Origin of the sequence: Shewanella putrefaciens (assembly GCF_016406325.1) — a bacterium.
In the GTDB taxonomy this organism is placed as follows: Bacteria; Pseudomonadota; Gammaproteobacteria; order Enterobacterales; family Shewanellaceae; genus Shewanella; species Shewanella putrefaciens.
Genome location: NZ_CP066370.1, coordinates 1384115 through 1441785, shown reverse-complemented (window position 1 = coordinate 1441785; position 57671 = coordinate 1384115). Strand labels below are relative to the sequence as shown.

Annotated in this window: 43 protein-coding genes and 2 pseudogenes (2 of these 45 running past the window's edge); 20 read left to right on the top strand and 25 right to left on the bottom strand. The window is 45.8% G+C overall.

What is annotated here, in order from left to right:
- The 14 genes from lpxB to rpsB form a co-directional block, all read right to left on the bottom strand.
- Nucleotides 1-780, bottom strand: partial view of a lipid-A-disaccharide synthase gene (lpxB, locus tag JEZ96_RS06445; protein ID WP_011790015.1) — the 5' portion only. 375 nt of this gene lie to the left of the window's left edge; 780 of the gene's 1155 nt are visible here — the first part of the coding sequence; the start codon lies at nucleotides 778-780; its stop codon lies beyond the left edge, outside the window.
- A gap of 122 nt (nucleotides 781-902) precedes the next feature.
- Nucleotides 903-1673 (bottom strand): acyl-ACP--UDP-N-acetylglucosamine O-acyltransferase, encoded by a 771-nt coding sequence (lpxA, locus tag JEZ96_RS06440; protein ID WP_011790016.1) that lies wholly within the window; start codon nucleotides 1671-1673, stop codon nucleotides 903-905.
- Entirely contained in the window at nucleotides 1670-2134 is a 465-nt protein-coding gene (fabZ, locus tag JEZ96_RS06435; protein ID WP_011790017.1) for a 3-hydroxyacyl-ACP dehydratase FabZ, read from the bottom strand. Before fabZ ends, lpxA begins: the two co-directional genes overlap by 4 nt.
- Nucleotides 2135-2163: 29 nt before the next feature.
- Nucleotides 2164-3189, bottom strand: a complete 1026-nt coding sequence (lpxD, locus tag JEZ96_RS06430) for a UDP-3-O-(3-hydroxymyristoyl)glucosamine N-acyltransferase (protein WP_011790018.1) — start codon at nucleotides 3187-3189, stop codon at nucleotides 2164-2166.
- A 3-nt stretch (nucleotides 3190-3192) separates the two neighbouring features.
- The gene (locus tag JEZ96_RS06425) at nucleotides 3193-3690 is read right to left on the bottom strand and encodes an OmpH family outer membrane protein (RefSeq protein WP_011790019.1); all 498 of its coding nucleotides are present in this window, start codon (nucleotides 3688-3690) and stop codon (nucleotides 3193-3195) included.
- Nucleotides 3691-3754: 64 nt separating this feature from the next.
- Complete coding sequence (gene bamA / locus JEZ96_RS06420; RefSeq protein ID WP_011790020.1) at nucleotides 3755-6235, bottom strand: outer membrane protein assembly factor BamA; 2481 nt, start codon at nucleotides 6233-6235, stop codon at nucleotides 3755-3757.
- Nucleotides 6236-6266: 31 nt separating this feature from the next.
- On the bottom strand, nucleotides 6267-7637 hold the full coding sequence (gene rseP / locus JEZ96_RS06415) for a sigma E protease regulator RseP (protein WP_011790021.1): 1371 nt from the start codon (nucleotides 7635-7637) through the stop codon (nucleotides 6267-6269).
- A gap of 42 nt (nucleotides 7638-7679) precedes the next feature.
- Nucleotides 7680-8870: a 1-deoxy-D-xylulose-5-phosphate reductoisomerase gene (gene ispC, locus JEZ96_RS06410; protein ID WP_025007452.1), complete on the bottom strand. Its 1191-nt coding sequence runs from the start codon at nucleotides 8868-8870 to the stop codon at nucleotides 7680-7682.
- 4 nt (nucleotides 8871-8874) lie between these two features.
- The gene (locus tag JEZ96_RS06405) at nucleotides 8875-9732 is read right to left on the bottom strand and encodes a phosphatidate cytidylyltransferase (RefSeq protein ID WP_011790023.1); all 858 of its coding nucleotides are present in this window, start codon (nucleotides 9730-9732) and stop codon (nucleotides 8875-8877) included.
- 20 nt (nucleotides 9733-9752) lie between these two features.
- Nucleotides 9753-10580, bottom strand: coding sequence for an isoprenyl transferase (locus JEZ96_RS06400; protein ID WP_011790024.1), 828 nt, complete (start codon nucleotides 10578-10580; stop codon nucleotides 9753-9755).
- Nucleotides 10581-10662: 82 nt separating this feature from the next.
- Nucleotides 10663-11220, bottom strand: a complete 558-nt coding sequence (gene frr / locus JEZ96_RS06395) for a ribosome recycling factor (protein ID WP_011790025.1) — start codon at nucleotides 11218-11220, stop codon at nucleotides 10663-10665.
- A 21-nt stretch (nucleotides 11221-11241) separates the two neighbouring features.
- Entirely contained in the window at nucleotides 11242-11979 is a 738-nt protein-coding gene (pyrH, locus tag JEZ96_RS06390) for a UMP kinase (RefSeq protein ID WP_011918984.1), read from the bottom strand.
- 68 nt (nucleotides 11980-12047) lie between these two features.
- Nucleotides 12048-12899 carry a translation elongation factor Ts gene (tsf, locus tag JEZ96_RS06385; protein WP_025007450.1) on the bottom strand — a complete coding sequence of 284 codons (852 nt, stop codon included), beginning with the start codon at nucleotides 12897-12899 and terminating at the stop codon, nucleotides 12048-12050.
- A gap of 120 nt (nucleotides 12900-13019) precedes the next feature.
- A complete protein-coding gene (gene rpsB, locus JEZ96_RS06380; protein ID WP_011790028.1) occupies nucleotides 13020-13748 on the bottom strand; it encodes a 30S ribosomal protein S2 in 729 nt (242 codons plus the stop codon).
- 308 nt (nucleotides 13749-14056) lie between these two features.
- Here rpsB and map point away from each other — a divergent pair, with 308 nt between their 5' ends.
- The 3 genes from map to dapD are packed head-to-tail and all read left to right on the top strand — an operon-like array spanning nucleotide 14057 to nucleotide 18312.
- Entirely contained in the window at nucleotides 14057-14857 is an 801-nt protein-coding gene (gene map / locus JEZ96_RS06375) for a type I methionyl aminopeptidase (RefSeq protein WP_014610215.1), read from the top strand.
- 4 nt (nucleotides 14858-14861) lie between these two features.
- Nucleotides 14862-17462 (top strand): bifunctional uridylyltransferase/uridylyl-removing protein GlnD, encoded by a 2601-nt coding sequence (gene glnD, locus JEZ96_RS06370; RefSeq protein ID WP_258555074.1) that lies wholly within the window; start codon nucleotides 14862-14864, stop codon nucleotides 17460-17462.
- Between the two features lie 25 nt (nucleotides 17463-17487).
- Entirely contained in the window at nucleotides 17488-18312 is an 825-nt protein-coding gene (gene dapD, locus JEZ96_RS06365; RefSeq protein ID WP_011790031.1) for a 2,3,4,5-tetrahydropyridine-2,6-dicarboxylate N-succinyltransferase, read from the top strand.
- A 69-nt stretch (nucleotides 18313-18381) separates the two neighbouring features.
- Here the strand turns inward: dapD and JEZ96_RS06360 are convergent, their stop codons facing one another.
- From JEZ96_RS06360 to JEZ96_RS06345, 4 genes are all read right to left on the bottom strand, one after another.
- The gene (locus JEZ96_RS06360; RefSeq protein WP_011790032.1) at nucleotides 18382-20313 is read right to left on the bottom strand and encodes an HD domain-containing phosphohydrolase; all 1932 of its coding nucleotides are present in this window, start codon (nucleotides 20311-20313) and stop codon (nucleotides 18382-18384) included.
- Nucleotides 20314-20486: 173 nt separating this feature from the next.
- Complete coding sequence (purU, locus tag JEZ96_RS06355) at nucleotides 20487-21356, bottom strand: formyltetrahydrofolate deformylase (RefSeq protein ID WP_025007449.1); 870 nt, start codon at nucleotides 21354-21356, stop codon at nucleotides 20487-20489.
- A gap of 196 nt (nucleotides 21357-21552) precedes the next feature.
- The gene (locus JEZ96_RS06350; protein ID WP_025007448.1) at nucleotides 21553-23034 is read right to left on the bottom strand and encodes a PTS transporter subunit EIIC; all 1482 of its coding nucleotides are present in this window, start codon (nucleotides 23032-23034) and stop codon (nucleotides 21553-21555) included.
- Entirely contained in the window at nucleotides 22986-23450 is a 465-nt protein-coding gene (locus tag JEZ96_RS06345; RefSeq protein ID WP_011790035.1) for a flavodoxin, read from the bottom strand. Before JEZ96_RS06345 ends, JEZ96_RS06350 begins: the two co-directional genes overlap by 49 nt.
- A gap of 124 nt (nucleotides 23451-23574) precedes the next feature.
- Here JEZ96_RS06345 and JEZ96_RS06340 point away from each other — a divergent pair, with 124 nt between their 5' ends.
- Nucleotides 23575-23757, top strand: a complete 183-nt coding sequence (locus tag JEZ96_RS06340; protein WP_011790036.1) for a hypothetical protein — start codon at nucleotides 23575-23577, stop codon at nucleotides 23755-23757.
- Between the two features lie 83 nt (nucleotides 23758-23840).
- Here the strand turns inward: JEZ96_RS06340 and truC are convergent, their stop codons facing one another.
- Both truC and JEZ96_RS06330 read right to left on the bottom strand, forming a co-directional pair.
- The gene (gene truC / locus JEZ96_RS06335) at nucleotides 23841-24683 is read right to left on the bottom strand and encodes a tRNA pseudouridine(65) synthase TruC (protein ID WP_025007446.1); all 843 of its coding nucleotides are present in this window, start codon (nucleotides 24681-24683) and stop codon (nucleotides 23841-23843) included.
- The gene (locus JEZ96_RS06330; RefSeq protein ID WP_011790038.1) at nucleotides 24670-24990 is read right to left on the bottom strand and encodes a YqcC family protein; all 321 of its coding nucleotides are present in this window, start codon (nucleotides 24988-24990) and stop codon (nucleotides 24670-24672) included. Before JEZ96_RS06330 ends, truC begins: the two co-directional genes overlap by 14 nt.
- A 149-nt stretch (nucleotides 24991-25139) precedes the next feature.
- Between JEZ96_RS06330 and JEZ96_RS06325 the strand changes: the two genes are divergently transcribed.
- The gene (locus JEZ96_RS06325) at nucleotides 25140-26153 is read left to right on the top strand and encodes a DUF3549 family protein (protein ID WP_025007445.1); all 1014 of its coding nucleotides are present in this window, start codon (nucleotides 25140-25142) and stop codon (nucleotides 26151-26153) included.
- Nucleotides 26150-26536: a DUF3301 domain-containing protein gene (locus JEZ96_RS06320; RefSeq protein WP_011918976.1), complete on the top strand. Its 387-nt coding sequence runs from the start codon at nucleotides 26150-26152 to the stop codon at nucleotides 26534-26536. Before JEZ96_RS06325 ends, JEZ96_RS06320 begins: the two co-directional genes overlap by 4 nt.
- A 1288-nt stretch (nucleotides 26537-27824) precedes the next feature.
- On the opposite strand, the gene JEZ96_RS06315 is transcribed toward JEZ96_RS06320, so the two are convergent.
- A complete protein-coding gene (locus JEZ96_RS06315; RefSeq protein WP_061783328.1) occupies nucleotides 27825-28463 on the bottom strand; it encodes a GNAT family N-acetyltransferase in 639 nt (212 codons plus the stop codon).
- Between the two features lie 150 nt (nucleotides 28464-28613).
- On the opposite strand from JEZ96_RS06315, the gene JEZ96_RS06310 reads away from it, so the two are divergent.
- A complete protein-coding gene (locus JEZ96_RS06310) occupies nucleotides 28614-28847 on the top strand; it encodes a DUF2789 domain-containing protein (RefSeq protein WP_011790042.1) in 234 nt (77 codons plus the stop codon).
- A gap of 31 nt (nucleotides 28848-28878) precedes the next feature.
- On the opposite strand, the gene JEZ96_RS06305 is transcribed toward JEZ96_RS06310, so the two are convergent.
- A complete protein-coding gene (locus tag JEZ96_RS06305; RefSeq protein WP_025007443.1) occupies nucleotides 28879-29274 on the bottom strand; it encodes a DUF3192 domain-containing protein in 396 nt (131 codons plus the stop codon).
- Between the two features lie 145 nt (nucleotides 29275-29419).
- Between JEZ96_RS06305 and JEZ96_RS06300 the strand changes: the two genes are divergently transcribed.
- Nucleotides 29420-29803: a hypothetical protein gene (locus JEZ96_RS06300; RefSeq protein WP_025007442.1), complete on the top strand. Its 384-nt coding sequence runs from the start codon at nucleotides 29420-29422 to the stop codon at nucleotides 29801-29803.
- On the top strand, nucleotides 29803-30576 hold the full coding sequence (locus tag JEZ96_RS06295; protein ID WP_011790045.1) for a Zn-ribbon-containing protein: 774 nt from the start codon (nucleotides 29803-29805) through the stop codon (nucleotides 30574-30576). Before JEZ96_RS06300 ends, JEZ96_RS06295 begins: the two co-directional genes overlap by 1 nt.
- Before the next feature lie 117 nt (nucleotides 30577-30693).
- Here the strand turns inward: JEZ96_RS06295 and syd are convergent, their stop codons facing one another.
- Nucleotides 30694-31344, bottom strand: a complete 651-nt coding sequence (syd, locus tag JEZ96_RS06290; RefSeq protein WP_011790046.1) for a SecY-interacting protein — start codon at nucleotides 31342-31344, stop codon at nucleotides 30694-30696.
- 59 nt (nucleotides 31345-31403) lie between these two features.
- Here syd and queF point away from each other — a divergent pair, with 59 nt between their 5' ends.
- A complete protein-coding gene (gene queF, locus JEZ96_RS06285) occupies nucleotides 31404-32261 on the top strand; it encodes an NADPH-dependent 7-cyano-7-deazaguanine reductase QueF (protein ID WP_014610205.1) in 858 nt (285 codons plus the stop codon).
- A gap of 91 nt (nucleotides 32262-32352) precedes the next feature.
- Here queF and JEZ96_RS06280 read toward each other — a convergent pair whose 3' ends face one another.
- Complete coding sequence (locus JEZ96_RS06280; RefSeq protein ID WP_061783329.1) at nucleotides 32353-33276, bottom strand: 4'-phosphopantetheinyl transferase family protein; 924 nt, start codon at nucleotides 33274-33276, stop codon at nucleotides 32353-32355.
- Between the two features lie 392 nt (nucleotides 33277-33668).
- Here JEZ96_RS06280 and JEZ96_RS06275 point away from each other — a divergent pair, with 392 nt between their 5' ends.
- The 8 genes and pseudogenes from JEZ96_RS06275 (at nucleotide 33669) to JEZ96_RS06240 (ending at nucleotide 55281) form a co-directional block, all read left to right on the top strand.
- Entirely contained in the window at nucleotides 33669-34538 is an 870-nt protein-coding gene (locus JEZ96_RS06275; RefSeq protein ID WP_025007440.1) for a hypothetical protein, read from the top strand.
- Nucleotides 34535-42760 (top strand): type I polyketide synthase, encoded by an 8226-nt coding sequence (locus JEZ96_RS06270; RefSeq protein WP_198779866.1) that lies wholly within the window; start codon nucleotides 34535-34537, stop codon nucleotides 42758-42760. The genes JEZ96_RS06275 and JEZ96_RS06270 overlap by 4 nt, the downstream gene beginning before the upstream one ends.
- The gene (locus JEZ96_RS06265) at nucleotides 42757-45024 is read left to right on the top strand and encodes a PfaB family protein (protein WP_025007439.1); all 2268 of its coding nucleotides are present in this window, start codon (nucleotides 42757-42759) and stop codon (nucleotides 45022-45024) included. Before JEZ96_RS06270 ends, JEZ96_RS06265 begins: the two co-directional genes overlap by 4 nt.
- Nucleotides 45021-50977 (top strand): annotated as a pseudogene (locus JEZ96_RS06260) (hotdog fold thioesterase). Before JEZ96_RS06265 ends, JEZ96_RS06260 begins: the two are co-directional and overlap by 4 nt.
- Before the next feature lie 117 nt (nucleotides 50978-51094).
- Nucleotides 51095-52741: pseudogene (pfaD, locus tag JEZ96_RS06255) on the top strand (eicosapentaenoate synthase subunit PfaD).
- Between the two features lie 311 nt (nucleotides 52742-53052).
- Nucleotides 53053-53229 carry a DUF1328 domain-containing protein gene (locus tag JEZ96_RS06250; protein WP_011790054.1) on the top strand — a complete coding sequence of 59 codons (177 nt, stop codon included), beginning with the start codon at nucleotides 53053-53055 and terminating at the stop codon, nucleotides 53227-53229.
- Between the two features lie 23 nt (nucleotides 53230-53252).
- Nucleotides 53253-53447 (top strand): hypothetical protein, encoded by a 195-nt coding sequence (locus tag JEZ96_RS06245; RefSeq protein WP_011790055.1) that lies wholly within the window; start codon nucleotides 53253-53255, stop codon nucleotides 53445-53447.
- A 151-nt stretch (nucleotides 53448-53598) separates the two neighbouring features.
- Entirely contained in the window at nucleotides 53599-55281 is a 1683-nt protein-coding gene (locus JEZ96_RS06240) for a diacylglycerol kinase family protein (RefSeq protein WP_025007438.1), read from the top strand.
- Nucleotides 55282-55358: 77 nt separating this feature from the next.
- Here JEZ96_RS06240 and JEZ96_RS06235 read toward each other — a convergent pair whose 3' ends face one another.
- Nucleotides 55359-56732, bottom strand: coding sequence for a sigma-54 interaction domain-containing protein (locus JEZ96_RS06235; protein WP_014610198.1), 1374 nt, complete (start codon nucleotides 56730-56732; stop codon nucleotides 55359-55361).
- 235 nt (nucleotides 56733-56967) lie between these two features.
- On the opposite strand from JEZ96_RS06235, the gene JEZ96_RS06230 reads away from it, so the two are divergent.
- Complete coding sequence (locus JEZ96_RS06230; protein ID WP_025007437.1) at nucleotides 56968-57417, top strand: hypothetical protein; 450 nt, start codon at nucleotides 56968-56970, stop codon at nucleotides 57415-57417.
- A gap of 227 nt (nucleotides 57418-57644) precedes the next feature.
- Nucleotides 57645-57671 carry the 5' end (the start) of a BON domain-containing protein gene (locus tag JEZ96_RS06225; RefSeq protein ID WP_011790059.1) on the top strand. The gene runs 519 nt beyond the window's last position, so 27 of the gene's 546 nt are visible here — the first part of the coding sequence; its start codon is at nucleotides 57645-57647; its stop codon lies beyond the right edge, outside the window.

Here is a 57671-nt window from a genome sequence, read left to right as displayed (position 1 = left end):
TTTCCCTTCAACCATGTGGATTTCTAAATCCGGCGCATGATCTTTCAACGCTTGCTCAAATTGATCACGACGCTTCTGGTTGACCAACGGTGTGACAAAACGAATATCGGGGAAATTTTCTTTAATCAGTAAAGCCGCTTTAACAAAAGGCTCCGCTAATTGCTTGAGTTCACCACCACGAGAACCGGGGAGAATCGCTAAATATTCGGCATCGGCATCAAGTTCGAGTAACTGGCGCGCCGCCGCTTTATCGCTTCGCAGCGGAATATCGTCGGCCAAAGTGTGACCGACAAAGGTACAAGGTACTTGATGTTTATCGTAGAAAGCTTTCTCAAAGGGCAATAAAGACAGCACCATATGGGTGGCCTTAGCAATTTTAAAAATACGCTTTGGCCGCCACGCCCACACCGATGGACTGACATAATGGACCGTTTTAATACCACGCGCTTTGAGTTTAAGTTCGAGGCCTATATTAAAGTCCGGTGCATCAATGCCAATAAAACAATCAGGCTTTAGGGCAGTGATGTCTTTAATCAAAGAAGCGCGTACTTTTAATAGTCGAGGCAAGCGGGATAACACTTCGACAATCCCCATCACCGCTAATTCTTCCATCGCGAATAGAGATTCAAAACCCAGTGCCTCCATACGAGGACCACCGATACCGACAAAGCGCGCATCGGGATGTGATTTTTGCAGTGCAGCCATTAACCCTGCACCTAAAATATCGCCGGAGAGTTCTCCGGCGACCATTGCAAACACTAATTGAGATTTTTTGCTCATAAACCAATCATATCTAACAAGTTTATGGCACTGCAGTGAAAAATGTCTGCCATGACATTTTCAAGAGCAGAATTTAACAAGCAGTGCCTATGAATGGCATAGCGTGAGAGTTATAACAACTCTTAACGAATAATGCCGCGACCCGATGATTTTACAAATTCAACAAGTAACTTCACCTGTGCATCGTTTTGTGCATCTTCAGCTAAGGCCTCAACCGCCTCGTCGATAGTTAAGCTACTGCGGTATAAGGTCTTGTAAGCACGGCGCACCGCCAATTGGCTTTCTTTAGAAAAACCACGACGCTTCATACCTTCAGTATTTAACCCGCGGGGAATCGCGGGCTGCCCCGCCGCCATCACAAAGGGGGGCACATCCTGCAATAATAAGGAACATCCTGCAGTAAAGGCATGGGCGCCGATATGTACAAATTGATGCACACCCGTCATGCCGCCTAAAATAGCCCAGTCCCCCACATGCACGTGACCCGCAATAGAAGCATTATTAGCTAAAATCACGTTATCGCCCACCACACAGTCATGGGCGATATGCACGTAGTTCATAAACAGATTATTCGACCCAATGCGAGTTTCACTGTTATCTTGAACTGTTCCGCGATGAATTGTGACATGCTCACGGATCACATTGTTATCACCAATGATAAGGCGTGTCGGTTCACCTGCGTATTTTTTATCTTGACACTCTTCACCCACGGAGGCGAATTGAAAAATGCGGTTACCCTTACCGATAATACTTGGGCCTTTTACCACCACATGGGAACTTAACCAACAATCGTCACCGATTTCGACACCCGCACCAATATAACTCCATGGACCTATGGTGACGTTCTTACCAATCTTTGCATCGGGATGCACAAACGCTAATGTATCTATCACTGGTTAATCTCTCTGCGGGCACACATGATTTCAGCGGAACAAGCCACTTCACCATCCACTCTGGCCTCACCATAGAAGACGCCAATCCCGCGGCGCTCTTTAATCATTTTGACTTCAAAATGGATTTGGTCACCTGGCACAACCACACGTCTAAAACGCGCATTATCGATACCAGCAAAATAATAAAGCACTCCAGGAGGAGGCACATCATTGCTCATTGTTTTAAATGCAAGCAAGCCCGTAGCTTGGGCCATCGCTTCTAAAATAAGCACGCCAGGCATGACTGGCTGTATAGGGAAATGTCCCTGAAAAAAAGGCTCATTAATAGACACATTTTTAATCGCATGTAGACTTTCACCAGGGGTGTAGTCAAGCACACGATCAATTAATAGGAATGGATATCTATGGGGCAGATACTTGAGTATCTCTGTAATATCCATAGTGTTCATTTGATTAGACACGAACCTAGTTCCTCAAATTGCCTCGGCAATTAATCTGGGGTTTTTAAATTCTTTTCCAGCGTTTTAACGCGCAGGAACAACTCATCCAATTGACGGAAGCGAACTGTATTTTTACGCCAAACCTTATTTTCCATTGCAACAGTCGCAGAGGAATACAAACCCGGTTCACGCATATTTCCAGTAATATTGGTTGAGCCCGATACATGTACACCATCAGTAATCGATAGGTGACCCGCGATGGCACAATTACCACCAATAATACAATACTTACCAATAGTCACACTGCCAGCAATAGTGGTACTTCCCGCAATGGCAGTATTCTCACCTATGATATCGTTATGGGCAACCTGCACTTGATTATCGATAATTACGCCGTTATGGATCTCGGTATGGCCTAAAGCGCCGCGATCTACCGTTGTACTCGCACCAATCTCAACCCGATCGCCGATACGTACACCACCGGTTTGTGGGATCTTAACCCACTGACCACGCTCATTAGCATAACCAAAACCATCTGATCCCAATACCGCGCCAGAATGGATAATACAATGTTGACCTAAATGCACATCATGGTAGATAGTCACATTCGCCCACAGACGAGTGTTAGAACCAATAATCACATCTTGGCCAATCACAGTGCCTGCACCGACCTGCACATTCTCGCCGAGGATAACATTAGCCCCGATCACCGCATTGGCACCAATAGCCACCCCTTCGCCTAAACGAGCTGAAGGATCAATTTGCGCTGAAGGATGAATACCGACGGCCGCTTGAGGCGTAGTATCTAAAAATTGGGCTGTACGGGCAAAAGCCACATAAGGGTCTTTTACAATTAACGCAGTGCCTTGATACTCCTGCGCCTCTTTAGCGGACAATAACACCGCACTCGCTTGAGTTGCCTCAAGCTGAGAGCGGTATTTACTGTTGGCTAAAAAAGAGAGTTGGCCTGATTTCGCATTTTCTAAGGTTGCTACGCTGTTAATCACCAACGTATCGTCCCCTTGAATAACACCGTCTAACAGCAAACTGAGCTCTTTTAAAGTCACACTCTTCATTGATTACTTGCCTTTACTCAAGGCTTCAACCACTTTGCCACTGATGTCAGCGTTTGGCTTAACATAAATGACAGCACCGCGTTGTAATACCAAGTCATATTGGTCTTTTTCAGCGATTGTATTAATGGCTTTTTGCACTTTAACTAACAGTTTATTTTGCTCTTCACCTTGACGACGACGTAAATCCTCATCGAGTGCTTTGCCTTTTAACTGATATTCAGATTTTAGCGATTCCATTTTACGAACCAGCTCCGTTTTTTGCGTGTCATTCATTAACGCGCCATCACGCTGCTGCTTCTCCATCAGAGAACGCATTTCTTCTTGCATCTTTTGTACATCGGCCATGCGATCACCAAACTCAGCTTTAAGCGCTTGAGAGATCTGTTCGCGTTGTGGCAACTGTTCAAACACTTCGCCCATATCCACAACGGCTATTTTCTCAGCATGTGCCATTAATGGCGCACCTAATAAAACCAATGTCATCAGGGCGCGATTTACCATCTTATTCAAAGTAGACTCCTTGTAGCCTTGTTATTTTCAGCAAAACCTGCCGAGTGTATGCCTTTTAAAAAGTTTTGCCAATATTGAACGAAAAGATCTCTGTTTGATCGCCTTCGTATTCCTTAAGTGGCCACGCTAAGCTAAATACCATAGGTCCCATTGGTGATAACCATTGTAGGCTCACCCCCCAAGAGGCGCGGATACGCGATGGATCGCTATAATCCTGCAATTTAGCAAATTCCTCAGCAGGAAGTGTTTGGTAAGCATCAAAATCAAACTCGGTATCCCATACGTTACCGGCATCGAGGAAGAAACTTGTACGCACCGAATTTGAATAGGCCTCATCTAAGAACGGTGTGGGTACAATAAACTCCATACTTGCCGTTGCAATCGCATTACCACCGATTGAACGACCTGAACTCACCTGAATACTGTTAGGATCGCCCGGTAAACTACAACCATCACCTGATGGATCAGGTGCACAGGGCTCACTACCACGGTAGAGATAGAATGAACGAGGACCAACCGAGTTTGACTTAAAGCCACGTAATGAAGTGCTACCGCCGGAATAATAGTTTTCCCAGAAAGGTAGAATTTGCTCATTATTATTGTACTCACCGTAACCGTTACCATAACCTAAACGGCCACGAGCTAAGACCACAAAGTTATGACTGCGGGTAACAGGGAAATAATAGTTGGTATCAAAATCAGTTTTAAAGTATTGCAGGTTTGAACCCGGAACCGTCATCTTACCGTTTAGACGTTGTGATGAACCATCCGTTGGGAAAGTGCCACGGTTTAAGGTACTGCGTGACCAACCTAAACTCAGCTCAAAGTTATCAAAACTTAAGTCGGCATTAGGATCATCGTTTCGATAAATATTATAGAAACGCAGTGCTTGCTCATAGGCTGAAATTTCAGAAATCGTGTTATGACGATAACCAATTCCACCATTAATACGGTTGTATTCGTTAATTGGGAAACCTGAGTTAAGCGCCACACCATACGAACTGTTTTTATAGCGTTCTAAGTTAGCTTCATTGGCGTCAAATTCACTCCAATAAATGCTTCCCCCTAAGCTCACGCCATCTTTAGTCCAATAGGGATCGGTATAAGATAAGTTGACATTTTTCGAGTATTTGTTGGTACTCATACTAATGCCAGCTTGATTTCCCGAACCTAAGAAGTTGTTTTGCTGCACGCCAAACTGCAAGCTTAAACCTGATTCAGTACCGTAACCCACACCCGCATTAAATGAACCTGATGGCTGTTCTTTCACTTTTACAGCGATATCAACTAAATCATCGGTGCCAGGAACTTGAATAGTTTCAGTATCAACAGTTTCAAAATAGCCTAAACGGTTAAGACGCGCTTTTGATTGCTCAACTTGTGCCGAGTTTAACCACGCACCTTCCATCTGACGCAGTTCACGGCGCATCACTTCATCTTTAGTAACAGTATTACCCGTAAAGTTAATCGCACGAACATAAACCCGTTTGCCTGGTTTAACATTGATGTTTAACGTTACTTCTTTCGTTTTATCATCAATTTCTGGATAAGTTTTTACTTCAGGATAAGCGTAACCAAAACGACCTAAATATTTACTGTACATTTCTTCGGTAAAGGTCACATCACCGCCGTTGTACATATCACCCGCTTTAATCGGTAAAATAGATCGCATCAATTCTTCACGACCCATTAAATCGCCGGTTAAATTGATGTCTTTTACTTTATATTTCTCACCTTCATTAACATTGATGGTGATATATAAACCTTTGCGGTCAGGTGTCATCGCCACTTGAGTCGAAGTGACTTCAAAGCGGATATAACCCTTATTGTGATAATAGGTTTTGATAGTCTCGAGATCGGCTTGAAGCTTTTGCTTCTGGTAGCGGCGCTCACCAAATAAATCCCACCAAGCCACATAATCTTTCAGTTCCAACATGCCGATAAGCTCAGCATCGGTGAACTCTTTATTACCAACCACGTTAATTTGGCGAATTTCAGCCGCTAACCCTTCGGTAAATTTAAATTTTAGTTCAACGCGGTTTCGGGGTAAGTTGATCACCTGAGCTTCAACTTTGGCGCCGTATTTACCTACGCCGTAGTAGAAATCCTGCAAACCTTTTTCAATGCCTGTCAGCATAGTGCGATCGAGCGACTCACCGACTTTAACACCAGAACCGTCCAGACTTTCCTGTAACTGTTCGTCTTTAATGTCTTTGTTGCCTTCAAATGTCACAGCACTGATGGTTGGGCGTTCGGTGACTTTCACCACCAAGACACCGCCGTCACGACTGACAGAGACATTTTCAAAGTTAGTCGATGCATACAGGCTTTTAATGGCTTGTTGAATTCTTAACTGATCAACAGTGTCACCTACTTTTACTGGTAAGCTTAACAAGGCAGCACCAAGTGCGACTCGCTGCAAACCTTCAACTTGGATGTCGGTCACTTCAAAGGGTTGGAAAGTATCCGCCAACACAGTCCCTGAAAACGACGCACCGACGAATAACATCGAGGCAAAAAGTTTATTCAATCTCATAGAGCACTTCTAATTATTAGTCTGTCCTTGCTCAGAGTCGGGCAAAATCATTGAAAAGCGCAATGCTCATCAACATCAGCAGTATTGCTGCCCCAAATCTGAATCCTATTTCCTGCACCTTTTCAGGCACAGGTTTACCAGTTATTACTTCAATAAAGTAATACAGCAGGTGTCCCCCATCGAGCACAGGTAAAGGCAGCAAGTTAATGATGCCTAAATTGACGCTGATGAGCGCGAGGAACCCGAGAAAATAGACCAAGCCATAGTTTGCACTACTGCCCGCACCCTGTGCTATCGAGATGGGTCCACTCAGGTTTTTCACCGACACATCGCCGGTAAATAATTTGCCAATCATCTTAAAGCTGACTGCAACAAGTTGCCATGTTTTATCTGCAGCAATAGCAAAAGAATCGATTGGCCCATATTCTAGTTGTAAACGCATATTCTCAGGCCATTGTGCCTGTGCGGGGCTGACACCTAGTACCCCAATCTCTTTACCTTCAGCATTTTTTGTACTTGTCGGCGTCACAGTAACCACAAACTGTTCGCCATCGCGACGCACCATTATACTCACAGGCACATTGGCAGAATGTTGAATAATGTCAACAAAAGCCTGCCAATCGGTATAAGGTTCATCATTGATAGCAACGAGCGTATCGCCAACCTTTAACTCACTATTTGCTGCAGCACTTCCTTCACTGATTAAGGCAACCTTAGGTTCAATCTCTGGACGATAAATCCCTAACCCTAAGGTGGTTATCGGTGATTCCTTTTCAGGATCAAAGCGCCATTGGCGTGTATCTAACGTATAGGTTCTGGCATTTGACTCAAACCCCTGCAAACTATTTAATGGCGCAAGGGAAACACTCAAGCTGGGATCACCAATATGACCAACAAGCGCAAGATTCACCTCTTCCCAATTGCGCACACGCTGACCTGATATTGCCGTCACTTGCATAGGTTCAGTGACTTGAATTTGCGCAGCAGCAGTTCCTGGAATCGTAGAAGTGATCACCGGTTTAAGTGATGGCACACCAATCAAGTACATAAAATACAATGCGATAATAGCAAAAATAAAGTTGGCTATCGGGCCTGCGGCAACAATCGCAATACGTTGCCATACCGTTTTACGATTAAACGCCTGATGTTTTAGCTCGTCAGGCACATCTTCGACACGCTCATCGAGCATTTTGACGTAACCACCGAGGGGGATCATGGCGACCACATATTCAGTGCCATCTTTACCCATACGGCGCCAAATGGCCTTGCCAAAACCAATAGAGAAACGCTCGACTTTAACGCCGCAGCGACGCGCGACATAGAAATGACCGTATTCGTGGGCGGTAATTAACAACCCCAACGCCACGATAAAAGAACCTAAGTTCCATAAAAAATCTAACATCCCACTCCTTACGTTATCCGTTTATCAACAGAACGCTAATATTTAAGCGATCTTAGCTAAAGTTTCCCGCGCATAAATGCGACTTTGCGTATCTAACGCGATAATATCTTCAATGCTGGTCATAGTTCCACTCGGGACGAATGCTAAGCAAGTTTCATTCACTTTAGCAATTTGCGTAAAGCCTATTTGTCCTTGTAAAAAAGCCTCAACCGCGATCTCATTCGCCGCATTGAGTACCGTTGTCGCCTCTTGGCCTTGGGCACAGGCTGCCATAGCCAGCGCCAAACAGGGAAAACGCTCAAAATCAGGTTCATAAAAGCTTAACTGTCCGACTTTGAAAAAATCTAAAGGTTCAACACCAGAGTGAATTCTTTGTGGATAGGCCATGCAATGGGCAATCGGTGTCCGCATGTCAGGGTTTCCCATTTGTGCAATAACAGAGCCATCAATATATTGCACCATTGAATGGATAACACTCTGCGGATGAACAACCACTTTAAGTTGGTTAGCTTGCGTATTAAACAACCAGCGCGCCTCAATGAACTCTAATCCCTTATTCATCATAGTCGCCGAATCGACAGAGATTTTAGGTCCCATAGACCAATTAGGATGTTTACAGGCCTGTGCGGGTGTCATGGAGGCTAGTGTTGCTAAATCTGAACGTAAAAATGGTCCACCAGAACCCGTTAGCAGAATATGGGAAATACCGGATGCGGCTAAATCACAACGACCGAGATTAGCCTGTACCTCTTGGGGTAAACATTGAAAAATGGCATTATGTTCGCTGTCTACAGGCAGTAAAGTTGCGCCTGAACGCTTAGTCGCCTCGATAAACAACTCACCCGACATAACTAAGGCTTCTTTATTGGCTAGCAATACTCGTTTGCCCGCATTAACGGCAGCAAGCGTCGGAACTAACCCAGCAGCGCCAACAATGGCCGCCATAATGGTATCGACCTTTGATGAGGTCACTAACGCCAGAAGCTCATCGTTACCCGTTGTCACTTGGATATTAAGCGCAGCAGGAAGCTGAGCTCGTAATGCCTTTGCCGCGACAGCATCGACCATATGAGCAACTTTAGGTTGGTGGGTAATGCATAATGCCAGCATTTTATCCACACTCGCATTAGCCACTAAGCCATAAACGCAATAAGCCAATGGATTAGCCGAAATCACACTTAAGGTACTGGCGCCAATCGAGCCTGTCGCACCCAGAATCACCATATTTTGCATAGCGTTACATCCAGAATGCAATGTAGATAAGGGTAAACACCGGCAAGGCTGCAGTCAGGCTGTCGATTCGATCGAGCACGCCGCCGTGCCCGGGCAAAATAGTGCCAGAATCTTTAATACAGGCCGCGCGTTTAAACATACTCTCAGATAAATCTCCCAGCGCCGAGACTAAAGCGACGAACAAAGTGACAGCGACAACTAAGCCAAGTTCCTGTTCCGGTGAATAATACATAACACCTGCAACCACTATCATCGTTGTCACTAAACCACCGAGTAAGCCTTCGAGGGTTTTAGCTGGACTCACCGCTGGCATTAATTTCGTTTTACCTATCGCTTTACCAACAAAGTAAGCGCCTGAATCAGCAGCCCATACAATGAGCATGACAAGTAGAACCAGCGAGGGGCCATAGTAGCTCGAAACCTGTGAGCTAATAGATTTTAGCGCAATCAAAGCAACAAAGCATGGCACGAGCGTTAACTGGCCAAACATGGACTTTAACATAGGACTTTTTTGCCATAACCTTGCCGTTTTAGGATAAGTAATAACAAGTAGAAGTGAAATTAACCACCATAAAGCCCCTATTGATATCACGGCTAAATAAATGGGATGTAATTGTCCCCTAAGCCAAACCGCATCGATGGGGACAATCAAATTAAGGACGACCAGTAAAATACCGACGGTACAAGTAAAACTCCATTGTGTAACATCACATTGGCTATCGATAATCCTACCCCACTCTTTCGCGGCAATAAGAAATACGGCTACTAAAGCCCAAGCAAAGTACTCTGATGGAAGCAAAAAAATGGCTCCCAAGACTAATGGAATTAACCAAATTGCTGTTATTATACGTTGTTTTAGCAAAAAAAATCCCTCATGACGTTTTACAATGCGCGCATCTCATCAATCTGACTTCCCGTCAGACCAAAGCGGCGCTGGCGACTTGCAAAAATAGCTATCGCTTCATGAAAAGCCTGTTCATCAAAATCAGGCCAAAGGGTGTCAATAAACACCAACTCAGCATAGGCAGCCTGCCACAGCACAAAATTACTGATACGGCAGTCTCCACCCGTGCGGATCATTAAATCAACTTCACTCTGATTTTGCATGCATAAATGTGCACTTAGGGCTTCTTCGGTGAACTGACTGCTGGTCATTTCGCCAGTTGCGACCTTTTCAGCTAACTTTTGCGCCGCTTGCAGTATGTCCCAACGGCCACCATAATTGGCAGCAACATTCAAAATCAAGCCAGTATTAGCGGCAGTTTTCTCCTGTGCAGCACTAATTTGTTTCTGTAAGCGGACAGAAAAACGACTGATATCACCAATAATATTGAGCTTAACTTGATTCTTATGTAGCAGCTTAATTTCACGTTGTAATACGGTAAAAAACAACTCCATTAACAAGCTGACTTCTTTATCGGGTCTACGCCAATTCTCGCTAGAAAACGCAAATAAAGTGAGCGATTGAATACCTAATTGACTCGCCGTACTGACTGCACGTCTTACTGCCTTTACGCCGGCTTTATGTCCCATCACCCGTGGTTTACCCTGCGTTTGAGCCCAGCGGCCATTGCCATCCATAATAATAGCAACATGCTTAGGTAACGACTGTTTCACGAGTTCGGGTAATTGTCCAGGCAAGGTCGTTTGAGCATAATGTTCACACTCGGTCGACCTAGGTTGCGGATCAAATTCCACTGTGGATGACATCTAATACAACCCTTTAAAATAGACAAACGCCGTGTAGTATACCCCTACACGGCGCATCAACTCTAGCTTATCGAGCCTGAGATTAGACTTCCATCAACTCTATTTCTTTGGCCGCTAAAATCTCGTCGACCTTTTTAATATGAGCATCAGTGAACTTTTGAACGTCATCTTCAAAGCGGCGAACATCGTCTTCAGTACATTCTTTAGCTTTTTCAAGCTTTTTCACTTCAGAAATCGCATCGCGGCGCACGTTACGAATCGCCACGCGACCACCTTCGGCTTCAGCTCGTACCACTTTAATAAAGTCTTTACGGCGTTCTTCTGTCAGCGCTGGTAAGGGAATACGTAATGTGGCCCCAGCAGACATTGGGTTTAGGCCCAAGTCTGAGCTCATAATCGCCTTTTCAACCGCTTGGATAGCACTACGGTCAAATACAGTCACTGACAGAGTACGCGAATCTTCAACACCCACGTTCGCCACTTGGTTTAATGGCGTCATCGTACCGTAGTAAGAGACTTGAATTGAATCAAGTAAACTTGGATGCGCACGGCCTGTACGTACTTTAGCCATTTGATTTTTAGTTGCGTCTACGCACTTACCCATACGCTCTTGCGCATCTTTCTTAATGTTCTCAATCACGTTAAATGTCCTTCTTGGTCATTAAATAACTTTTTTCGCTCTGATCAACGTGCCTTCTTCTTCACCCATAATCACACGACGTAGGGCGCCAGGTTTGTTCATATTGAACACAAGGATAGGCATGTCATGATCACGCGCCATAGTAAAGGCTGCTAAGTCCATTACTTTTAATTCTTTTTCAAGTATTTCACTGTAACTTAATTCGTCGTACTTGACTGCATCAGGGTTTTTCATTGGGTCGTCAGAGTAAACGCCATCAACTTTAGTGCCTTTTAACACGACTTCAGCTTCAATTTCAATGCCACGTAAACAGGCCGCAGAATCCGTTGTACAGAAAGGATTACCTGTACCAGCAGCAAAAATTACCACTCGGCCAGATTTTAATAAACTGATCGCTTCAGCCCAATTGTAGTCGTCACACACCCCTTTTAAGGGTATCGCCGACATTAGACGAGCATTAACATAGGCACGGTGCAAAGCGTCACGCATAGCTAAGCCATTCATCACCGTTGCCAGCATACCCATGTGATCGCCCACCACACGGTTCATACCTGCTTTTGCTAGGCCCTCACCGCGAAACAGATTACCACCACCAATGACCACACCCACCTGAATACCTAACTCTACCAGCTCTTTCACTTCCTGAGCCATGCGATCTAATACTTTAGGGTCGATGCCGAAGCCTTCCTCGCCCATCAGTGCTTCGCCACTTAATTTTAGAAGAATGCGTCTAAATGTAGGTTTTGGATTGGTGCTCATAATTTTTATCCTGGTCATAACAAGACCGCAGCTATTGCCGCGGTCTTGGGGGTATTTAGCGTTGGCGATTAAGCCTTTTTAGAAGCAGCGATTTGAGCAGCAACTTCTGCTGCGAAATCTTCTTCTTTCTTCTCAATACCTTCACCCACTTCTAAACGAATGAAGTTAGTGACTTTAGCGCCTTTCTCTTTCAAGAATTCGCCAACAGTTTTCTTTGGTTCCATGATGTAAGCTTGACCAGTCAGAGAGATCTCACCGGTGAACTTCTTCATACGACCCACAACCATTTTCTCTGCGATGTCAGCAGGTTTGCCTTCATTCATAGAGATTTCGATTTGCAGCGCTTGTTCACGAGCAACTACGTCAGCAGGAACGTCTTCTGGGTTAACGTATTCTGGCTTAGAAGCGGCAACGTGCATAGCGATGTGTTTCAGCGTTTCGTCATCTGCGTCACCGGTTACAACCACACCGATACGCTCACCGTGACGGTAAGACGCTAATTTAGCACCATCGATGTACTCAACGCGACGAACGTTGATGTTTTCACCGATTTTAGCAACTAACGCAACACGTGCTTCTTCGAACTGTGCTTTTAAGTCTTCTAAAGCCACTTTAGACGCTGCGGCAACGTCTAATACTGAGTTAGCAAAACCTAAGAAGTTAGCGTCTTTAGCAACGAAGTCAGTTTGACAGTTTACTTCTAACAGAACAGCGAAACCTTCGCCACTTTTGATCAGGATAGTACCGTCAGCAGCGATGTTACCCGCCTTTTTAGCAGCTTTAGCAGCACCAGACTTACGCATGTTGTCAATTGCTAACTCCATGTCGCCGTTGGTTTCTTCTAAGGCTTTTTTACAATCCATCATGCCTGCGCCAGTACGATCACGCAGTTCTTTAACTTGGGCAGCAGAAATTGCCATTGTTAAATCCTCTCTAAAAATTCGACTAATTTGCAGATATAAAACAGGGGCCGTATGGCCCCTGTTAACCAATCAAAAATCTTGGTTAATAAGGGTGATGATAATCATCCCGCCTTATTATTATTCGGCTTCTACGAAACCATCTTGCTCAGCTTGAACAGCCAGATCTTGGCCACGGCCAGCTTTAGCAGCAGCAGCTACAGAAGTAGTGTACAGGCGAATAGCACGCATCGCGTCGTCGTTACCAGGAACGATGTAGTTAACACCATCTGGCGCAGAGTTAGTATCAACAACTGCAACAACAGGGATACCCAGGTTGTTAGCTTCTTTAATAGCGATATGCTCATGGTCAGCGCCGATAACGAATAATACGTCTGGCAGGCCGCCCATGTTTTTAATACCGCCTAAAGATTTTTCCAGCTTTTCAAGCTCACGAGTACGCATCAGCGCTTCTTTCTTGGTCAGCTTGTCGAAAGTACCATCTACTGATTGGCTTTCCAGTTCTTTCAGACGTTTGATTGACTGACGAACGGTTTTCCAGTTAGTCAGCATACCGCCTAACCAGCGGTGATCGACATAGTACTGATCACAAGAGATTGCGGCTTCTTTGATCGCTTCGCCAGCAGCACGTTTAGTACCAACGAATAATACTTTACCTTTCTTTGAAGCAACGTTGCTGATGAAAGCAAGGGCTTCATTGAACATTGGCACAGTATGCTCTAGGTTGATGATGTGAACGCCGTTGCGAGCACCGAAAATGAATGGCTTCATTTTTGGGTTCCAGTAACGGGTTTGGTGACCGAAGTGGACACCGGCCTGGAGCATATCGCGCATTGAAACTGTAGTCATTTCTATTACCTTAAAATTTAGGGGGTTAGACCTCCACGTATCCCATGTCTTCGACCCCGCAGTTAACAGCTGAGGGCACCCCGAAGAATGTGTCGACACGTGTGTGATTTAGTATTTAGACAATTTGCCATGTATAATGGCCGCCATCTTTAGTCTTGCCACCATCAAATCAGACCAAAATCTGGCTTGGACAATTCATCAAGACTTAAACATAACGGCGCGCTTTATACCATAAATAGCCTTAAAGCACAAATTTTTGCATAGGGTTTGCGTAGCCAATAGACTTCGAAGACACAAGAGAAAACGCAATGAGTATAGTCATCAAGACAGCTGAAGAAATCGAAAAAATGCGTGCCGCCGGAAAGCTTGCCGCACAGGTTTTAGAAATGATCGCGCCTTATGTTAAAGCGGGTGTGACCACAAATGAACTGAACGATATCTGCGCAAAATATACCGAAGAGCAAGGTGCGATTTCTGCCCCGCTCAACTACCATGGTTTTCCAAAATCAATTTGTACTTCGGTCAATAATGTGATTTGCCACGGTATTCCCGCTGACAATCCCCCATTGAAAGATGGCGATATTCTCAATATCGATATCACAGTGATTAAAGATGGCTATCACGGTGATACTTCAAAAATGTTTTTAATTGGTGACGTCAGCCCAAAAGATAAGCGTTTATGTCGTATTGCCCAAGAAAGCCTGTATCTTGCCATTCGTAAAGTACGTCCAGGCTTAAAATTGGGTGAAATTGGCAATACTATCGAAAAATTCATCAAAGCCAGCAAAACAGGCCTTGAGAAATATTCCATCGTGCAAGATTATTGTGGCCACGGTATTGGTGCGGGTTTCCATGAAGAACCCCAAGTCATGCATTATCGTAACGGCGACAACACAATATTGCGCCCAGGCATGTGCTTTACTATTGAGCCGATGATCAACGCAGGTCGACACACCACAGTGCTAGATCGTAAGGATAATTGGACCGTTACCACCTCTGATGGTAAAAACTCCGCCCAGTGGGAACATACTTTACTTGTGACGGAAAAAGGGGTTGAAGTACTCACCCTTCGTGAGGAAGAAGACTTCCCAAGATTTATCAATCACTAAAATAATCCAAACAAGGACCTCGATGAATACAGCGCAGATCGCAAAACACTCATTAATCGAACAGAATCAGATTCTTTTGGCCAGTTTTAAGGCTAAAACCCCGATTGAAGAGCTCGTCACGCAGCGCTGTCAATTTGTCGATGCCCTTGTAAAGCAAGCTTGGGAACAGCACGGTCTAAGAGAATATGATATTGCCCTGATTGCCGTGGGCGGCTATGGCCGTGGGGAGCTGCATCCCCACTCAGATGTCGACTTGCTGTTCCTGTTTAATGATATCTTGTCACCCGCTGCCGAAGCGGCACTCAGTCAGTTTATTGCCTTTCTGTGGGATGCCAATCTGGAAATCGGCCACAGTGTCCGTACGTTAAACGACACGATTATCCTCGGCCGTGAAGACATCACCATAGCCACCAATCTGTTAGAGGCACGATTGCTCGAAGGGCCCGAATTTTTATTCGATCAACTTTATGATGCGATTCGTCAGAGTGACTTTTGGACTTCAAGCGATTTTTTTATCGCCAAACGGGATGAGCAAAATGCCCGCCATGCCAGAGCCAGTGCCTTCGATTTAGAACCCAATATCAAGAGTTGTCCCGGTGGCCTTAGGGATATTCAAACCATTGCTTGGGTGGCCATGCGTCACTTTGGTGCCGCTCGCCTCGAAGAATTAGTCCAATACGACTTTTTAGAGCCTGGTGAATTAGAAGAGCTGCTCGAATGTCAGCACTTTTTGTGGAAGTTACGCTTTGCCCTGCACATGGTGGTCGGTCGCGATGAAAATCGCTTACTCTTTGATGTACAGCGCCAAGTTGCCGAACTCATGGGGTATGAAGACGCCACCCAGCTTGCTGTTGAGCAGATGATGAAACGTTACTATCGCACGGTACGCCGAGTGATGGAGCTGAACGAAATGTTGCTGCAGCTATTTAAACGGGCAACACTGGGGCACACAAAAGCTTTAGAAATTCAATCGATAGATAAACACTACCAGCGCCGCGGCACTTTTATTGAAGCGCTAAGCGATGATCTGTTCGATAGCGGCGAAGAAATTGTCCGGCTGTTTTTGTTAGTCGCTAAAAACTCCAACATCAAAGGCATTTACGCACCAACGCTGCGTTCGCTGCGCCGTGCAAGACGCGCACAATCTCAAGCATTACAAGAAAACCCGCTTTGTCGCCAAGCCTTTATGGAAATTCTGCGCCATCCGCGGGGGATTGTGGCCCTGTCCTTAATGCATAAACACGGCGTACTGTCGGCCTATTTACCCGCTTGGCGAAATATTGAAGGCCAGATGCAGTTCGACCTGTTTCATGCTTATACGGTGGATGAACATACCCACAGATTACTGCTGAATATCGAGCGTTTTTCGCAGCCAGAACAAAAGGAAGAATTTCCCTTAGGCTCGATTCTGATCAACCAATTGCCGAAAAAGGGCTTACTCGTATTAGGCGCTATCTTCCACGATATTGCTAAAGGCCGCGGCGGCGACCACAGTAAACTTGGCTCAAGCGACGCCCTCGCCTTTTGTAAGCTGCACGGGTTAAACGATCACGATGGTCGCTTAGTTGCGTGGTTGGTTGAGAATCATCTGGTGATGTCAGTTACTGCCCAGCGCAGGGATATTTCCGATCCCGATGTGGTGGCCGACTTTGCTAACAAGGTCCGTGATGCTGTGCATTTAAGTTATCTGTACTGCTTAACCGTCGCCGATATCTGCGCCACCAACGAAAAAACCTGGAATAACTGGAAAGGCTCACTGCTACGCGATTTGTACTTTTCAACCCAAAGAGTGCTCGCCCGTGGTAAAGAAAAACCCGTCGATATTCGTGCCAGAGTGCGTGAATATCAGGCCAAGGCAAAAAAAGAGCTGCTACGGCGCGGACTAAAAGAAAAAGACTTAGATACCCTGTGGCAGCGCTTTAAGGCGGATTACTTTTTACGCCACCAGCCCAATCAAGTCGCATGGCACGCCGAAGCGATTTTGAAGCACAAACAACAGGATGAGCCCTTAGTCTTAGTGTCTAAACACACCACCCGTGGCGGCACTGAGTTATTTGTCTATTGCCAAGATAGGCCAAAATTGTTCGCAACCGTGATGGCGGTGCTCGACAATAAAAATATCAACGTCCATGATGCCAACATCATGACCTCAAAAGATAACTATGCCCTCGATACCTTTGTGATCTTAGAACAGGATGGTGAGCCAGTAAGCCAGCTTTCACGCATCCAAAGCATCCGTAAAGCCCTTGAGAAGGCCCTTTCGAGCGATAATCCCAAACTGCCGCGTTTTAGAAAACTGTCGCGTAAAATGAAACCTTTTCATGTCCCAACGCAAGTCAGTTTTCTCGAAAGCAGCCGTCATGGTACGAGTATGATGGAACTTATCGCCTTAGATTCACCTGGATTATTGGCTAAAGTGGGTGATATTTTTTACCGCTGCAATATCACGTTACTCGCCGCTAAGATCACTACTATTGGCGAACGAGCAGAAGATTTTTTTATGTTGCAGACTAATGATGGGCTACAACTAAACGCAACCCAAGAGAATACCCTTAGGGAAGCGTTAATCAGTGCGCTAAGCGCAAACAATACCGAATCAGTTTAATTAACTAAACCAGAGGGAGAAGTAAATGGAGGCTTTACGCCAACGTATTGAGGCGGCTTTTGAAGCGCGCGCCGACATCACACCAAGTACAGTCGACGCCAATGTGCGTAGCGATGTGCAACATGTCATCAATATGCTCGACAAAGGTGAAGTCCGTGTCGCCGAGAAAATCGACGGCCAATGGCATGTGCACCAATGGCTGAAAAAGGCAGTATTACTGTCCTTCCGTATTTTCGATAATGCGGTTATCGATGGCGCAGAAACCAAATACTTCGACAAAGTGCCGTTAAAATTTGCCGAGTACGATGAAGCCCGCTTTAAAGCGGAAGCCATTCGTGTGGTGCCTTCGGCGACAGTACGTAAAGGCTCATTTATCGGTAAAAACACAGTGTTGATGCCATCCTATGTGAACTTAGGCGCCTATGTTGATGAAGGCACTATGGTTGACACTTGGGCGACAGTTGGCTCATGTGCACAAATCGGTAAAAACGTGCATTTATCCGGTGGAGTAGGCATTGGTGGGGTACTTGAGCCATTGCAAGCTGGGCCGACCATCATTGAAGATAACTGCTTTATCGGCGCGCGCTCTGAGATTGTTGAAGGCGTAGTAGTTGAAGAAGGCTCAGTGATTTCTATGGGCGTGTATATCGGCCAAAGCACTCGAATTTACGATCGCGAAACTGGCGAAGTGCATTATGGCCGTGTACCTGCGGGCTCTGTGGTTGTCTCTGGCAATCTACCCTCAGCCTGTGGCAAGTACAGCCTGTATGCTGCGATTATCGTTAAGAAAGTGGATGCAAAAACCCGCGGAAAAGTGGGTATCAACGAGTTATTACGCATAGTGGATTAGCACTATACTCAACCGCTTGTGACAAAAAAGATGCCTTATGGCATCTTTTTTCATGGAAAATATTAGCTTTTATATTAAACGCTCAAACTCATTGATCGCATTTCGTACCATAGCGATTTCTCGCCAACCGATAACACCTAATGGTCTTTGCATTTTATTAACCACAACAAGAAAATCACTATTCGATTGATTTAATTGAATTCGTGCGTCTTCTATTGTGGCAACGTCATTAATGATGGGGACATTGCGCATCATCATTTGATGGGCCTTTTTATGTAAAAGAGCACGATCATAGTCACGTTCAGCAGCAGTACCTAATCTAGGGCTAAGCCAGTGATCGAGTAGGTTCAGCGTAACGACTCCTGCGATATTACGGGACTCATCCAATACAACCGCAACTTTCGAACTCGACTGAGTAAATAAACGCTGTATATCCTCTAGCTCGTGGTCAAGTGTAATTTCAATAATAGGCTCAAGTAAGACACTACCAATATGATCACTGATACTCATCTCTTGATTCACGAGAATGGTAAGGCAAGCTTCAACAATCTCAGGATCGAATAATGTGCCTTTACCCGCTCTAAGCACATCGGTCATCTTTTTTAATCCCAAAGAAGGCCTATAGGGTCTGTGGGATAAAATAGAATCCGCAACATCCGCCACAGCAATAATTTTGGCTTCGTACAATATCTCTTTATCCTTTAACCCCGCTGGATAACCCGACCCATCCAGCCGCTCATGGTGCTGCAAGATCATTTCTTTAATCGGCCAAGGAAATTCCACCTCCTCAACGATTTCTGCACCATGCAGTGGATGAGTCTGAATTAACGCATATTCCTCTTTTGAAAGCTGCGAGGGCTTAGTTAGTATCTGCGATGGAATCGCTAACTTACCAATATCATGTACTAATGCACCAATTTTAAGCCCTTCTAAACGCTGTGGTTCTAAGCCAAGTTTCTCTCCTATCAGATAACTTAACTGTGCAACCGACTTTTGATGCCCTGCGGTATAGGCATCTTTCAGCTCCAGCGCTTCTGAAATCGCACTAATCAACTGAGTTAAGGACTGAGATAATTGCTCTTTCTGCGCTTTTATAATTTTGGATTGACGGGAAACCGCACGCAATGATCGAGGTAACTCTATGGTATGCCAAAGAATACTCGCAAAGGTGAGTAAAGATCTTGCATCACTGCGTGTATAAGGTTCCTCCCTACCGATAACACAAACCAATCCGACCATACGGGTGCGAAATAAAATCGGCACCGCAATATAACGCCCTGTCAGTAGCAACCGATCAAATGCAAAATCCCCTCGATGTGGAAGGTTATCCCTATCATTGTGAATAATAGGTTTGTAGTTTCTTGCACATTCAAGCCATAAACGACATTCAAGCTCTGAAACTTGCGAATTCTCTTTTACAAAATCCGCTTCATTCATCTTAGGGATGGGATATTCAGAACGCGCAGCCAGTGTCAACGCTCCAGACTTTTCATTGTGCAGCAAAATAAATCCGTATTGACTGCCCGTTAAGGAGATAGCCTTAGATACTGCGACTCTAAAAACCTCATCTTGAGGAGATTTAATTACATCTTCAATATGTTGCAACCACGCATCACTTGCTTGAATCGCGCGTCGGTAATCCGAGTGCAATTCTTTCATCTGTGGATCTTCAAAATTAGAGTCAGATAAAATCAAATTCCAACCGACATTTGGCACTAAATGCAATGAAAAATGTAATCGCGTGCCTTGATCATCTTGTAACTGAAAACCAATTACTTGCCTTTGCCGCCGTCGAATATTTGCACAAAGTTCACTGTTGAAGGCGCTAAAAAGCTCAGAGATAGGTTGATTGATGATTTGTGCTGCAGACCTTTTACAACGAACGTAAAAGGCTTTACTCATTCGTTGCACTCGAAATTGCTCATCGAGTTGCGCCCATGATAAATCCAAATTGTCTGGGAGATCCTTCATCCCAACGATAAGACTTCGACTAGTTGACATTTATCACTCCCATCCATGATTAATGCATTGGAATAAACAACTTACGATTAGTTGTCAAAAAATTCTAGTAACACCCTCACAAGCAATTTAATTATAAAAATAGATACATGACTGTAAGTAAGCGTGGAGTAAGAGTAGCGGCTCACATCCGATACTCTCCCCTTACTAACAACTTAAAATACGATAGTTTTATTACCATACACTACAACTTGTTCATTGAGCACTAACTGTAGCGCCTTACTCAGTACACTCTTCTCCACATCTCGCCCCGCTCTTGCCATTTCTAGCGCGCTATAGCTGTGATCTACGGGAATAACGTCTTGCTTAATAATGGGGCCTTCATCCAGGCAATTATTCACAAAGTGCGCGGTCGCTCCGATAATTTTCACTCCTCGCTCCCAAGCCTGACGATAGGGCGCTGCACCAATAAAAGCAGGTAAAAATGAATGGTGGATATTGATAATACGATTTGGATATTGTGCAACAAAATCGGGCGTGAGTACTCGCATGTACTTCGCTAATACTAAATAATCTGGTTCATATTGCGCGACTGCGCCAAGCAATGCTTGCTCATGCTGGGTTCTATCAAGACCAACATGGCTAACAAGATGGAAGGGAATATTAAATTTTTCCGCCAGTTCGCGTAGTGCATCGTGATTTCCTACTACCGCCGCGATATCAACACTTAATCCGCCATAATAGGCTTTCATTAATAGATCGCCTAAGCAGTGCGCCTCTTTCGTCACTAACACCACAATGCGCTTTTTACCCGCACTAACTAAAGTCATATGGTTTTGTGCTGGCAGCACATCCCGTAAGTCCTGCAATAATTGCTCACTATGGAATACGCCTTCTAACTCAGTGCGCATAAAAAAACGTCCCTGAGCATTATCCACAAACTCGCTGTTTTTAATAATATTGAGCTTATGGTTAAAACAAACACTTGTAATCTTAGCGATTAAACCTTGGGCATCGGCACAATCTGTCATTAAGATTTTTCGTTCTAACACGGTTGAAGTTTTGGCCACGTCGGCACTGATCATTGACGGCAAAATGAACTCTCCTGAATTATCCCTATTTTGGAGTTTGCCACAGCCAATAAAATCAAACAGCATAAAAGCCATTAAATTAAATAATAAATCCTACATTTCAGATAATTGATTCAACAATTCGTAAAATTAAAGCCGTAAATTTGGCGAATACAAAACTAAGCAATCGGTTAAAAAATATAGGATATGTTTACCGACGGGTATCGATATAGCGTTGCAATACTTTACGCAGAGTTTCAGCTTTAGTGCCATAAACGACTTGCACCCCTTTTCCCATCACAATAACGCCCTTGGCCCCTAACTGACTCAAACGCAATTTATTCACTAGCTCAGGCCGATTAACACTTAAGCGCAGCCTTGTTAGACAAGCATTAAGTTCAACAATATTTTCACGCCCCCCCAATGCGGCAATAATCGCCCTTAAACTTTCCTTACTCCTATGCCCATCCTCAGGTTCTAATCGACCGGGCGTTTTCAGGTTGAAAGCTACAATGCTCAATCTAAACAATAGGTAATATACTATTGCGGTTAAAGGTCCAAGAAAAATAAACCAACTAGTATTACGTGAAAGAGGGAATAAAAGCATAAAGTCTACCAAGCCATGGGAAAAGACAATGCTATGGTGAATATCAAGCACTATGCAGATAAAATATGCAAAACCAGATAACAGAGCATGAATAATAAAGAGGATCGGCGCCACAAACAGAAATGCAAATTCGATAGGTTCAGTCACACCTGTCAGCCAGCAAGCCGCCGCCGCTGAAAGCATAATACCCGCCACACTATTGCGCTCAGATCTATCGGCACAACGCCACATAGCAAGTGCCGCCGCAGGTAGTCCCCACATTTTAATCAAATACCCACCAGCAAGATTGCCAGCTTGAGGATCGCCTGCTAAATAACGCGCTACCTCTCCACGAATAACGTCTGTACCTTGAGTCTGAAATTGCCCCACTTCTAAGTAAAACGGCGCATTCCAAATATGATGCAACCCAAGGGGAATAAGCAAACGCTCAAACGTACCATAGACACCGAAAGCCATGGCAGGCTTTTGATAAACAGCCCAATCGGATACGTGCTCAATCAATAATGATAATGACGGCCAGATGTGGGCAAGCACGTAACCTAAACACATTGCTAATGGAATAATGAGTAAAGATGCACTGCGTCGTCCTTCAAAGAAGGAGAAAATAGCAGGTAATCGAATATATTGGCTCACTCGCACCGCTAAGCAGGTTATGCCGCCGAGCAACATGCCACCTGCAATCCCAGTATCTAAGGTTTCCATTCCCAGCAGCGCTTGAGTCGGTAAATGGTAAAGATCCGCCAACGCTGCTAATGTTGCCGTCATCACGCCATAACCAAATACCGCCGTGAATGCGGCAATACCTTGATCACGACAAAACCCAATGGCAACGGCCACGGCAAACAACATCGGCATAATAGCAAAAATCAATTTACCCACTGCCAACATCAAAATGGTTAACTCTTCGGGGACAAAAGCAATCGGGGTGGCCGTTAAGCCGAGCATAATCCCTGCAGCAGGTAAAATAGCAATAGGAATGAGCAGCGCCTGACTTAAGCGCTGAGCAAATTTAAACCACTGCTGTGTGACAAACCGACCTAAGCGACGAGCTCGGATTTGACGACTTGATTCCAGCGTTCCAGCCATTTTATTGCTTCAACCTCGGGTTCCATGGTCTCACAGGCATCAATTTCTAAACGCTCCATTATGGATGTAGCGCCAAGTTCACTTAACAATTCATCGACAGCCCGACCAGCACCACAAAAGGTATCGTAACCAGAATCACCCAGCGCAATCACACTGTATTTAAGCTCGGGTAAATAAGGTGCGGTATGTTTTAAATGATAAAACCACGGTTGGATATCTTCAGGTAGATCGCCTTGCCCTGTGGTGGAGGTCACTACGACTAATATTTCATCTTTAGGGGGAATAAAGTTTGCAATCTCATTGGGTTGCCATAGTCTCACTTTATAACCTAAAACCGTTAATTCCTTTTCTAAGGTTTCGGCGGTAAATTGTGCACTTCCATACACAGTGCCAAACACCAAATTGACCTTTTTCATGATATACTCCGCCCCGCGTATAAAACTCTATTAAGCTGAACTTACTTTATTCTCAGGCTTTAGAGCAAGTGACGGCGTAAAAAATTTTAAGAAATCAAGTTATTGGGCATGAGGAAGGCAACTGATGCGACAGACCACTAGGCAAAAACACTTCAAACAACATCATAAAACCGCCAATACTCGACGCAAAAATTATTTCCACGCCGCCCAGCAAGAACTTCAATCTCCTCACTTCCCTACGCCAGGTTTTTCAACGTTAGCCAATATGATGCAAAAACTGCGTCCATTAAAAGCCAAAATGCCCTAATAACTTGCCTATATTTTAGCAAGCATTGACACTAAACCTTGATAAGCTCAGCGAGACAAGAGAGTAAGTGTCAAAAATATGGGCTAATTTTTAGCGATCAAAAATGGCGCATCATTGCTCAAGACAACGTCATCCCAGCCAAGTCCTGTGAACACCGTTTCCCATTGTTGTTCAAGCTCGGTTTCAATACTGAGTCGAGATTGAGTGACAGGATGCGTGAAAGTGAGCTTTTTCGCGATAAGCCATAAACGATTAATGCCGAAATGCTCGCGGAAAAAGGTATTTTGTTTTCCGTCACCGTGGGTTGTATCTCCTAAAATGGGATGGCGTAAATGTGCCATGTGTCTTCTAAGCTGATGTTTACGTCCAGTCTTTGGGGTAAGTTGCACTAATGCAAAGCGGCTCGTCGGATATCGTCCCGATGGATATGGAATTTCAGCATTGAGTAAGGGCTTAAAAGCCGTAACGGCATCCTGTGCTGCTTTATCTTGGCGGGCATGTTTATCTCCAAGCTCATCAAGTTCAACTTTGAGGGGATAATCCAATATCCCACTTTCATGCATGTTGCCACGAACTAGCGCAAGATACTGTTTCTCTATGGAATGCTCAGCAAATTGCTCACATAACGCATTAGCAACTTCACTGCTCTTGGCAAATAATAACACGCCAGAAGTTGGTCTATCTAAACGATGCACAGGGAACACATGACACCCAACTAAATCACGAGTTAACTGCATGGCAAAAAAACGCTCGCGGCGAGCCAAATAGCTGCGATGTACTAATAAACCTGCGGGTTTATGGATCGCTACAATATGTTCATCTTCAAAGAGGATTCGAATATCGGGCGCTTGCTCATCGGTATTATTCAATACCACATGATCTAATTCATCATCTGGCATATCAAGCCACATATTATCTTGGTTCATTTAACAACATATCCAATTCATTCAATAGCCCAATTAACGGCTGTAATTTAGTGATTTCTTGCCATACATGTTGTGCCATGGGCGCTATAGCAATGCTTGTCGGCAATGGCTGCCCAGCATCAATTAACGCTTGCATACGGGGGATAAAAATAAACTGTAGCCAATGCTCTAAGGGCATAAGATCGCAAGCAAAGGGAGCAGTGCTTGCCATCGCCTCATCTGAAGGCGATCTTTGCGACCATAATCCAAATTGCTGCAAGCACTGCGCAATTTGTTCTAATTTCGCCTGTGTTTGGCTATATAACATAGAATTGAGCTCCATTTAGCATCAAGCGCAATGATAAAGTTCACTGAACCATCAGCCCCTTTAAAATTCGGCAATCATACCATCTGGCTTCACTTCCCCCTATAATGTCGCCAATTTATTGAGCCTCTTTTGATCCGTATGGCAACCCAATGACTGAAATTACAACTTTAAGCCAGTTTTTAACGACCGCAAAAACCCAATTTCAAGTGTATGATCTTGGCCGTAGGGTACAACACATTGATATGTTAGCATTCCATCAAATCGAATCCCTTGCTACGCCCTATCCTTACCCTATTCAAGGACATGCACAATTTGCAATCGTGTTTTGGGATGCGAGTCAGCAACACTTTATTTGGTTTCTAAAACTGGCTTTAGATGAACAAGGCTTGCTCTCACCTGCTCCACGTTCACAATTTATTGAAATGGTATTATCGGCACTTGGACAAGATCCAACTCAACCACTGAGTAATGAACAACAGGAGCATCTTGCAAATAACCCTTTTAGCTTTACACCAAGCCAGGAAAAATTAGCAGTCTTTAACGCCTTAGTTCGTAAACAATTGGGGCAACATGCATCAGTTCAATATGAATTTGCCATGCAATATTTATCGGGACAAATTGCGCCAAATCAATGGCAACATATTGGTATACAAGGCATTGCAGATGTATGCGTTCGAGCAAATGAACTCGACCATGAAGCAAAACTACTCACCAGTTTCGATTCGGCAGCCATTGAAGTACAAATTGCCCTTTGTCAATGCTTAGAACATGTACAAATTAGTCCCTTGCTTGCCAACAAAATCTTAAACAAACTCACCGCAGCAGAGCCTGAACATAAAGCGTATTTTCTCAGGGCATTAGCATCAAATAGCGAACTAAGTCAAAAAGCGTTAGCCCACTTGCATCAAGGATCTAACCTAGATGCAAATACCCTCATAAGTATCGCTGGACGCAATTGGACTGTGCTAAAGCAGGAGTTAAGTCGCAGTATTTACTTAGAAGCGCTTGCACTACAGCCCCAAACCTTTTTTAATCAGATCTTTGCTGATATTGTGGCAATCCCTAGTTTACGCAATCTATTACTAGGTGAATTAAGAAATCCCAATCGAAGCATTCAACTATCACAAGCCATCGGTGGTTTGTTTAAGGCAGCAAGTAAATGATGTCAGATCTACTGTTAATTATTGCGGTTGTTGTCATTGCCGCATTTTTTTGGCAACTACGTCAAATGGCAGAATTAAGCCGTATTTTTGCCGAGAAAGAATGTTGTCGACAGAAGGTTCAACTTTTGGCAATTGCAATGGAAACTGCGCGCCCAAGCCTAGGTGGAACCACAGGAATTTGTTGGAAAGCAAAGTACTTATTTGAATTTAGCACCGATGGTATTAATCAATATCGAGGTCATATTTGGATGTTGGGTAAGAAAATTCAAAAAATTGAATGGCCGATATTCCCAGAACCTGAATGGCATGAAGCCCCCACGGCTCAAGGCAAGTTTGGCGGCTGCGGCAGTCAAGGTGGATGTAACTCAGGGAAATGTCACTAAAACCCTAGTATTGCCAAATCCAAATAACGTCATTTCCTAAAGTATTCACTAACGACGGCCAATTGACTAAAAAGAAAGGGTGTGATCCTAAGATCACACCCTCTGGTTCTCTGTTAAGCCATCCTGCTATTATTGTGCTCCCTGCACCATCCTTGCGAATTCGAGCATCCTGCATCATCCCTGATCAATCCCTGATATTTCCCTGTATTGACATACATTCCTATTTCTTAGCTATCCTTATGCTAAGCTTGCTCTTTCTTGAGCGGTTCCACCATCACCATCATCCATGAAATAGGGTAAATAGCATCCTTTCAATCGCACTCCATGTGCCATTGCCGTCCCTATGCAACTAGGTTATCTATCCCTGATAAGCAGTCTTTCCATCTACAAAGCCAATTCTACGCTAGCTAACTTCTTGCTTCTTAATAGAGATAGAATGATGTTAATTGTAATATAAACGAAATAATCAAAAATAAATTGTAAGCTATTAATATAAATCAGTTTTTAAATGATGACATGTTTTTTTCTTTCTATGGATTTACAAATAACTTACATATATGTGAGAGATATCTCACACAGAATCAGGCAATTTGAATATTTTAGGCGATGAAAAAATTCAGAAAGACAAAAAGAAAAGGGCGCACCCAGTGCGCCCCATTTATCCCTTGTAAGCCTTCCTGCTTAATGAGTGCTCCCTGCACCATCCATGCGTCCGTTTGCATCCTGCATCGTCCTTGAATCCCTTTTTATCCCTGTGTTAAAGCTTTAACACTCAGTCCTTTGAACCGAATATCCTGCTTCGGATCCAACCATATCCTATGGCTTAGTCCTGTTGCATCCTGCATATTTCTCTTCCTGATTGAGTATAAGCTGTTCACCCTTATACTTATCCTTGACTCGATACATCCTATATCGAGTAGATGCTTAATCCCTAAGCGTGTCCTGTATCCATCCTTAAATCAAAATTCATTGCTTCCTGCGTCCATTTGGCCTGTGCTGCAATCTATGCAATCCATTTAACTTGGCCATGAGAGAATTCTACGCTAATACGTATTTTTTTGTTCTACTCAAAGAACACTCACAAACCAAAATTTCAGCCATAAATCTATGCAAACAACCTAACTAAATGAATTAAAAAAGATTAGCTGACATGTGACTACAAAACAATCAACAAAGAAAACATTTTATCCTACAACCTTTGTAAGCGATCTCTCACAAGAGCATGAGCTTCTCACTTTACGTTCCCGTCATCCTTCCTAAACCAAAATCAGAAAAACGAGTGAAGCGTTCATTCATTTTGTTGCCCCGCATAAAATAATAATTGTCCTGAGATACTGCCAATAGTCAGTTCACCTAAGGAGACAAAATCGTGCTGAGTGAACAAATGGGTATGGCTTTCTTGTGCTGCAAACACGCCAATACCATCGAGTTCACGCTGCTCATCGCACCAGCTAACAACGGCTTGTACAAGTTGATGCCCTAAACCTTTATGTTGTTCGCTTGGCGTTAAGGCAATAAATTGTAGGATCCCACAACGATTACTTGGCAAGAGTTCAACAATACTCGATTCTTTTTTCATAATAGATTGAGTAGATTGCCAACCCGTTCCGAGCAACATTTTTAAACGCCAGTGCCAATATCGTGCCTCTCCTAAGGGGACTTCTTGAGTAACAACACAAACCACACCCACTAACCGCTCTTGATCAAACAGACCAATCAGTGCCTGTTTTTGCTGCCACAACGAGTTGAGTTCTTCACGAATAGCTGCTCGTAATTTTTGTTCGTAGGCAGCTTTATCTGAGGAAAACAAAGATTCAACAAAGAAAGGATCATCGTGGTAAGCGTTATAGAGGATGGAAGCGGCAACCCGTAAATCTTCAGCAGTCAAATACACTGCACGGTACTCGTCCAAGGTATGGTTGTCCATAAGTAGAATTCCTTGATTTAGATCACACTCTTAATAGGTATAAATCAATGTATCAAGGAAACTAAAAAGTGCAAATTTTAATCAAAGATTGCATTTTTCCATCAGACGCATACCCTAGAAGCTAACGCATATATTGAATAGGGAAAGTCAATGGATACCACTCCAGTAGATTTAAGCCATTTGTTTGAACAACTCGGTCTAGATAATCAACCCGAAGCTATTACCCAATTTATTGCTAACCATAAGATTGACCATCAAATACATTTAAGCGAAGCGTCCTTTTGGACCGAAGCCCAAAAGAACTTTATTACTGAGGCCTTAGAAGCTGATGCGAAATGGACTCAACTAGTTGAACAGTTAGATACTCAACTTAGAAAAGCCTAATTATCTTTAATGCTTTAGTGGGGAATAGTTTCTAAATTTTACTGTATGCCGTTTCACCCCACCCTACTAAAGCATTATTACTGATGACAATGGGAGTGCATTCATCCTTAGTTGTTTTACCATCACTGTGAGTGTGCTGGGTGCGATAAAACAACACGATGACTTCTTTATTAACATCGCCATTTTGGATATAGGCTTCGCTAAAATCGGCATTTCCCATAATGATCATCACTTGATCCTTAGTCATACCTAAACTTAATTGGGTTAAATTATTACGATTTTTATGCTGTACTTTTTCCCAAGATTCGCGATTTTTCCAATTGGATTCTCCCTCTCCAACATTGACCACGCAGCCACTAAGACCTAAGCTTGCAACCCCTAAAAAAGTGAGACCCATTATTGTGCGATTTAATTTAGTGTTCATCATATGACATCCTGTGTAATTGTTATTGAGATGCAATTAAAAGCAAAACAGGTGCCAAGATTTAACACATTGTTTTATAAATCAAAATATAACAATCATCTGCATATTGGTTTATTATCACGCAATAAATTAAGGAATTTCACTCATTATGAGCAACATTGACCAAGTATTAGCTGTTGCACATGCTCTCGAAGCTAGCGGCAAAGTACCAAGTTTAGCGTTAATCAAAACCCGTTTAGGTAATAGTCTGCCGTTACCGACATTAATCCAAGGTTTACAACAATTTAAAGCTATGCCGAAAGCTGAACGTGAGCGCTTAGCTGAATTAAAAATCACAAATCCGATTGCAGCAACAGCTGATACAAATGAAGCCTTAACCCTAATGGCTCTTTCTGCTCGCCTCATTGCCCAACAACAGCATTTTGAGCATTATATCCAGCAACAAAATACAGAAATCGTTCAATTAAAAAATGAACTGCTTGTGCTTAAAGAGCGGATCAGTCTATTAGAATCCCAAGGAAAAATGGCTTAATGTTTGTTACTGAACTGCGTTTTGAATGCTTTGCCGACACGACCATCTCTGCCGCAGAAAAGGCCATCAATCAACTCCTTGAAGCCTATAGAGCTAACGGCCAAATATTAGGGCGAGAATTTGCTGTCGCCTTTAATGACGGCGAGTTTAGGGTGCGTTTGCTGCTACCAGAGAAATCCAGTTTAGCCTATAAATACCATAGTCCTTGGGTCAAGAAAGCCTTAGCAGAATTAACCGAGGCCAAACTCCTCGCGCCTCGGGAAAAATTTATCGGTCAGGACATTAATTCTGAGGTCAGTAATACTGAAACTCCCAGCTGGCAATTGTTGTACACGAGTTATGTACATATGTGCTCGCCCCTGCGCAGCGGCGATAATCTTCTCCCCATTCCCTTATACCGACTCCCCGCAACCTTCAATGGCGATCATAAACGTATTATCCGTTGGCAGAGCGAATGGCAAGCCTGTGACGAGCTACAAATGGCGGCGGCCACTAAGGCCGAATTTGCCGCGTTAGAGGAGTTATCGAGTCCAGACAGTGATTTATTTCGTAGAGGTTGGGATTTACGTGGTCGTATCGAATATCTGACTAAGATCCCGACCTATTACTATTTATATCGAGTTGGAGGCCAAGATCTCGCCTCAGAAATGGCACGGCCTTGCCCACGTTGTGGCAATCAACATTGGAAACTAGATGAACCTTTATTGGATATATTTCACTTTCGCTGCGAGCCTTGCAGAATAGTGTCAAATCTATCTTGGGATCATCAATAATATCTGCTTATCCCGTTGCAAAACTCAGCCTAAGACAAGCCACACAGAAGTTAAGCGTTAGCACTTAGGTTGAGCGTTAGCACTTAGGTTGAGAGGAAAGCATTTCGCTCACGAGTGTTAACCTTTGCCGAAGAGGTTTTGCCACATACGTTTAATGTTAGCGAAAATACCTGGATGATCTAACGCGGGCATAGGTAATTCTTCATGCTTAACGGGTGGTGCTATCCGTGGTGATAATGCTTCGATAAACGCAGTCAAACTCGTGGATAATTGTTCAGATTGCTCTTCTCCAGGAATTTCAATCCATACGCTGCCATCACTGTTATTAATGGTAAGCATTTTATCGCCCTCATCTAACAAACCGATAAACCACGTTGGCGGCTGTTTCAGTTTTTTCTTCATCATCAGATGACCAATTACGTTTTGCTGTAGACATTTAAAATCATCATCGTTCCACACTTGCAGTAACTCACCTGTTCCCCATTTTGAGTCAAATAGTAATGGGGCTGAAAAATACTGACCGTAAAATAGATGGATATCAGGCCATAAAGGCAGATCTAGCGCATGTTCCACATTGGTAAAACTACCGACTTCATCACGCTTAACAGGCTGCCAAGCGATGGGTTTGTCAGAATCAGCAAAAAATTCACCTTGAATGCATACAGAAGGCTCACCTTGCGGGTAATATCGCGGTAATTCGCCTAAAGTAGTTAGGTAAGCTTGATGATAGTTTTGCAAAAATTTATCTAGCGCAGGCAGACAAGACACTTAAGCACAATCCAATTTCAGGTATAATGTGCGCCTATTTTGACATGGAAACAGTATTGATGACAAAGAATCACGACCCTTATAGTGATGCCAAAGCGCTTACTGGCCTAACATTAGGTAAAGCCACTGACTACCAAGCCGAGTATGATGCTTCGTTGTTACAAGGGGTTCCTCGATCACTCAACCGTAACGCGATCAATCTTACGGAAGCCTTGCCTTTCCACGGTGCCGATATCTGGACGGGTTATGAGCTGTCTTGGCTGAATACCAAAGGTAAACCTATGGTTGCCATAGCCGAGATCCATTTAAGCTATCAAAGCCTAAACCTAATTGAGTCAAAATCTTTTAAATTATATTTAAATAGTTTTAATCAGACTAAATTTAGCAATATCGATGCAGTACAAAAAACCTTAGTCCAAGATCTTAGTCACTGCGCTCAAGGTGATGTAACGGTAAGGATTATTGAACCTAGAAGTTTCGGTTCTCAACGCATAGTAGAGTTACCAGGCACTTGCATAGATGATCTCGATATTGAAGTCAGCGATTATAGTTTTAACCCTGATTACTTAGAAAACAGTACTGATGATAAACAAATAGTGGCGGAAACGCTTAATTCAAACCTACTGAAATCTAACTGTTTGATCACATCGCAACCTGACTGGGGTAGCATAATGATCCGTTACCAAGGGCCTAAAATCGATCGAGAAAAACTGCTGCGCTATTTGATTTCTTTCCGCCAGCATAATGAGTTTCACGAGCAATGTGTTGAGCGGATTTTCGTCGATTTAAAGCGGTACTGTCACTGTGCCAAATTAACGGTTTATGCCCGTTATACCCGCCGAGGTGGTTTAGATATCAACCCCTATCGCAGCGACTTTGAACAACCCGGTGAAGGCCATAGACTGGCAAGACAATAAGCTGGAAAGGTAATAAGCCGCTTTACCGCATGGAAAACGCTCGATAACCGTATTAATAAATAGCCCTGCCATTTAGCAGGGCTTTTGTTAATTAAGACGAAATATTAAGTAATGTTTCTATACTCAGCATTTGCATCGAAAGCGTTGCCGGCAGGACTGAATGCCCCACATGTAGGCGGTTCGCGTCTGTAGAAGCCAAACTCAGCGCAAAACGATATTCTCGATTTAATCTGCCAAAACAAACCTGCCAACAGTAAGAATCGGCTGTATTAAGCTGATTCAATCGAACATTTCGATATATACCTAGCCTTGGAGGGATCTTAAGTGCACTCCCATGTTGCCTACCACACCGCTTAAGCTCAATAAATTCTATCGGATTTGTATTAGCTTGAGTGCCTATATAAGGATCATCTAACTCCACACCATCAGCGCTAAAGTTATCCCAATTTAAATCCGCTAATTCAAAAGCGAAGGATTTAAGTGACTGAGCTAAACCTAATCCAGTGGCTTTAATATAGGACTCTTTTAATGCCCAAAGATCGAAAAAACGTTGCCGCTGGGCCGATTCATCTGTCAATGCCAGCAGTGCTTCGGTTTCTTGGTGGGAGAAATAATGATTCAGGATTGGATAAATATCCGTTTTGGGGCGCGACCTCTCAATATCAACACCAAATAAACAAGGGCTTGTCTCTTGATGCTTAACAACACCAATTAATAACCAGTCGCCACTATGACTTATATTAAACTCGAGCCCTGTTTGTTGCTTTTGCTTTGCCGTTAAACAGGGTTTTCCCTTAAGACCGTATTCAAAGCACCAGTCTTTTGGATGTAAAGTCGCCACTTTTGATAACACTAAACGCAGTGCCGCCCTAACCTGCAAACCATTTATTTGCGCTTTAGGTGCTCGATAACGCATAACTTTTGAGAGTTCATCCTCACTTAACAACACCTTAGCATGTGTTTGTAGCTCATCATTTATCTCCCCTAATGGGATAAAAAACAGTTCGATATGCATCGAACACTCCTCATGCAATGCCATTAAAGCGATGGTGTGAAATAAAGATCACTTTATTTCGATTAAGCTGAATTTATGGCGCTATCTTACCCTGACAATGTAAAAAACCGCAGTATTCACTTTATCAACTGGAAAATCTGTTGAATCTTGCCAATCTCTGCAATACCCATCCAAGTGCACAAAAATAGCATCAAAGTGCCTTTCCCCTTAAATTCTAGTCCCACATGATTGTATCGACTCAAAACCTCAGGTAATCTGCATCCCCATTGCATTGCCTCTAAGCATAAATTCTAGGATTAGTGTGCCATTTTACGAGTGCACGTCATCGACCTCATCTTATAGATAGGTAGTAAACAGTCCCAGTAGATTATGTCGGATGATAATTATTATTAATGACCACTAGCGCAACTGATGAAAAGCCCCCGGAGAAAACGGGAAAGCTTCGAGCGAGTCGAGAAGAAAAGCACACTCAATCGAGGCATAGCAATGCGACTACCACGCCTGAGATGAGACTCTTTATTCAGCAATCGGATCTGAGTGTGAGTCAGCTTGCCAAAATTCTAAATATCACCGAAGCCACAGTTCGCAAATGGCGTAAACGTGAGTCGATTGTTGATTGTCCCAATACTCCGCATCACCTCAATACCACGCTCACACCGATGGAAGAATATGTGGTTGTCGGCCTAAGATACCAATTAAAACTCCCCTTAGACCGGCTACTAAAAGCCACTCAAACCTTTATTAATCCCAATGTGTCGCGCTCCGGCCTTGCCCGCTGCTTAAAGCGCTACGGCATATCGCGGCTCGATGAATTTGAAGCACCACAAGTACCCGAACGCTACTTTAATCAATTGCCTGTGACGCAAGGCAGCGATATCCAAACCTATACGGTCAATCCAGAAACCTTGGCCAAAGCCCTCGCATTGCCGAGTACCGACGGCAATACTGTGGTGCAAGTGGTGTCACTCACCATACCGCCGCAACTCACTGAGCAAGCACCAAGCTCAGTACTATTAGGCGTAGACACAGCAAGTGATTGGATTTACCTCGATATTTATCAAGACAGCAATACCCAAGCGACCAATAGATATATCGCCTATGTCCTCAGACATGGGCCGTTTCATTTACGAAAGTTGCTCGTTCGCAACTATCACACCTTCTTAGCCCGTTTTCCCGGTGCCCATGGCACGCCAAAGACAAACGCGGCTGGATCCCCAAGCAAGGTCACCGTATCCAGGTCGACCCGTGGAGACTCTTTATGAGCCATACCCCTTCTGTACCTAATTCTGCGACTGAGTCAAAAAAAGATAAACGACTCAACAAACGTTTAAAAGATATGCCCGTTGCCATCGTCGGCATGGCCAGCATCTTCGCTAACTCGCGTTATTTAAATAAATTTTGGGATTTGATCAGCGAAAAAATCGATGCCATTACTGACATCCCAGACACCCATTGGCGCGCCGAAGATTACTACGATGCCGACAAAAGCAAAGCCGATAAAAGCTACTGTAAACGCGGTGGTTTTTTACCAGAAGTCGACTTCAATCCAATGGAATTCGGTCTGCCGCCCAATATTCTTGAGCTGACAGATACCTCGCAACTGCTGTCGCTGATTGTCGCCAAAGAAGTGCTTGCCGACGCCAACCTGTCCGCCGATTACGACCGTGATCGTATCGGCATCACCCTAGGGGTTGGCGGTGGTCAAAAAATCAGTCAGAGCTTGAACTCGCGCCTGCAATATCCAGTGCTTAAAAAAGTATTCAAAAGCAGCGGCTTGAGCGATGAAGACAGCGAAATGCTGATCAAAAAGTTCCAAGACCAATATATCCACTGGGAAGAAAACTCTTTCCCAGGGTCCCTAGGCAACGTGATTGCAGGCCGTATCGCCAACCGTTTTGATTTTGGCGGCATGAACTGTGTGGTCGATGCTGCCTGTGCGGGCTCGCTGGCCGCTATGCGTATGGCGTTGACGGAACTGACCGAAGGTCGCAGCGACATGATGATCACTGGCGGTGTCTGTACCGACAACTCGCCATCCATGTACATGAGCTTCTCAAAAACGCCAGCCTTCACCACCAATGAAACCATTCAACCCTTTGATATCGATTCAAAAGGTATGATGATCGGCGAAGGTATTGGCATGGTCGCGCTTAAGCGCCTTGAAGATGCCGAGCGCGATGGCGACCGGATTTATGCCGTCATCAAAGGCGTTGGCGCCTCATCTGACGGTAAGTTTAAGAGTATTTATGCGCCGCGCCCTGAGGGCCAAGCCAAAGCTCTCGAACGCGCTTACGACGATGCCGGTTTTGCCCCGCACAGCATTGGCTTAGTTGAAGCCCATGGCACGGGTACTGCAGCGGGTGATGTGGCTGAATTCAACGGCTTAAAATCGGTATTTGCCCAAGGCAACGACACAAATCAACATATCGCGTTAGGTTCAGTAAAATCCCAAGTGGGCCACACTAAATCCACCGCTGGTACTGCCGGGGTGATCAAAGCCGCGCTAGCGCTACACCACAAGGTATTGCCTGCGACCATTAACGTTAGCAAGCCTAATCCAAAACTGAATATCGAAAGTTCGCCATTCTATTTAAATACCGAAACTCGCCCATGGTTCCAGCGCGCCGATGCAACGCCGCGCCGTGCTGGCGTAAGCTCCTTTGGTTTTGGCGGCACGAACTTCCATCTTGTATTAGAAGAATACAAACCTGAGCACAGCCGCGATGAGCAATATCGTCAGCGCAGTGTGCCGCAAACGCTATTATTTGCCGCAGCCAATAAAGCCGCGCTGCTTAGCGAGTTAAAAGCTGCGCAGAGCCAAAGCGTGAACACAAGCGCAAACGCGAATAAGAGCAGCGCTGCGAGCCTGAACGCTATTGCTCAGCAATATCCGCTGCGCCCGCTAGCAAGCACAGATGCCCGTTTAGGTTTTGTGGCTAAGGATATCGCTCAGCTACAAGCCCAGTTAAATCAAGCCATCTCTCATCTAGAAAGTAGTGCGCATTTAGAAAGCGGGCACCTAGAAACCAGCGCAAGCGAGGCATGGCAATTACCGTCAGGGATCAGCTACCGCTCCCATGCCTTAGTGGCCAAGAATGAATCAAAGAAAGTAGCCGCCCTGTTTGCAGGTCAAGGTTCACAATACCTGAACATGGGCCGTGAACTCGCCTGCCATTTCCCGGAAATGCGCCAACAAATTACGGCCAGCGATAAGGTATTTGCTCACCACGGCCAAACGCCGTTATCGAACATCCTTTATCCTATTCCGGCATTCGATGCCGATGCGATTAAAGCCCAAGAAGCGGCGCTGACCAATACCATGTTCGCCCAAAGCGCCATAGGCGCGGTTTCAATGGCGCAATATTCGCTATTAACTCAGGCAGGTTTTGCCCCCGATATGGTGGCAGGTCACAGCTTTGGTGAATTGTCAGCCCTTTGCGCGGCAGGCGTGATTTCCAATGAGGATTACGTCGAACTGGCCTTCGCCCGTGGACATGCCATGGCGCAAGTGCCGAGCGATGCTGCCGCGAGTAAAGCCGCCGATACTGGGACTCAAGTTGATTTAGGAACCATGTTCGCGATTATTCTTAAGCAAAAGAATGATATCGATGCGATCAATCGCTGTTTAGCCCAGTTTGATGGCGTTAAAATTGCCAACTACAACGCGCCGACGCAATTAGTCATCGCAGGTGGCACAGAGCAAACTCAGCTGGCCGCGAAAGCCATTAGCGAACTGGGCTTTAAAGCGATTGCCCTACCCGTCTCAGGCGCGTTCCATACCCCATTGGTTGGACACGCACAAAAACCCTTTGCCAAAGCCATTGATAAAGCAAAATTTAGCGCACCTTCGATCGCGCTTTATGCCAACGGCACAGGTCAACTACACCCAAGTGATGGCAAAGCGATTAAAGCAGAATTTAAACAACACATGCTGCAATCGGTTCGCTTTAGCGAACAACTGCAGGCCATGTATGACGCTGGCGCCCGTGTGTTTGTTGAGTTTGGCCCTAAAAACATACTGCAAAAGTTAGTTGAAAATACCTTAGGTGAACACTTAAATGAGCTTTGCCTTGTCAGCATGAACCCAAATCCTAAGGGCGATAGTGACAGTCAATTACGCTTAGCCGCAGTGCAACTCGCGGTAGCCGGTGTGGCGTTAACTGAGGTTGACCCCTATCAAGCCGTCACGTCACAAGAAATTGCCGAACGTGAAGCGCCATCAGCGATGAACATCAAACTCACCGCCACTAACCATATTAGTGCTGCGACCAAAGCTAAGATGACCAAATCCCTCGCCACAGGCAGCGTGACTAGCCAAGTGCAATATGTGGATCGCATCGTTGAAACGGTTGTCGAAAGAGAAGTCGAAAAAATCGTTGAGAAAGAAGTCATCGTCGAAAAAGTGGTTGAAAAAATATTAGAAGTGGAAGCGAATCAAGTGGCAGCTGTTGAAATGAAACAAACATCCTCAAGCGTGACGCAAGGCTTAAGCAATCACCAGCAACAAGCGACGGCGCAATTGAACCCAAGTACAGCAAGCGTCAGCGGCGATGCATTAACGGCATTTTTCAGCGCACAATCTCAAGCGGCGCAGTTGCATCAACAGTTTTTAGCCATCCCACAGCAATATGGCGATACCTTCACGACACTGATGACTGAACAAGCCAAGATGGCAAGCCTTGGCATTGCAATCCCTGAAAGCCTGCAACGCTCGATGGAAATGTTCCACCAGCATCAAGCGCAAACCCTGCAAAGCCACGCCGAATTTATGCAGCTACAAAGCAGTAGCAGCCAAGCGGCCTTGGCGATGTTAAACAATGCGCCGATTAACGTTACCCCAGCAGTTGCAAGTCAGCCACGAGCTACTGCGCCGGCTCCTGCACCTGTTGCTCCAGCGCCTGTTGTTGCAACGTCAATGCCACATAATGCTGCACCAGTAGCGGCTCAAGCTGTTGCGATGAGACCCGCGGTTAGCACACCTGTTGCGCCTGTTGTGCAAACCGCTCCCGTTGCTTATGCGCCTGCTGCGACAGTACAAGTTGCGCCAGCAGCGCCTGTTTTAGTTATGCCAGAGATGACACCTGTGGCACCAGCAACAAGCAGCTTAAGTGCTGCACTTGTTCAACAAACTATGATGGCTGTGGTTGCCGACAAAACAGGCTACCCCACTGAAATGCTGGAACTTGGCATGGATATGGAAGCTGATCTAGGTATCGATTCCATCAAGCGCGTTGAAATCTTAGGCACAGTGCAAGACGAGCTGCCGGGCTTACCTGAACTCAGCCCAGAAGATTTGGCTGAGTGCCGCACCTTGGGTGAAATCGTTGACTATATGCAAAGTAAGCTTACACAAAATGACAAGCTTCCAGCAGTGGGTTCAATTATCGTAGCGCCTATTACTGCTGCAAATATGGCAACTCAAGTGGCAACAGCCGCACCTGCCGTTAACGGTTTAAGCGCTGCGTTAGTACAACAAACCATGATGGCTGTGGTGGCTGACAAGACAGGCTATCCGACTGAAATGCTGGAGCTCAGCATGGATATGGAAGCCGATCTAGGTATCGATTCCATTAAGCGCGTTGAAATCCTAGGCACAGTGCAAGACGAGCTGCCGAGTTTACCTGAGCTCAGCCCAGAAGATTTGGCTGAGTGCCGTACCTTGGGTGAAATCGTTAACTATATGAACTCTAAGCTACCAGCAACAAGTTCAGTTGTAGTTTCTACAACAGCACAAGCTGCGCCTGCCGCCAACGGTTTAAGCGCTGCGTTAGTGCATGCTTCTGAAATCGAGAGCACCATGATGGCTGTGGTGGCCGACAAGACTGGCTACCCCACTGAAATGCTGGAACTGAGCATGGATATGGAAGCCGATCTAGGTATCGATTCCATCAAGCGCGTTGAAATCCTAGGTACAGTGCAAGACGAACTGCCAGGTTTACCTGAGCTCAGCCCAGAAGATCTCGCCGAGTGTCGTACCTTAGGTGAAATCGTTGACTACATGCAAAGTAAGCTTACACAAAATGACAAGCTACCAGCAGCAGGTTCAGTTGTAGTTTCTACAACAGCACAAGCTGCGCCTGCCGCCAACGGTTTAAGCGCTGCGTTAGTGCATGCTTCTGAAATCGAGAGCACCATGATGGCTGTGGTGGCTGACAAGACGGGCTATCCCACTGAAATGCTGGAACTCAGCATGGATATGGAAGCCGATCTAGGTATCGATTCTATCAAGCGCGTTGAAATCTTAGGCACAGTGCAAGATGAGCTACCGGGCTTACCTGAGCTGAATCCTGAAGATCTGGCCGAGTGTCGCACCTTAGGCGAAATCGTTGACTACATGAACAGCAAACTACCTGCGGTTGGCTCGACTTCAACTACAACAGCAGCACAGGTCACTGTTACCGCTACAATAAATAACGGATTAAGTGCTGAAAAAATCCAACAAACCATGATGTCAGTAGTGGCCGACAAGACGGGCTATCCCACTGAAATGCTGGAACTCAGCATGGATATGGAAGCCGATCTAGGTATCGATTCCATCAAGCGCGTTGAAATCTTAGGCACAGTGCAAGACGAGCTACCGGGTTTGCCTGAACTCAATCCTGAAGATCTGGCCGAGTGCCGCACCTTAGGTGAAATCGTTGCACTCTTTTCGAAAGAAATAGGGCAAAGCAAGCTAGGCCAAAACGCGGTAAGCCAGAATGCCGCGCCAGTTAGCGCTGTCGTTCAGCCTGAACCAGCTATCGATTTACCACCCCATAGTGAGGTAGTGCTAAAAAAGTTGCCAGCGGCGGCTGAGCTAGCGCAACTATCGCCACAGCAATCGTCAAAGCAATCAGCGCAAAAAGCTGTGGCACGAACTTTCGTTAAAGATGCCTACATTATCATTAGCGATGATGGTCACAATGCTGGCGTACTTGCTGAAAAATTGCATGCTCAAGGTTTAACGGTTGCGGTTGTGCGCTCGCCTGAAAGCCTTGTAGCCAGTGCATCACCACTCAATAGCCACATTGCCAGCTTCACATTGGCGGCGATTGACGATGCCAGTATCAGCGTAGTAATTAATGAGATCAAAACCTTAGGTCAAGTTGCAGGCTTTATTCATCTGCAACCACAACATAAAACCTCAGCCGATGCGAAAGGTTTAGTGCTGTCGAATGCCGCCAAGGCATCCGTCGAGCAAGCGTTCTTGTTCGCCAAGCACTTACAACCGCTTTTAACAACAGCAGCAACGGCCAATACTAGCAGTAGCTTTATCAGCGTCAGTCGTATCGACGGTGGTTTTGGATATCTTAACCACAGCCAAATTGCCCGTAGCGAGTTAAACCAAGCGGCATTGGCAGGTCTGACGAAAACCTTGAGCCACGAGTGGCCAAGCGTGCATTGCCGCGCCTTAGATATCGCGCCAGCACTTGATGCCAAGCAACTGGCCAATGCAGTGATCGCTGAGCTCTTTGCAACCGATAACGTATTGGAAGTCGGTGTTAGCCAAGGCGCAGCCCAAGCACTTGAGCGTGTAACCTTAGTTGCTGGCAAGGCTGATACCCGCCACAGCGCGGCAAACTTGACGAGTGCAGATAAAATACTGGTGACCGGTGGCGCAAAAGGCGTGACCTTTGAATGTGCGCTAAGTTTAGCCAAACGCAGCAAGGCGCACTTTATCCTTGCTGGCAGAAGCAGCCAACAAGCCATTCCCGCTTGGGCACAGGGTAAAAATAACAGCGAACTTAAAGCTGCGGCTATTGCCCACATTCAAAGCTTAAATAAACAAGGAATTGGCGAGAAACCCACGCCAAAACAAGTGGATGCCTTAGTATGGCCAGTTCAAAGCAGCCTAGAAATTGCAGCCGCACTAGAAGCCTTTACCGCTGTGGGCGCGAGCGCCGAGTACTTAAGTCTCGATGTTAACAATCCAGATGCGATTGCCAGCACGATAGTGCCGATCACCGAGTTGTCGCCTATTGCTGGCATCATCCATGGTGCGGGCGTACTCGCCGATAAACACATCCAAGACAAGACCTTAGATGAGTTAGCACGGGTGTATGGCACTAAGGTCACAGGTATAAGCAATCTACTTGCCGCACTGGATTTAGATAAATTAAAACTGATTGCCCTATTCTCTTCGGCGGCGGGTTTTTACGGCAATACTGGCCAAAGCGATTACGCCATGTCCAACGACATACTCAACAAAGCCGCACTGCAACTGGCGCAGCAACTGCCAAATGCCAAAGTGATGAGCTTCGATTGGGGTCCGTGGGACGGCGGCATGGTGAATCCTGCGCTGAAAAAGATGTTTATCGATCGCGGTGTTTATGTGATCCCGCTAAAGGCAGGCGCTGAGTTATTTGCGAGCCAATTACTGAGCAACACAGGCGCACAATTGCTGGTCGGTACTGATATGCAAGGCACAGTTCCAAGTGACGAGCAATCAACTCAAGGTAGCAATCTAAAAAAGCCTGAAGCGGATCTGACCACTGACGCGTCGGATCCGCATGCTTTGCCTAAAGCTGTAAAACTAAAGCGCACACTGGACCCTAAGGCAATGATCTTTATTGAAGATCACTGCATTAACGGTAATCCCGTATTACCGACTGTGTGCGCGATTCAGTGGATGCGTGAAGCCGCCTTTGATGTGCTCAAGCAGCCTGTCAAAGTGCAAAGCTACAAGCTATTGAAGGGCATTATTTTCGACACTGCCGTGTTACAAAATGGAGTGTTAGAAAGTGAAGCGCCCATCACGCTGGAACTTGAACTTGCACCGATTGCGTTAACGGATAAAGCCGCGAAAGATTCTGACGAGTGCTTGAGTGGACAATTCAATGTCTTAATCAGCTTTGAAGGTCGTCCGCAATATCAAGCCATCCTAGTCGTTGATGATGCTGTTGATGACGCGGCAAGTGATAACTTAGCCACTAACAGCAAAGCAACTGCTTTTGACGCGCACAGTTTGGCAGGACTTTCTGTCATCACAACCGCGAGCAACCTTTACAGCGACGGCACGCTTTTCCACGGTCCAAGACTGCAAGGTATTGAGTCTGTATTGAAATTTGACGATGCGAGCTTAATCGCCAAGGTGAGCCTACCCCATATTGCGTTAGCGGACTGCGGGAGTTTTGTGCCCAATCTCACGCCTAAAGGCTCACAAGTTTTTGCAGAAGATTTGTTGCTGCAGGCGATGCTAGTGTGGGCGAGACTCAAATATGGCGCGGCGAGCTTGCCATCAAGCATTGGTGAGTTTATCTCCCATGCACCGTTTGCCTTTGGCGATAAAGGTCATTTAGTGCTCGAGGTGGTGAAACACTCTGGCCGTGCCCTTGAAGCCAATATCACGCTGTATCATCAAGATGGCCGCTTAAGCTGTGAGATGAACAACGCCAAAGTCACCATCAGCAAAAACCTTAACGGTGCATTCTTAGCCAATAAAGTTGCGGCTAATCAAACCGCTGCGAATAAAGCCATTGAAAGCGTGGAGGCAAAAGTCGAGTGAACTTAGCCTCTCCTTTAGCAACGACAAATAGCGCCAAGCCACTGCGTATTGCAGTGTTGCTTGGCGATGCAGTCAACCTTTCCCCTCACTCAGCCCAAGTATTAGGGACGTTTGCGGAACGTGAAAGCGTTCAGATTTGCGCAGCCAATGCCAACCAATCGACAGCACATGAACCGACATTGCACGAGTCGACAGTACATGAGCCGATAGTGCATGAACCGTCAGTGTATGAGCAAAGCTCGCTCACTGCCTTGTTAGGCCAAGCAATAACAGCCATTGAGCAAGGTAAGCTCGTTGAACTTAAATTCAATGATGGCAATCTGCCCCAGTCTCTTTACTTGCTCGATGGTTTACGCGCCGCCAAACTACGCCTACACGCCCACGCATTTATTGCAGGCTTTGCAGCAGGTAATGAGGCTACTGGTGGTGCGAATGCGGCTGTTGCTAATGCAGCGGCTATTGCAAATACGGCGTTAGCGGCGGCAAAGCGCAGTCCAGCACAAACCGTTCAGCATCAGCTCGTCGCCAACACTCTCAACGAGGCATTTGTTGCGCTGCGCCAAGGCGTAACCGCCCTCGCGGCACGAACACAAGCGCCGCTTCATGGCGCAACTGATATTAAAGAGGCAAACGGCACAAATCATCAAGCAGGCTATTGGTTTAGCGATCAACATCAAGCACGGGTGTTGTGCCTAAACCTTGTCGCAAAAACGTCAAATCAAGCGGATGAATCTCGAAATCTAAACCAAAGTATTGTGCTGACCCAAGGCACAAAAGTTATTGCGCCCAAAGCTCTTGTTGATGAAAACCGGCTGTTTGTGCCGATAAGTGGTGACAGTATTGATTCACTCATCGCGCAAGTATTGCAACTAGTTAACACTCTGGAAAATGGCGCCGGCTTGCACGCTGACTTTCGCGCTGAGCAACTCAAACCTTGGTTTGAACGCTATGATGCCAACGCAACACTGGCATTAGTCTTGATGGCGGCATCGATTGACGACCTCAAACTTGAAGCCAAAGCTATGCTTTCGGCGCTTGAAAATGATGCTGTTCGTCATCATGGTCAAGCCTTTAAAACGCCAGCGGGTAGCTGTTTCACCGCTAAGCCGCTAGGGGATGCGGGGCTGACCTTTGTATATCCTGGCGTTGGTACGGTTTACGCCAATATGTTCAATAACTTGCATGAGTATTTCCCCACGCTGTATCACCAGCTAGAACGTGAAGGCGATTTAAGCGCCATGCTGCAATCACCGCAGATTTATGCGGCAGATGTTAAAACTGCAGCGGGCATGAGCTTAAGTCAGCAAGCGATTAGTGGCGTGGGTGCCAGTTACCTATTCACTAAGCTGTTGACCCAAGTCTTTAATATTAAACCAAAAATGGCGCTGGGTTACTCTATGGGCGAAGCGGCCATGTGGGCCAGCCTTGATGTGTGGCAAACGCCCCATGCTATGATCAAGGCCACCGAAAATAGCGATATTTTCAACCATGCCATTTCTGGCGAGCTAACCGCAGTACGCCGAGCATGGCAGCTTAAGGATAATGAATCCATAGTGTGGAACAGCTTTGTGGTGCGCGCCGATAGCAACGAAATCAAAGCATTACTGCCAGAGTTTCCTCGCGCTTATTTAGCCATCATTCAAGGTGATACTTGCGTTATTGCCGGCTGCGAAACAAGCTGTAAAGCCCTACTTGCAAAGTTAGGTAAGCGTGGGATTGCCGCCAATCGCGTCACGGCAATGCATACCGCACCTGCCATGTTAGTCCATGGGCAAGTACAAGATTTTTATACTCAAGCGGTGAAACCTGAGGCACTGAAACCTAAGGCGCTGGAAGCGGCGGTGCAAGATCTGCCTATTCGCTTTATTAGCGCAGCGCAAACTGCGCCAGTCACCGTGGATAGCCACAGCATTGGCCGCGCGATTGCCGATACCTTTTGTTCGCCACTCGACTTTAGTGCGCTCATTCAAAATGCCACTGAGCAAGGCGCTAGGCTGTTTGTCGAAGTGGGCGCCGATAGGCAAACCAGCACACTCATAGATAAAATCAGCCACGCCCATGCAAGCCAAACCACAGTGAACGAGGCAACAGTCGCCATTGCCTGCAATGCCAAGGGTGCCGATGCGATTACCTGCTTACTCAAGTGCTTAGCTCAGCTGATAAGCCACAGAGTGCCGCTGTCGCTCGCGCCGCTCATTAAGCCATTAAGTGCTAACGCAGCCCCTTTATCATCAGCTGTATCACCAAAAGGAGAACCCCTGTGAGTTCTCAGCATTCCCCTAGGATTGATAAAACTAACGTGCCTACCATTGCGTCAAACCGCGCATCAAAAAGCGCATCAAAAATTGCGATTGTCGGCCTTGCGACTCAGTATCCTGACGCCGATAATCCTCAAACTTTCTGGCAAAATCTGCTGGATAAAAAAGACTCTCGCACCCAAATCAGCCGCGAGAAGCTCAATGCCAATCCAGCCGATTACCAAGGTGTGCAGGGGCAATCTGACCGTTTTTACTGTGATAAGGGCGGCTACATCCAACACTTTGAGTTTGATGCCAAGGGCTATCAACTGCCTGAGTCCGCCTTTGACGGTTTAGATGAAAGCTTTTTATGGGCACTCGATTGCAGTCGTAAAGCCCTTCAAGACGCAGGAATTGCACCAAGCGATGCCGTACTGGCGCGCACAGGTATCGTAATGGGAACCTTGTCATTCCCCACGGCCCGCTCCAACGAATTATTTTTGCCTCTGTATCATCAAACCGTTGAAAAGGCGCTACAAAACAAACTTAACCAAAGCGCATTTCAGCTGGCTGATTTTGGCAACTCAGTTAACGATCTCAATGCCAATAGCCAAGCATTAAACGTCGCCAATGGCGCCGTTGCTCACACAGCCTCAAAACTGGTCAGCGATGCACTCGGTTTGGGTGGCACTCAGTTGAGTCTGGACGCCGCCTGCGCCAGCTCGGTTTATGCACTCAAACTCGCCTGCGATTACCTAACAACAGGCAAGGCCGATATGATGCTAGCGGGCGCAGTATCGGGCGCAGATCCCTTCTTTATCAATATGGGATTCTCGATTTTCCACGCCTACCCAGACCACGGTATTTCGGCGCCCTTTGATAGCAACAGCAAGGGCTTATTCGCCGGTGAAGGCGCCGGGGTTTTGGTATTAAAACGCTTAGAAGATGCCGAGCGCGATGGCGACAACATCTATGCCGTCGTCAGCGGCATTGGTTTGTCGAACGACGGTAAAGGCCAGTTCGTATTAAGCCCCAACAGCAAGGGCCAAGTGCAGGCCTTCGAGCGCGCCTATAGTGCAGCAAACACACTGCCTGCCAATATCGAAGTGATTGAATGCCATGCCACGGGCACACCGCTTGGGGATAAAGTCGAACTCGCCTCGATGGAACGCTTTTTTGAGGACAAACTCGCGGGCTCTGCAGTGCCGCTGATCGGTTCGGCAAAATCCAACTTAGGCCATTTACTCACAGCTGCGGGCATGCCGGGGATCATGAAGATGATTTTTGCCATGCGCTCGGGTCGACTGCCGCCAAGTATTAACTTATCAGCGCCGATATCTTCGCCTAAGGGCTTGTTTAGCGCTAAAAATCTGCCAACAGAATTGCATGCTTGGCCCGATAAAGCCGGCAATGACCGCCGCCACGCAGGTGTTTCTGTGTTCGGTTTTGGCGGCTGTAACGCGCATTTATTGCTGGAATCCTATGTACCGGCAAATACCTGTAGCAAACATCAGCAGAGTACAGCCCAAGTAAACTATCAGCATACACCATTAAATATCATTGGCTTAGCATCACACTTCGGGCCTTTATCCTCCATTAATGCACTGGATAACACCATTCATGCTCGGCAACATGCCTTTATCCCGCTACCCGCTAAACGTTGGAAAGGCTTAGATAAACATCCTGAGATCTTAGCTAACTTTGGCTTGCCTTCTGTCCCGCAAGGCGCCTATATCGACCAGTTCGATTTTGACTTCCTGCGCTTTAAAGTGCCGCCCAATGAGGATGACCGCCTGATCTCCCAGCAACTGCTGCTGATCAAAGTGGCCGATGAAGCGATCCGCGATGCCAACTTAAAACCCGGCGGCAAGGTTGCTGTATTAGTAGCAATGGAAACCGAACTGGAATTACACCAGTTCCGTGGCAGGGTGAATCTGCACACTCAACTGGCAGACAGTCTTAAAAAACAAGGAATAACACTCACGCAAGCTGAGTATCTCGCCCTTGAAAAAATCGCCATGGACAGTGTGCTCGATGCCGCCAAACTGAACCAATACACCAGTTTTATTGGCAACATCATGGCGTCACGCATCGCATCCCTTTGGGACTTTAACGGCCCCGCCTTTACCATTTCGGCGGCCGAGCTTTCGGTCGCTCGCTGTATCGATGTGGCCGAGAACCTCTTGTCCCAAGAGTCCTTAGATGCCGTAGTGATTGCCGCCATCGATTTAAGTGGCAGCCTTGAGCAAGTGATCTTTAAAAACGCCGTATCGCCAGTGGCATTTACTGCCACTGACGCAGGCTGGAAAGTCGGTGAAGGTGCTGGCGCACTGGTACTCACTGCTGAAAATTCAAATACTAATGTTATACTTAATGATGCCAATAGCAACAGCTATGGTCATATCAGCGGCCAAGTATTTGGCGCGATTTGTGACATACAAGGTAATAGCAACACAGCGCGCATTTGCGATGACTTGCTAACTCAAGCCAAGGTGAATAGCAGCCAGATTAGCTTGATTGAAACCAGTATTGCGGTTGAGCAACTTGCCGATTCAGAGCTAGTACTCAATACCCTGTTGCCGAGTGTGAACCAGCGCAGCCAAGCCGCTGATACCCTAGGCCACAACTTTGCTGCTGCGGGAATGGCGAGTATTTTGAGCGCGCTGCTTCAGCTTGAAAATCATGGGCAGCTTAAAAATCAAGCGCAACTTAACAAGCATTCTTCTCAAGCTCAGCAGAACGCGCTCGTAGCGACGTTTAGCCAAGGTAAATGCTCGCAGTTACTTCTCAGCCAAAGTGCCACGCAAGCATACAATTTGCAGCAAAGGCTAGATCAAGATTTAACGCTTTCTGAGCAAAAACACTTAATAAAACAAGTAACGCTCGGTGGCCGCGATATCTATCAGCATATCCTTGATACGCCGCTCGCAGGCCTTGATGCTATACAACAAAAAGCCCAAGCTATGACAGCACTGCCAGCGCGCAGCCAACGTAAACATTTGGCCCAAATAGCGAGCAAAGACACGAGTCGCTTTGCAATAAGCAGCCCAACCACGGCTCAACAAAAAGAGACATTAAGCAGCATGCCAATGAATGCCCTAAGCACGCCCAATAAAAACGCCGCTCAAGCAGAGCTAAAAGACGCGGCATTTTTAAGAAATCAGCAACTCGCCCGTGAGGCGCATTTAGCCTTTTTGCAAAGTCGCGCTGAAGGACTGAAACTGGCCGATGCCTTGATGAAAGCCCAGCTTGCCAGCGAGTTAGCCGTCAATGGCCAAGCTGCACCAGTACAACAGCAAGCCATTGTTCAGGCATCTGTGACAGCGGTTCTTCCACATCCTGCGCTTTTTCCTAATCATGCAAAAGTGCCTGAGTACACGCTGCCAACACCGATAAGTAAGCCTTGCATTTGGGATTATGCGGATTTAGTCGAGTACGCCGAAGGTGATATTGCTAACGTCTTTGGCCCTGATTATGCCATTATCGACAGCTATTCGCGCCGTGTACGCCTGCCAACCACTGACTATTTGCTGGTATCTCGGGTAACTAAATTAAACGCCCAGATGAACCAATATCAGCCTTGCACTATGACCACAGAATACGACATCCCTGTGGACGCCCCCTATTTGGTCGATGGCCAAATCCCTTGGGCCGTGGCGGTCGAATCGGGTCAATGCGACTTGATGCTGATCAGTTACTTAGGTATCGATTTTGAAAACAAGGGCGAGCGCGTTTATCGCCTGCTCGATTGCACCCTGACCTTCCTTGGCGACTTACCACGCGGTGGCGACACCCTGCGCTACGACATTTCCATCAACAACTTTGCCCGCAATGGCGATACCTTGTTGTTCTTCTTCTCCTACGAATGTTTTGTGGGCGATAAGCTGATCCTGAAAATGGATGGCGGCTGCGCCGGCTTCTTCACCGACAAGGAACTCGCCGACGGCAAAGGCGTTATTCACACCGAAGCTGAAATCAAAACTCGCAACCTTGCGCTCAATAATCCCAATAAGCCGCGCTTTACTCCGTTGCTTAACTGCGCACAAAACCAATTTGATTACAGTCAAATCCATAAACTGCTCGGCGCCGATATCGGTGGCTGTTTTGGCGGCGCCCATGCGGCGCATCAAGCCCAATATGGGTTGCAGCCCTCTTTATGTTTTGCATCCGAAAAATTCCTGATGATTGAACAGGTCAGCAATCTTGAGGTGCATGGCGGCGCGTGGGGCTTAGGCTCAGTTCAAGGCCATAAGCAGCTCGAAGCTGATCATTGGTATTTCCCGTGTCATTTCAAGGGCGACCAAGTGATGGCGGGATCGTTAATGGCCGAAGGCTGTGGTCAATTACTGCAATTCTTTATGCTGCATATTGGTATGCACCTCGGCGTTAAAGATGGTCGTTTCCAACCGCTAGAAAATGCGTCACAAAAGTGCGCTGTCGCGGTCAAGTCTTGCCACAATCTGGCCTGCTCACCTATCGTATGGAAATCACCGAAATCGGTATGAGCCCGCGCCCGTATGCTAAGGCGAATATCGATATTTTGCTCAATGGCAAAGTGGTGGTGGATTTCCAAAACCTTGGGGTGATGATCAAAGAAGAAGCCGAATGCACCCGCTACCTCGCGGATAATCATGCCAGCACAGCTAATAATACAACTAAAAATGTAGCTAAAAATACTGCTTCGGCTGCGCCGCTGGTTTCAACAACACCAGTATCCTTAGCTGCGCCGCTAATGGCGCAGTTTCCTGATTTAACTGCGCCAACCAATAAAGGCGTAGTGCCTCTGCAACATGTGCCTGCACCGATTGCGCCTGCGGGTTCAAAGTATGCTAACCGCGTGCCCGATACCCTGCCGTTCACGCCGTACCACATGTTCGAATTTGCCACTGGCGATATCGAAAACTGCTTCGGCCCCGATTTCAGCATCTATCGCGGCCTAATTCCACCGCGCACGCCTTGCGGTGATTTACAGCTTACCACCCGCGTGGTTGCGATTGACGGCAAGCGCGGCGAGCTGAAAAAGCCCTCTTCGTGTATCGCTGAATACGAAGTGCCCGCAAATGCTTGGTATTACGATAAAAACAGCCATCATGCCGTGATGCCCTATTCTGTGCTGATGGAGATATCACTGCAGCCAAACGGCTTTATCTCGGGCTATATGGGCACCACCTTGGGCTTCCCCGGCCAAGAGCTGTTCTTCCGTAACTTAGACGGCAACGGTAAACTACTGCGCCATGTGGATTTACGTGGCAAAACCATAGTGAACGACTCACGTTTGTTATCGACTGTGATTGCTGGCAGCAATATCATCCAGAATTTCAGTTTTGAATTAAGCTGCGATGGCGAGCCTTTCTACCAAGGTAAAGCGGTATTTGGTTACTTCAAGGGCGATGCGCTGAAAAACCAGTTAGGCATAGACAACGGCAAAATAACTCAGCCTTGGCATGTACAAAATGGCATAGCGGCCGATAGCCAAATCAATCTGTTAGATAAACAGCATCGCAGCTTTAACGCGCCAGAAGGTCAGCCGCATTACCGTTTAGCGGGCGGTCAGCTTAACTTTATCGACAAAGCTGAAATCGTAAAAGCCGGCGGTAAAGCGGGCCTTGGCTATTTATACGCCGAACGCACCATCGACCCGAGTGATTGGTTCTTCCAATTCCATTTCCATCAAGATCCTGTGATGCCAGGCTCATTAGGGGTTGAAGCCATTATCGAGCTGATGCAAACCTATGCGATTGACCAAGACCTTGGTGCGGGCTTTAAGAGTCCAAAATTCGGCCAGATTTTATCGGATATCAAATGGAAATATCGCGGTCAAATTAACCCATTAAACAAGCAGATGTCACTGGATGTGCACATTACCAGCGTGACAGACGACAATGGCAAACGCATCATTATGGGCGATGCCAACTTGAGTAAAGATGGCCTGCGGATTTATGAAGTTAAAGATATCGCCATCTGTATTGAAGAAGCCTAGCGAGTTTACGCTGTTAGAAAGACGCTAATCTCGAATAACAAATAACGAATAACAAATAGTTGCGCCGCCTTGGCTATCCACATCGCACAGGGCGGCACTGATAACATGAGAACACCTATGACTAGCCATACTCTAGATCAATACAATAGCAATAACGAAAAACTCAGCCCTTGGCCGTGGCAAGTCAACGATGCAGAGCTGTGCTTTGATATCGACGCATTAGGCAAAAAACTCAAAGATTTAAGCCAAGCCTGTTACTTAGTGAATCACAGCGAAAAAGGCTTAGGCATAGCGCAAACGGCCGAAGTAACCACAAGCGACAGCCAAGCGCCACTGGGCTCACACCCTGTCAGCGCCTTTGCCCCTGCCCTTGGCACCCAAAGTTTAGGCGACAGTAATTTTCGCCGCGTACACGGGGTTAAATACGCTTACTACGCTGGCGCCATGGCCAACGGTATTGCCTCAGAAGAACTGGTTATCGCGCTAGGTCAAGCGGGCATTTTGTGTTCGTTTGGCGCGGCGGGGTTAATCCCATCCCGCGTTGAAGCGGCCATTACTCGCATTCAAGCGGCGCTGCCCAATGGCCCCTACGCCTTTAACTTAATTCACAGCCCAAGCGAGCCCGCATTAGAGCGCGGCAGTGTTGAGCTGTTCTTAAAACATAAAGTGCGCACGGTCGAAGCCTCGGCATTTTTAGGCTTAACGCCGCAAATCGTCTATTACCGCGCAGCGGGTTTGAGCCGCGACGAACATGGCGAAATAGTCATTGGCAACAAAGTCATCGCAAAAATCAGCCGCACCGAAGTCGCGACTAAGTTTATGGAACCTGCGCCGGCTAAAATCCTCCAGCAACTAGTGAGTGACGGCCTTATCAGCCAAGACCAAATGGCGATGGCATTGCTGGTGCCCATGGCGGACGACATCACAGCCGAAGCCGACTCAGGTGGCCATACCGACAATCGCCCACTGGTCACGCTATTGCCGACGATTTTGGCACTCAAAGATGAAATCCAAGCGAAGTATCAATACAAGACGCCCATCCGTGTTGGTGCTGGCGGCGGCGTTGGTACACCCGATGCAGCATTAGCCACCTTCAACATGGGCGCGGCCTTTATCGTCACAGGTTCAATCAACCAAGCATGTGTGGAGGCGGGCGCGAGTGAACACACACGTAAGTTACTCGCCACCACAGAAATGGCCGATGTGACTATGGCACCTGCCGCCGATATGTTCGAAATGGGCGTGAAATTACAAGTGGTTAAGCGCGGCACTCTGTTCCCGATGCGCGCCAATAAGCTGTATGAAATCTACACCCGTTACGATTCGATTGATGCCATCCCTGCGGACGAGCGTAAAAAGCTCGAAGAGCAAGTGTTCCGCTCATCACTCGATGATATTTGGGCTGGCACAGTCGCCCACTTTAACGAGCGCGATCCTAAGCAAATCGAGCGCGCACTGGATAACCCCAAACGTAAGATGGCGCTGATTTTCCGCTGGTATTTGGGTCTATCTAGCCGCTGGTCAAACACAGGTGAAGTCGGCCGCGAAATGGATTACTAAATCTGGGCAGGCCCTGCCCTTGGCGCATTTAATGCGTGGGCCAAAGGCAGTTATTTAGATGACTATAAGGCCCGTAATGCAGTGGATTTAGCCAAACATTTAATGGTGGGCGCGGCGTATCAAGCGCGGATTAACCTGCTGTTATCCCAAGGCGCGAGCATTCCAGTTAGCCTGCAACGCTGGAAACCGCTAAATCGTTTTTAACCGATTAGCCTCAACGTAACACCTTGTATATAAAGCTGGCATGGGTAACAGTGTCAGCTTTTTTATTGATAAAAAGCACAGTTATTGAGGCTGAAACTTTTACCGAAAGTAAGGTAAAAATTGCTTAATTTGCATTTAAGTAAACTGAAAAAAATCAACTAAATCTAAATATAAATAAACAAAGTCAAAATGTTACCTTTAAAAAATCACATTGGCATTAAGCTCGCATCCTATAAATAACCACTCACCATTACCTTACAAATGACACAAACGGGTCAGATGAAGGATAAAGACTGGGATAGGAGGTTAATATGTTAGGTTGGACATTAATGTTTTTGGTTGTTGCCATTATTGCTGGGCTCTTTGGTTTTACTGGTATTGCAGGAGCCGCTGCTGGTATCGCAAAAATCATTTTCTTCTTATTTATTGTGTTACTGGTGATTTCACTGTTGGTCAATGCCATCAAAGGTAGAGCCCCGCGCCCTTAATTTTTATTGGAGAGGAAATAGATATGAAACCATTTACGCTAATGACAAGTGCAGCACTGGCATTATTACTCGCCCTAGGCCTATCTGCCTGTAGTGATAACAAAGCCGAAGATGCCGGTGAAAAGATCGATGATGCCATTACCGATGTAGGCAACGCTATCGAAGATGCCTGTGAAGAAGTCAAAGAAGGCGTTAAGGCTAAAGATACTAAGTGCTAGGCTAACAAGCTTTATCTGATTTAGGGTAGCAATAGACACATCTACTGCTACCCTTTTGGTTTACACTCAATCATTTCAACATCTTCATCTCACATTCAACCATTTCAAGTGCAACGAATTTAACCAAAAGCAACGGCATTGGAGAACTTGCATGCTAACGAAGATCCACATCAAATATTTGTACACAGCAGGTGCCATGCTATTCGCCTATTTTGCGGTGGCAGGAACTTCTCCTCTGCTTACGTTCATTTGGGCATGGACGAGCCTGTCACTGTTTTTAGTCGGCTCAGCCTATTGGTTTAATCGCGCCAGTATTTTTAGAAAACGCCAAGATGGCACTATTCCTTGGTATATTCGCTGGGGTTTTATCCCTTTTTTATTGGGTTGCCGACTCTATAACCATTGGGCGAGAAAATGTGATTCAGTGCCATCGATGCAGGGGATAGATGAACATCTGTATCTCGGTTGTCGACTCTTTCCTGCGGATCTGGAAAAGATTAAAGCCAATAAGATCACTGCCATTCTGGATGTCACCGCTGAGTTTGATGGCTTAGATTGGTCACAGTTTGAAGATCATATCGAGTATTTAAATATTCCCATCTTAGATCATAGTGTGCCGACCAGTGCCCAACTCAATCAAGCCGTTAACTGGCTGCACCGCCAAGTGCGCGCCAATAAAAAGGTACTCATCCACTGTGCTATGGGTCGTGGCCGCTCAGTGCTGGTACTCGCCGCTTATTTGGTTTGTAAAGATAAACAACAGCACTTCGTAGAAGTACTGCAACAGATAAAGCAAGTCCGCAAAACCGCAGGCTTAAACAAATGGCAATTACGCGCGCTTGATCGCATGCTCAGTCAAGGGAAAATTAACATCCACAAAGTAGCATGGATTATCGCCAACCCAGTCTCTGGCGGCGGAAAATGGCAAGAATACAGCGAACAAATCCAAGATGAACTCAAAGCCTATTTTGACCTGACGTTAACTCTCACAACAGCAGACGAAACCGCAAATATCTTCGCTCAACAGGCCCGCAGTGCAGGCGCAGATATCGTTATCGCCTGTGGCGGAGACGGTACGGTAACCGAGGTCGCATCAGAAGTTGTGAATACCGATATCATGTTAGGGATTATTCCTTTAGGAACGACGAACGCCTTAAGTCATGCGCTATTTGGTTTAGGCAGCAAGATAATTCCTATCTCTCAGGCGCTGGATAATATTATTCAAGGACACAACCAAGCTATAGATACCGCACGTTGTAATGATGAGTTAGTGTTGTTACTTGTCGGCATTGGATTTGAGCAAAAAATGATTGAATCAGCAAACCGCGAGCGTAAAAACGCCCTAGGTCAACTGGCCTACCTCGATGGTCTATGGCAAGCGATGAGTATGGCAGAAACCTTAACTATCTCGTTAAGTTTGGACGATGCCGCGCCGATAACGATCCGTACCCACAGCTTAGTAATTGCCAATGCCGCCCCCTTTACCAGTTTGCTAGCACAAGGAAATGGCGAACCCAATATGACCGATGGATTGCTCGATATTACCTGGTTGGATGCGGACGATGACCCCAAAGGCCCCTTGCTTGGCTTAGCCGAATTAGCAATCGCTGGGTGGGTTAAAGAAGGCCATAAAGATCTAAAAGTTCAACAAGCTCGCCTAAGTAAAGTCCACCACGCCCACGCTAAAAAGGTCACCATTAGCAGTCAGCCTAAGTGTAAATATGTGATTGATGGCGAAGTGTTTGAGCCTGCGGATCTTACCATTGAGGTTCAACCCGCATCCCTTAAGGTGTTTGTTCCCTATCAAGAAATAACCGAAGAAACAACCTTGTAATCATCTGTGGCATTAATGCCTTGATGTCTTGATGCCTCAACGTCAATCACTTCTTCATCTATATTGAAACACACTCATTATTTTGCAGTAGGCTCACCTGACTCGACTTGCTGTTCATACTTACTGAGCTTGTTATAGAGGGTTTTAACGCTAATCCCTAATTGTTCAGCAGTATCGGTTTTATTGCCATTACTGGACTCTAGTGCTTGATAAATGGCAATTTTCTCCAAATCATCTAAACGCATCCCTTGGGGAATAATCACTTCTTCCTCAGCAATTTTGGCGTTATCGATTTCCTGTTCTAGCTGCAAATGACTCGGCAAAATCTCTTGATCCGCCAGAATATAAGCCCGCTCAACGGCATGTTTTAACTCGCGTACATTGCCTGTCCAACGATTAGCAGCAATCATCCGCAGACTTTCCTCTGAGAAAACTTTGCACTGCTTTTCAGCCACATTACGATAAGCCAGAAAATGCTGCGCTAATCCGATAATATCTTCACCACGAACCCTTAATGGTGGAACTCTAATCGGGAATTGAGCCAAGCGAAAATATAAATCCTCTCGAAATAGCCCAGCCTCTATTGCCGCAAGAGGATCACGATTCGTTGCCGCCACAATGCGTACATCTGAGTGGAGTACTTTGTCTCCCCCCACTGGGCGATACTCATTATTTTCTAGCACTCTAAGTAACTTTACTTGATGCTCTATAGGCATTTCCGTTATTTCATCGAGAAATAACGTTCCACCTTCCGCCTGTTCAAAAACCCCTTTATGATCCCGATTTGCACCAGTAAAAGCCCCTTTAACATGTCCAAATAACTCACTATCAACCAATTCGGGACTGAGAGCGCCGCAGTTAATCGCAATAAAGGGCTCATTCACTCTAGGGCTTGCTAGGTGGATAGTATTAGCGACTAACTCTTTACCTACACCACTCTCGCCAATAATTAATACATTACTGTCGGTGACTGATACACGACGAATGGTGCGATACAACTTATGCATAGGCGCCGACGAACCGACAAGTAAACCGTATTGGTCTAACTCGCTTAAAAAGGGGCTTGAACGGCTGGGTGAACTAGCGACTAAATGTTGAGCAAAATCAATTAAAATACTACTTATCAGTGACATATCATATGGCTTGCGAAGATGATAACCTGCATATTGCGCCATAAGCTTATCTAGGTTGGGATTGGGCTGACCATTGGAGAGAAAGATAAACTCAATCCCCGACATAGCTGCATTTTTCATTAAATCAAGATAGTCCTCGTGACTAAGACAAGGAAACTCAATAACTGCAACATCAACATGATTGGCTTCAAGCTGGGCAAGCCAAGGTAAGTCATCAATACTACGCAGTTTATTAAAATGTAAGGCACCTTCAAGTTGCACAAGTGCTTGCTCGGCACCTAAATCCTGTAGGTGATAAAAAAGTGTTGGTCGAGCCATGCTAAGTTCACTCCTGTGTATGAAGATCCACTGTATGCCAGCCGTGAAACTTTAACAACATCAATGGTAATAGTTTCCGACATACCAATCGAATAACTGAACTAACTAAAAATATCGCTCTATAAATCAGTCTTTTAATCTACCACTAAAAACGAGAACGGAATATGCATGGTAGCTGAACAAAACTGACATTATTAACTCAAGAATGCCGGACTCAGGCATAAGGAGATGGATTATGAAGTCTAATGTTGTGCAACATCAGACTGATATCAGCGCCGATATCAAGCTTAGCGAGGGGATTATTACACTCTGCCAGAGGGGAGATGAGTTCTACACTCGCGCGATCTCTCTGGTCGATGACTATAACCTGCAACGTATTCTTAGGGTGCAATCCTCTGTCTATAAACGTCTATTAATCAGACTATCCTTACCGCAAGACTATCCAAGTACAGGTAACATCACTAACCAACAAGTAAATCCTTATGCTCAAGTTGAAACGCTATTAGAACAACACGTAATCTCTGTGGCCATTGCGGCTCTTATCGAGATCGAGCAACAAGTGCTAACTCAACTAAAGCGGGCAGTAAAACAAGCACATCATCCACATCTCACATGTCAACTTGCCGAAGGCACTGCTTGGTTACAAATCAGTTGCGATGCCATGCAATCCCTTCATAACCCTTAACGCTCTAGTTACTAACCGCACAGTCTTGTGCGGTTTTTCATGTCAATTGCATCGAGGGTCTCTCTGCAATAATTACATTTATTCGGTAAAAAAGACCGATTAATGGCCTCTACAACAAGCCTAAATCAAAGATAAAACTATTATATAAATAAATAAATCAATAAGTTAAAAACATTGGCACGATTCACGCTATATCTATCCTTGAGTCAACAACTGAGGATATCATCATGAAAACAGCAACAGTATTAGCAACC

What these genes read in the sequence shown, in the direction of transcription:
- lpxD (WP_011790018.1), bottom strand. Translation starts at nt 3,189, where the DNA reads ATGAAGAGTGTGACTTTAAAAGAGCTCAGTTTGCTGTTAGACGGTGTT.
- JEZ96_RS06425 (WP_011790019.1), bottom strand. Translation starts at nt 3,690, where the DNA reads ATGGTAAATCGCGCCCTGATGACATTGGTTTTATTAGGTGCGCCATTA.
- bamA (WP_011790020.1), bottom strand. Translation starts at nt 6,235, where the DNA reads ATGAGATTGAATAAACTTTTTGCCTCGATGTTATTCGTCGGTGCGTCG.
- rseP (WP_011790021.1), bottom strand. Translation starts at nt 7,637, where the DNA reads ATGTTAGATTTTTTATGGAACTTAGGTTCTTTTATCGTGGCGTTGGGG.
- ispC (WP_025007452.1), bottom strand. Translation starts at nt 8,870, where the DNA reads ATGCAAAATATGGTGATTCTGGGTGCGACAGGCTCGATTGGCGCCAGT.
- JEZ96_RS06400 (WP_011790024.1), bottom strand. Translation starts at nt 10,580, where the DNA reads ATGTCATCCACAGTGGAATTTGATCCGCAACCTAGGTCGACCGAGTGT.
- pyrH (WP_011918984.1), bottom strand. Translation starts at nt 11,979, where the DNA reads ATGAGCACCAATCCAAAACCTACATTTAGACGCATTCTTCTAAAATTA.
- tsf (WP_025007450.1), bottom strand. Translation starts at nt 12,899, where the DNA reads ATGGCAATTTCTGCTGCCCAAGTTAAAGAACTGCGTGATCGTACTGGC.
- rpsB (WP_011790028.1), bottom strand. Translation starts at nt 13,748, where the DNA reads ATGACTACAGTTTCAATGCGCGATATGCTCCAGGCCGGTGTCCACTTC.
- map (WP_014610215.1), top strand. Translation starts at nt 14,057, where the DNA reads ATGAGTATAGTCATCAAGACAGCTGAAGAAATCGAAAAAATGCGTGCC.
- dapD (WP_011790031.1), top strand. Translation starts at nt 17,488, where the DNA reads ATGGAGGCTTTACGCCAACGTATTGAGGCGGCTTTTGAAGCGCGCGCC.
- JEZ96_RS06360 (WP_011790032.1), bottom strand. Translation starts at nt 20,313, where the DNA reads ATGTCAACTAGTCGAAGTCTTATCGTTGGGATGAAGGATCTCCCAGAC.
- purU (WP_025007449.1), bottom strand. Translation starts at nt 21,356, where the DNA reads ATGATCAGTGCCGACGTGGCCAAAACTTCAACCGTGTTAGAACGAAAA.
- JEZ96_RS06350 (WP_025007448.1), bottom strand. Translation starts at nt 23,034, where the DNA reads ATGGCTGGAACGCTGGAATCAAGTCGTCAAATCCGAGCTCGTCGCTTA.
- JEZ96_RS06345 (WP_011790035.1), bottom strand. Translation starts at nt 23,450, where the DNA reads ATGAAAAAGGTCAATTTGGTGTTTGGCACTGTGTATGGAAGTGCACAA.
- JEZ96_RS06340 (WP_011790036.1), top strand. Translation starts at nt 23,575, where the DNA reads ATGCGACAGACCACTAGGCAAAAACACTTCAAACAACATCATAAAACC.
- truC (WP_025007446.1), bottom strand. Translation starts at nt 24,683, where the DNA reads ATGAACCAAGATAATATGTGGCTTGATATGCCAGATGATGAATTAGAT.
- JEZ96_RS06330 (WP_011790038.1), bottom strand. Translation starts at nt 24,990, where the DNA reads ATGTTATATAGCCAAACACAGGCGAAATTAGAACAAATTGCGCAGTGC.
- JEZ96_RS06325 (WP_025007445.1), top strand. Translation starts at nt 25,140, where the DNA reads ATGACTGAAATTACAACTTTAAGCCAGTTTTTAACGACCGCAAAAACC.
- JEZ96_RS06320 (WP_011918976.1), top strand. Translation starts at nt 26,150, where the DNA reads ATGATGTCAGATCTACTGTTAATTATTGCGGTTGTTGTCATTGCCGCA.
- JEZ96_RS06315 (WP_061783328.1), bottom strand. Translation starts at nt 28,463, where the DNA reads ATGGACAACCATACCTTGGACGAGTACCGTGCAGTGTATTTGACTGCT.
- JEZ96_RS06310 (WP_011790042.1), top strand. Translation starts at nt 28,614, where the DNA reads ATGGATACCACTCCAGTAGATTTAAGCCATTTGTTTGAACAACTCGGT.
- JEZ96_RS06305 (WP_025007443.1), bottom strand. Translation starts at nt 29,274, where the DNA reads ATGATGAACACTAAATTAAATCGCACAATAATGGGTCTCACTTTTTTA.
- JEZ96_RS06300 (WP_025007442.1), top strand. Translation starts at nt 29,420, where the DNA reads ATGAGCAACATTGACCAAGTATTAGCTGTTGCACATGCTCTCGAAGCT.
- JEZ96_RS06295 (WP_011790045.1), top strand. Translation starts at nt 29,803, where the DNA reads ATGTTTGTTACTGAACTGCGTTTTGAATGCTTTGCCGACACGACCATC.
- queF (WP_014610205.1), top strand. Translation starts at nt 31,404, where the DNA reads ATGACAAAGAATCACGACCCTTATAGTGATGCCAAAGCGCTTACTGGC.
- JEZ96_RS06280 (WP_061783329.1), bottom strand. Translation starts at nt 33,276, where the DNA reads ATGCATATCGAACTGTTTTTTATCCCATTAGGGGAGATAAATGATGAG.
- JEZ96_RS06275 (WP_025007440.1), top strand. Translation starts at nt 33,669, where the DNA reads ATGACCACTAGCGCAACTGATGAAAAGCCCCCGGAGAAAACGGGAAAG.
- JEZ96_RS06270 (WP_198779866.1), top strand. Translation starts at nt 34,535, where the DNA reads ATGAGCCATACCCCTTCTGTACCTAATTCTGCGACTGAGTCAAAAAAA.
- JEZ96_RS06250 (WP_011790054.1), top strand. Translation starts at nt 53,053, where the DNA reads ATGTTAGGTTGGACATTAATGTTTTTGGTTGTTGCCATTATTGCTGGG.
- JEZ96_RS06245 (WP_011790055.1), top strand. Translation starts at nt 53,253, where the DNA reads ATGAAACCATTTACGCTAATGACAAGTGCAGCACTGGCATTATTACTC.
- JEZ96_RS06240 (WP_025007438.1), top strand. Translation starts at nt 53,599, where the DNA reads ATGCTAACGAAGATCCACATCAAATATTTGTACACAGCAGGTGCCATG.
- JEZ96_RS06235 (WP_014610198.1), bottom strand. Translation starts at nt 56,732, where the DNA reads ATGGCTCGACCAACACTTTTTTATCACCTACAGGATTTAGGTGCCGAG.
- JEZ96_RS06230 (WP_025007437.1), top strand. Translation starts at nt 56,968, where the DNA reads ATGAAGTCTAATGTTGTGCAACATCAGACTGATATCAGCGCCGATATC.